This window comes from Rhodopseudomonas sp. BR0M22 (genome assembly GCF_010907035.1).
Lineage (GTDB): Bacteria > Pseudomonadota > Alphaproteobacteria > Rhizobiales > Xanthobacteraceae > Rhodopseudomonas.
This window is the reverse complement of sequence record NZ_QUMK01000025.1, coordinates 1-56,333: the sequence shown is the minus strand read 5'-3', so window position 1 is coordinate 56,333 and position 56,333 is coordinate 1. Positions and strand designations below refer to the sequence as shown.

Here is a 56,333-nt window from a genome sequence, read left to right as displayed (position 1 = left end):
GGGCTCAGTTCACCGAGCCATTGGGGTGCTTGGCTGCGCACGCAATGACGTAAGGATCGGTGACGTCAGGATCGGTCGTCTCACACCGCCGCGGCGAGCTGCGAGAATTCCTTGACGACGCGCTCATAGACCGGCCGCTTGAACGGCACGATCAGCTCCGGGAGATTGTGCATCGGCTCCCAGCGCCAGCTCGTGAACTCCGCCTTGTGACCGCCGCCGGGGTGGACGACGTTGATCTCGGAGTCGGCGCCGGTGAAGCGGGCCGCGAACCATTTCTGGCGCTGACCGCGATAGCGGCCCTTCCAGGCCCGTCCGGCCACCGTGCGGGGGATGTCGTAGATCAGCCAGTCCGGGACTTCGCCGAGTTTCTCGACCGAGCGCACGCTGGTCTCTTCGTAGAGCTCGCGCTTGGCGGCGTCCCAGGTGTCTTCGCCGGGATCGACGCCGCCCTGCGGCATTTGCCAGACGTGGGTGTCGTCGACGTGTTCGATGCCACCGGCGCGGCGCCCGATGAACACCAGACCCTCCAGGTTGATCAGCATCACGCCGACACAGGTTCGATAGGGCAGGTCTTCGTAGCGAGCCATTCCGTTAGTGCCTTCCACGTCCCTCGGTACGAGGGACTCAACTCGATTTTGATTTCAGCATCGCCGTTGTCAATGGCACCAGCAGGATGCCTCGGCTTTCCAAGCTCTTGCTCCAGTTGACAATTCGTTCAATCGTCACGGGCAGCGCAGAAGCCATGCCGATCGCGCTGCCGCGCTCTTTGGCGATGCTCTCCAGCCGTGCCAGGGCTTTGTCGATATCGGTTCCCGTGGGCGCCGCATCGATCGTCAGATCGGCTCGCGCATAGGGCATCGCCAGAGACTTGGCGAGGGTGCCGGCGACGCTCCGCGGCACGGTGCCGTCGTCAAGGTAGCCGAGGCCGCGCTTGGCGGCATCGCGGATGACCGCCTGCATCGCCGGTTCGGTGGCGACGAACCGTGCGCCCATGAAATTCGACAGCCCGACATAGCCTTGGATCCGGCTTAAATGCCAGTTCAGCCGGTCGAGGTTCTGCTCCGGCGCGCTGGAGGTCAGCAGGGTCTGAGGTCCAGGATCGTTGTCGGGGTAGTCGAACGGCTCCATCGGGATCTGCAGCACCACTTCGTGGCGCCGCTGGCGCGCTTCGGTCGCCAGCTTCCCAGGATCTGAACCATAGGGCGTGAATGCCAGCGTCACCGCCGCCGGAAGATTCATCACCGCGTCGTTGGTTCGGGTCGCCCCGATGCCGAGGCCGCTGACCACGATCGTCACCGTCGGCATCCGCTCCGCCTTGGCGCGATCGCCGTCGCTGGTCATCGCGTAGGCGGAGAACGGCTTCAACCCACCGGCCATCACCGGGATCATGCCGTAGCGCGACTGCTCCAGCAGCTTCGGATCAATCCCATCGGCCGTCAGTTGGCTGGCCGGAAGTTCTGCCTGGCTCGCTCCATCGGTCCCGACCACCACGTCCTGACGGGTGCCTTTCGAGCCGTCGATGATGGTGATGGTCTTCTGGCCCGGCGCCGCGTCCTTGCTGCCGTGCTGAACCGCTGCTGCGCCCGGCGCACCTTCAGCGTTGCCGCCATCCTGCTTGCCGGTCTGCGCAGCGGCCTGCTTCGGCTCGTCGGGGGCAGGCTTGATCTCGACATGGACGATCGGCTCGCCGCCGAACGGATTGTTGCCGAACACCGCGAAACCGAGGAAGCCCAGCACGAACAGGCCCAGCGCAGTCGCAATCACCTGCGTCGTGGTGATCGGCAGCCGATAACGGCGCAGCCGCTGCCAACGGCTCTGCTTTTGACCCAGCGGGGTACTCAGTTCGTCCGCCGACACTGCCAACGATCTCCCGAATCAGCCGCTGCGACGATAGCACGATGCTGCAGCGGCCGACGCCGCGTCGCCGGTCTCAGGCTGCCGCGCAGCAAAAAGGGCGGCTCGCAGGCCGCCCTTCCGCAACACATCGATCCGCCAGAGACGAACGATCAGTTCGCCGCCTTGTTGCCGGCCGGCTTGTCGATCGCGGCCTTGTCGCCGGTGACAGCCTTGTCGGCCGCAGGGGCCGTCGCGTCGACCTTGATGCCATGCAACAGATCGTCGGCGGCCTTGAGCGCCTTGTCGTCCTTGGCGTCCGGCGGCACGTAGGATTGCGAGCCGGTCTTTTCGTCGCCGTCAGACCCCTTCAGATGGCCGCGGAGCGAAGCCTCACCCTTGGTGTCGGTCCGCGCCTTGAGGTCGGCCGGCACGTCCTGCATCACCTCGATGTCCGGAGTGATGCCCTTGGCCTGGATCGACTTGCCCGATGGCGTGTAGTAGCGTGCAGTGGTCAGTCGCAGCGCGCCGTTGCCCGAGCCGAGCGGAATGATGGTCTGCACCGACCCCTTGCCGAACGAACGGGTGCCGACCACCGTGGCGCGCTTGTGATCCTGCAGCGCGCCGGCGACGATCTCCGATGCCGACGCCGAGCCGCCGTTGATCAGCACGATGAGCGGCTTGCCCTTGGTGAGGTCGCCCGGATGAGCGGTCCGGCGCTGAGTCTCCTCGGCGTTGCGGCCGCGGGTCGAGACGATCTCGCCACGATCCAGGAACGCGTCCGAAACCGTCACGGCCTCCTCGAGCAGACCGCCCGGATTGTTGCGCAAGTCGAGGATGAAGCCCTTCAGCTTGTCGGCACCGATCTGATTAGTCAGATTGGTGATCTCCTTCTTGAGCCCTTCGGTGGTCTGCTCGTTGAAGGTGGTGATGCGGATGTAGCCGATGTCGCCGCCTTCGACACGCGCACGCACCGAGCGGACCCGGATGTTGTCCCGCACCAGCGTGACTTCGATCGGGTTGTCCTGGCCCTTGCGGATGATCTTCAGCTTGATCTTGGTGTTGACCGGACCCCGCATCTTCTCGACGGCCTGGTTCAGGGTCAGCCCCTGCACGGCTTCGTCGTCGAGATTGGTGATGATGTCGTTGGCGAGAATGCCGGCCTTCGATGCCGGGGTGTCGTCGATCGGCGACACCACCTTGATCAGGCCGTCTTCCATCGTGACTTCGATGCCGAGCCCGCCGAATTCGCCGCGGGTCTGCACCTGCATGTCGCGGAAGCTCTTGGCGTCCATGTAGCTCGAATGCGGATCGAGGCCGGTCAACATGCCGCTGATGGCGGATTCGATCAGCTTGGAGTCGTCAGGCTTCTCGACATAATCGCTGCGGACGCGCTCGAACACGTCGCCGAACAGATTGAGCTGGCGATAGGTGTCGGACGTGGCAGCCCGCGCGCTGGCGCCCATCAGCATCGTGCGCGGCTGAGTGACGAAAAGTGTAAGCGCGGCGCCGGTGACGGCGCTGAGGAGGATTACCGAAGTCTTGCGCATCATCCGCGAACCTTTTCGCCTTCATTTGCGGCCCACCATGGGCCAGGATCGATGGGAGTGCCGTCTTTACGGAACTCGACGTAGAGCACGGGCTGACTGGCGTTGGCCGCGAGGATCGAGGCGACCCGCGACGTCGACCCCATCGTCGCGACCGGCTCTCCCGTGAGCACGAACTGGCCGATATTGACTGAAATGCGCTCCATCCCGGCGATCAGGACATGATATCCGCCACCGGCGTTGAGGATCAAGAGTTGTCCATAGGAGCGGAAAGGCCCTGCATACACCACCCAACCATCGCAAGGTGTCGTAATCTGGGCTCCGGCGCGCGTCGCCAGTGAGATCCCGCGCTCGACGCCGCCGACCCCGTCGGGGCGGCCGAATTCGCGGATCTTGGTGCCGTTGACCGGCAGCCGCAGCATCCCCTTGGCGGAGGCAAAGGCGATCGCCGGGCTGAGCCGGCCGGGATCCTTCAGCGCAGCCAGATTGGGTTTGCCCGAAGCCGGCGCGCCCTTTTGATCGGCGGCTGCGGCGGCTTTCGCGGCGCTCTTGAGGTCCTGCTCCATCTTGGCGATCAGGCCCTGCAGGCTGTCGACCTGACGCGACAGCGTCAGCGCCCGGCCGCGCTCGGATTCAATGTCCTTCTCGACCGCACTCTGTTGTCGCTGACGTTCCTCGACCAGCGCCGTCAGCCGGGTCTGGTCCGTGGTCATGCGGCTCCGGTCCGCGGCGAGCTGGTCGCGCTCGGTGGCGATCTTCTGGCGCACGGCGATCAGTTCGCCGAGGTCGGTTGCAAGCCGCTCGGCTCGGGTGCGCAGCTCGGGCACCACCGCGCCGGGCAGGATCGCGGTGCGCAGCGACTCCAGTGCATCTTCCGGGCGCACCAGCAGCGCCGGCGGAGCGCGGCGGCCGGCGCGTTGCAGGGCCGCCAAAACCTCGCCGATCTCGTCGCGACGCTGATCCAGAGAGCTCCGGATTTCGGTCTCGCGGGCGTCGAGCGGGCGAAGACGGGCTTCAGCGTCGCTGATGCGGGTTTCCACCGTCCGCACCTTGGCGGCGACGTCGATCAGTTCCTGGTTGAGTTTGGTCCGGTCGGCGCCGATCGCGGCCAGATCGGCCTTGAGCTTGTCCTGCTGCTCCGCGGCGCTCTTTTGCTGCGCCCGAGCCGCCTCCAGTTCCTGCTCGTGCTGCTTGATCAGATCGGCCATCGACGGCGCCGCCGTGGTCTTGGCCGGTGCGGTCTGGGCCGCTGCCGGAGCGATCAGCGCGTGCCCAAGATCGCCGCCGAGCAGGCCGCCGACGGCGATGCCGGCGGACAACAGCGCTGCGGGCCGCCAGAACGAGGCGGTCGCTTCGTCACTCGCAGCGGAGGCGCGCGGTGCATGCATCGGGTCACTACGGCGTCGGTTACGCACGATGATAAGGATGTCCTGCCAAGATCGTCGCGGCCCGATAAATCTGCTCCAGCAGCAGGACGCGGACCATCTGATGCGGCCAGGTCGCCGCACCGAACGACAGGCTCAACTTTCCCTTGCGCCGCAATTCAGGCGAAAGTCCGTCGGCACCGCCGATCACGAAAATAGTACCGCTCACCTGCTCGTCTCGCCAGCGCCCGAGCTGGTTGGCGAAGGCGACGCTGCCGAGGCTTTGGCCGCGCTCGTCGAGCGTGACCAGCATCGCTCCGTCCGGCACCTGGGCGGCGATTGCGGCTGCTTCCTCCGCCATCCGTGCCGGCGCCTCGCGGGCGCGGCTTTCGGCGATTTCATGAACATCGAGCCCGCGGAAGCCGAGTTTGCGGCCGAGATCGTCGAACCGCGAACGATACCGCTCGGCAAGCTCGCGCTCCGGTCCCTGCTTCAACTTGCCGACAGCAACAACAGTCAATCGCATCGGCTGACGCGCCCTTCGCGCGCAACCGCGCCAATCATCATTCGGTCTCGCGCCGTTCGGGCGCGACGACGCCCAGCGCTGCGGCTACAGCGTCTTTGCCGGCGACGGTCCCTGGGTCCACAACCGTTCGAGGTTGTAGAACTCGCGGACCTCGGGGCGGAAGACGTGCAACACCACGTCGCCGCTGTCGATCAGCACCCAATCGCAATTCGGCAAGCCTTCGACGTGCGGGGCGGCGATGCCGGCCTGCTTCAGCGCCTTGACGACGTTCTCGGCAATCGCACCGACATGGCGGTTAGCCCGCCCGCTGGTGACGACCACGTAGTCGAACATCGCTGATTTGCCGCGGAGGTCGATGGTTACCGTCTCTTCCGCCTTCATGTCGTCGAGGCGGGAGAGGATCAGTTGCAGCGTCGCCTCGGCATCAGGCGCAGTTTTCAACTGCGGAGCAACCGGCGCGATCGCTTCGGGGGACGGTACCGGCGCAGTCCTGTTTGACGCGGACCGCGTTACCTTTGCCGCGACCGATTTCGGCAAAGCCGACGAGGACAATACAGAAGTGGTCAGGGACCTTTCCTTTCACTGTATCGTGCGCACCGACTCTCGGCGCGCCCAGTTCATTCTAAAGCAATTTCCAGCCAAGTGGAATCCAGGTGGCCTTGGCGAGTCCACGAGGCTGCGGTGCCGTCTCGCAAAAGTCACAGGTCCGATGTGGGGTGCTGCGCGACGAGAGTCCAGCGCCCGCGATCAGCATGTCTTCCAGCTTCCATCGGGGTTCCGCAACGCGGTCGAGGACACCGGCGATTTCAGCCCCGTCAGAAACACCCAAGCCGGCGGATCGCAATCTGCCAGCTTGGCTGCCTCGTTAGCAGGAAGTCGTGCGCGGATCAGGCGCTGCGCGGCGGGAGATGCCAACGCGCGAAGGCTGGTCGGCGGCCGGTCGATCACCGCGATCGGGACCTCGGCCGCGATCTGCTGCCACTGCTGCCAGCGATGGAACTGAGCCAAATTATCGGCGCCCATGATCCAGACGAAGCGAGCGCCGGCACAATGCCGGCGCAGATAGCGGAGAGTGTCGGCAGTGTAGCGGGTGCCGATGACGGCTTCGAGACGACTGACCTGGATCCGCGGATCGTCCGCGATCGCCTGCGCGGCGGCAACGCGGGCATCGATCTCGCGCAGGCTCGAGATATCCTTCAGCGGGTTACCCGGCGACACCAGCCACCACACCCGGTCGAGCTTCAATTTCTTGATTGCGAACTGACTGATCGCGCGATGCGCCAGATGCGGCGGATTGAACGAGCCCCCGAGCAGGCCGATCCGCATTCCGGGGGTGAACGGCGGAATCGCGCGGCGGGCTGCCGCGAAGTCCGTCGTCACCTCAGCCTCGGCGACAGGGCTGCATCACGGCCGGGTCTGACCGCTGCCATGGATGCGATACTTGAACGTCGTGAGCTGTTCGGCGCCGACCGGTCCGCGCGCGTGGAATTTGCCCGTCGCAATTCCGATCTCGGCGCCGAAGCCGAATTCGCCGCCGTCGGCGAACTGCGTCGAGGCGTTGTGCAGTACGATCGCGGAGTCGACCTCGCTGAGAAATTTCGCGGCGGCCTGCGCGTCCTCGGCGACGATGGCATCGGTGTGGTGCGAGCCGTGGTCGTGGATATGCGCGATCGCCGCATCGACGCCGTCCACGGTCTTGGCCGCGATCACCGCGTCGAGATACTCGGTGTCCCAGTCCTCATCGCTCGCCGACTTCACGCGCGGGTCGGCCTGTTGCACAGCTTGGTCGCCGCGCACTTCGCACCCGGAATCGATCAGCATCGTCACCAGCGGCGCGAGATGCGTTGCAGCGGCCGCGCGATCGATCAGCAGCGTTTCGGCTGCGCCGCAGACGCCCGTGCGGCGCATCTTGGCATTCAGCACGATCGACTTGGCCATCTCGAGATCAGCGCTGCGATCGACATAGACGTGATTGACGCCTTCCAGATGCGCGAACACCGGCACCCGCGCTTCGCTTTCGACGCGGGCCACCAGGCTCTTGCCGCCGCGCGGCACGATGACATCGACCGCGCCGTCGAGCCCGCCGAGCAGCAGCCCCACCGCGGTCCGGTCGCGAGTCGGCACCAAAGTAATCGCCGCATCCGGCAGTCCGGCTTCACGTAGCCCCTGCACCAGGCAATCGTGGATCGCGCGGCAGGAGCGGAAGCTCTCCGAGCCGCCGCGCAGGATCACGGCGTTGCCGGACTTCAAACACAGCACGCCGGCGTCGGCGGCCACATTGGGCCGGCTTTCGAAAATCACCGCCACGACCCCGAGCGGCACGCGGACGCGCTCGATGGTCATTCCATTCGGCCGCTGCCAGCTTTCGGTCACGGTGCCGACCGGGTCGGCAATGCCGCGCACCACCGCGATGCCTTCGGCCATCGCTTCGACGCGCGCCGGCGTCAGCGTTAGTCTGTCCAAGAATGCCGACGTGGTGCCGGCCGCTTTCGCATCGGCGACATCCTCGGCATTTGCCGCCAGAATTTTGTCGGCACCGGCCCGGATCGCGCGCTCCATCGCTTCGAGCGCGCGGTTCTTCTGCTCCGGCGGCGCCAGTGCCAGGATCCGCGCAGCAGCGCGGGCCTGCCGACCCAGGTCGGTCATCAGCGTCGTCAGTTCGGCGCTGCCGTCGATGGCTTTGAGCGAGGCGGTCATAGGGGTAAGCCTGAAAAATCCGTGGTGCGTCATGTAAATAGGCGGAAAACGCCGGTACGCCAAGCCGGTTGCAGGGACACCGGGTGATCCCTATCCTTTTGAAATCTGCTCAAGGAGGCTCCCATGGCCGGCAGCTACACCCTCGACGAGCACTCTGCGGCGTTCGTCGACAGTCTGGTCGAAAGCGGACGCTACGAGACCGCCGGCGATGTCGTGCGGGAAAGCCTGCGCCAGATGCAGGCGCGCGAGGCCAAGCTCGAAGCACTGCGCACTGAGATCCAGAAGGGGCTGGACAGCGGGCCGATGGAAGAAGTCGGCGATATGTTTGAGCGCATCAAAGCCGAAGGCCGCAAGCGGCTGGCTGCGGAACGTGACCAATAGAGCGCGTAAAAGTCCGCAGGCCGAGCGCGACATTGCCGCGATCTGGCGTTTCGTTGCCGACGACAATATCAAAGCTGCGGATCGGTTACTGGAACAGATTGAAAAAGTGTTCGACATCCTGGCGCAATCGCCTTTGCTGGGACGGACGCGCTCGGAGCTCTTACCGGAACTACGTAGCTTCCCGTCGGGAAGCTACGTGCTGTACTATGTTCCCTTGAAAGATGGTGTGGCTGTTATCCGTGTCCTGCACGGACGACAGGACATCACCCCTGAAGATTTCAGATGAATTCAGGCCGGCGCTGTCCCGACCACAAGATCGTCGCGATGGATCATCTCGGCGCGGCCGGTGATGCCGAGGATCATCATCACGTCGGGCGACGACCGTCCTTTGATCTTGTCGGCGTCCTCGGCGTCGTAAGCGACCAGACCGCGACCGATCTCGTCGGTGTCGGGACCGCGGACGATCACCGCGTCGCCGCGGCAGAACTGGCCGTCGACACGGATCACCCCGGCCGGCAGCAGGCTTTTGCCAGCGCGCAGCGCACTGACCGCGCCGGCGTCGATCGTCAGCGTGCCCTTCGGCTCAAGCGAGCCGGCGATCCAGCGCTTTCGCGCGGTGACCGGGTTGGCGGGCGTCAGGAACCAGGTGCATTTGCCGCCCTCGGCGATCGCCTTGAGCGGATGATCGATCTTGCCTGAGGCGATCAGCATATGCGTTCCGGCCGAGGTCGCGATCTTGGCCGCCTCGATCTTGGTCCGCATGCCGCCGCGCGACAGCTCCGAGCCGGCCGCACCGGCCATGCCTTCGATCTCGGCGGTGATCGAGTCGACCACCGGGATCAACGTGGCGTCAGGATTGCTGCCGGGCGGTGCGGTGTACAATCCGTCGATATCGGACAGCAGAATCAGCAGATCGGCGCTCGCCATCGTGGCGACCCGCGCCGCGAGCCGGTCATTGTCGCCGTAACGGATCTCGGTGGTGGCGACGGTGTCGTTCTCGTTGATCACCGGCACGGCGTGCCATTCCAGCAGCTTGCCGATGGTCGAGCGGGCGTTGAGATAGCGCCGGCGTTCCTCGGTGTCCTGGAACGTCACCAGGATCTGTCCGGCGCCGATGCCGTGAGCGCCGAGCACTTCCGACCAGGTTCGCGCCAGCTCGATCTGGCCGACCGCGGCGGCGGCCTGGCTCTCCTCGAGCTTCAGCGGCCCGCGCGGCAGCTTCAGCCGGCTTCGTCCCAGCGCAATCGAGCCGGACGACACCACCATCACATCACGGCCGCCGCGATGCAGCTCGGCAATGTCGGCGGCGAGCGCCGTCAGCCACCCGGCTCGCACCTCACCGGCGGCGGAGTCGATCAGCAGCGACGAGCCGACCTTGACGACGATACGGCGGAAATCGTGGAGCTTGGGGCTGGTCATGGGGAGTATCGATCACGAGGTCACGGCCCGCAAAGCGGGGCGACTGGCAGGAAGAGGCCCGTTCTGCAGCACCGGGCCGGCCTACGCAAGCCGTGCGAACGGACCGGCAGATCTGCCGTCATCCGGCCAACTGCGAGGGTTCAGGCGTCCTGCGGCGCCCAGGGCTTGGCTTCGGCCGGATTGTCGGCCGTCCCGATCGCCTTGTCCGAGACGGGAGCTTCACCGATCACCGCGACCAGTGCCCGCAGCGCCTCCGGCACGCCCTGGCCGGTCACGCCGGACAGCAGCAGCGGCGTCTTCTTGGCGGCGCGCTTCAGCCGGTCCTTCTGCTTCTTCAATTCGTCCGGCTCGACCGCGTCGATCTTGTTCAGCGCCACGATCTCGATCTTGTCGACCAGCGTCTCGGCATAGGCTTCGAGTTCGCCGCGGACCGTTTTGTAGGCTTTGCCGGCGTGCTCGCAGGTGGCGTCGATCAAATGCAGCAGCACCCGGCAGCGCTCGATATGGCCGAGGAAGCGGTCGCCGAGGCCGGCGCCTTCATGGGCGCCTTCGATCAGGCCGGGAATGTCGGCCAGCACGAATTCGCGGCCGTCGCTGTTCACCACGCCGAGCTGTGGGTGCAGCGTGGTGAACGGATAGTCGGCGATCTTCGGCTTGGCGGCGCTGACCTTCGACAGAAACGTCGATTTGCCGGCGTTCGGCAGCCCGACCAGGCCGGCATCGGCGATCAGTTTCAGCCGCAGCCAGATCCAGCGCTCTTCGCCCGGAAGGCCCGGATTGGCGTGGCGCGGCGCCCGGTTGGTCGAGGATTTGAAATGGGCGTTGCCGAAGCCGCCATTGCCGCCCTTGGCCAGCACGAAACGCTCTCCGACCTTGGTGAAGTCGTGAATCAGCGTTTCCTTGTCCTCGTCGAAGATCTGGGTGCCGACCGGCACCTTCATCACGACGTCCTTGCCGCCGGCTCCATGGCGGTCGCTACCCATGCCGTTTCCGCCTTTCGGCGCCTTGAAATGCTGCTGGTAGCGGTAGTCGATCAGCGTGTTGAGGCCGTCGGCCGCCTCGACGATGATGTCGCCGCCACGGCCGCCATTGCCGCCATTGGGGCCGCCGAACTCGATGAACTTCTCGCGGCGGAACGCCACGCAGCCGTTCCCGCCGTCGCCGGAGCGGATGTAAACCTTGGCTTCATCGAGGAATTTCATGGGTCATCCGTATCGTAAGGTCGGGGGGCGCGGCAACACTTCGATCAGTCTGGACGGCCGAGACGGTCTGAAAGTCGAAGCGACCCTCGGCCGCCTTGCTCCGGCCAGCGCCCCGGGGCGATAAGCGGCGGTCACAACCATCCGGGCCAATATGGGGCTGTTCGCCAAAATCACCACCGGGTCCGACCCGCGCACGTCCCGTATCGCCGGCATCCTGCTGATGCTGCTGGCGATGCTGGCGTTTTCGTTCGCCGATGCGGCCGGCAAAACAGTGGTCGCGATCTATTCGGTCGGGCAGCTCCTGGTGCTGCGGGCGCTGGCCGGGCTGTTCGTGCTGTCGCCGCTGATCTGGCGCCAGCGCTCGGCGTTCCTGCGGCTGGAGCGGCCGGGTCTGCAATTGGCGCGGACACTGATCGCGGCCTGCGAAGTCGCAGTGTTCTATCTGGCCACCGTTTATCTGCCGCTCGCCGACGTCATCACCTTCTATCTGGCGTCGTCGCTGTTCGTGTCGGTCGGCGCCGCGTTGTTCCTCGGCGAGACCATCGACCGGCCGCGCGGAATTGCGATCGTCACCGGTTTTGTCGGCGTGCTGATCGCGCTGCAGCCGTCGGCCCAGACGATGAGCTGGCCGGCGCTGATCGCGATCCTGGCCAGTGTGCTGTTCGCCGGTCTGCTGTTGCTGACGCGATTCCTGCGCCAGACTCCCGACATGGTGCTGGCGTCGCAGCAGTTCGTCGGCACGCTGTTGCTGGGGCTGGTGCTGGCACCGTCGGGCTGGATCACGCCGTCGGCGACCGATCTGGTGTGGTTCGCGATTTCGGGCGCGGTGTCGGCGGTTGGATTGCTATGCGTCAACCGTTCCTTGCGGCTGGCGCCGGCGAGCGTCGTGGTGCCGTATCAGTACACGATGATCATCTTCGCCGCCGCGTTCGGCTGGCTGCTGTTCGGCGATGTGCCGTCGCGGGCGACGGTGGCCGGGGTCGCGATCATCATCGCGGCCGGGCTGTATCTCGGCTGGCGCGAACGCGGCGCATCGAGGGCGGCGGATCGCAGCTGATTACTCGCCGACCCGCAGCGTCAGCCCGCTGAAGCGTTCGCCGAGCTGGCGCGCGCGTTCGCGGCGTTCTTCGGTCAGCAACTTGCGTTCGGTCGCCTCGAAAGCGTCGAGGTCGGCTCGGAATTCGTCGCGCACGTCACGGACGGGGACGGTCTGGTCGGGCGAATCGGGCATCTCGGCCTCCCTGGTCGAACTCACGCCTAACTACACGGCGTTGATGAAGATCGCGTATGTGCGAAGGTCGATGCGGCGCGATCGATCGGCGATAGTTAAGCGCCGATGGACCGCGCTGTGCCGATCGCAATCAGATGCCGAAACGGCGGTCGAGATCGACGAAACGGAAACCGATTTGCTCGGTGCGTTCGCGATGCTTTTCCGCTTCCGCAGCACGTTCGGCGGCGCGTTCAATCTGATCGATCGTCGCCGGCGCCAGCGGCTGGATCTCTTCGGCGAGCTCGCGGGCGAGGATGGCTTGGATGTAGCGATGAGCGGGCATTTCGAACCTCCGTGGTTGGAAGTCCGTCCTACGCAGCCTGCGGATTGAGCTGAACTCGGTTCTGACCGAGGCTGGCGGCTGGTCGTGTGGCCGTGGTTAAGCGGCGGGTAACAGCGCAGGTGCGGCTTGATACGACTGTCTCGAAACAGCATCGGCCGGGTCGCAGCCCGGCCGATCCGTTCAGTTTAATGATGGCGCGTCGAGGCGCTGGTCAGCACCGCCGCTTGGTGGTGCCCCACTTCTTCAGCGACGACCACACCCCGCGGGTCAGGCGGAAACAGTCGACGGGGGTCGACGATCCGATCGACTCGAAGCGGTGCAGCTCGACACCGGTCCATTGGAAGCCGCACTTCTCCAGCACGTTGCGCGACGCCGGATTGATGACGCGGGCACCGGAGATCATCTGCTTGGCGCCGTGCACGTCGAACGTGAAGTCGATCACCGCTCGTGCAGCTTCAGTGGCGTAGCCGTTGCCCCAGTGCTGGACGCCGAGCCAATAGCCGAGTTCGGGCGCGTCGCGCTCGCTCCAATCGACGCCGACCAGACCGATCGGCTCCAGATCCTCGGCCTCGATCAAAAACACGCTGTCATGGCCCTGGGTCAGCGCAGTGACGAAGCGCGCGGCGTCGTCGCGCGTATAGGGGAAGGGCATCCGCCGGGTCATCTCGACGACGCGGCGATCGTTGGCGAGCGAGGCGATGGCCTGAACGTCGGCGAGAACCGGTTTGCGCAGCGTCAGCCGCTCGGTCTCGAGGACGCAAGGTCTCGCCTCGCGCAACGAGGGCGTGGTGGTCGGGATCTCCTGCAACATGGCGGGCTCCTGAAGATGCGCCGTAGAAAGTACGCAAAGAAAAAGGGAGGTCGGTTATCCCGCCTCCCCTGGAGCCCTTAGGTGTGCTCCGCCGGTTTGACAGGACCCGGCGGACACATATTTCGGTCCACCGTCTATTCGGCCGCCTGCATCGCAATCGGGAGTACCGATACGTAGGTGCGGCCGTTGGCTTTGGCGCGGAATTCGACGCGACCTTCCACCTTGGCGAACAAGGTGTGATCAGTGCCCATGCCGACGTTGAGGCCGGGATGCCACTGAGTGCCGCGCTGACGCGCAATGATGTTGCCGGGAATCACATGCTCGCCGCCAAACGCTTTGACGCCGAGGCGTTTGCCTGCGGAATCACGTCCGTTGCGCGAGGAACCGCCCGCCTTTTTATGAGCCATGGCTCGTCTCCAAAATCCGAAATACCTTTTAGATGAATCCCGTTACGGAATCATCCCGCTTTTTTGACACGCCTGCTGCGCGCTGCGACTTACTCGGCAGCTTCCGCAGCCGGGGCCGCCTTGGCGCGCTTGGGCCGGGGGCCGACCGAGGGCTGCTTGCCGTCGGCGAGGATCTCGGTGATCCGCAGCACGGTGATTTCGTCGCGATAGCCACGCTTGCGCTTGGAGTGCTTGCGGCGGCGCTTCTTGAACGCGATCACCTTCGGGCCGCGCTTGTGATCCAGCACTTCGGCCGCCACGGTGGCGCCGGCCACGGTGGGCGCGCCGAGAACCGGGGTGTCGCCGCCCAGCACCAGCACTTCGCCGAGCTGGATAATGGTGCCGACGTCGCCGTCGAGCTTGCCTACTTCGAGCACATCTTCCGGAACGACACGGTACTGCCGGCCGCCGGTTTTGATGACTGCGAACATCGTTTTTCTTCCTTCGTGTTCGATCCCGTCCTCGGGTGACCCGGGCCGGCTTTTTGGTCAGTCTGTTGCGGACTTGCGGCGAAAACGCCGCGGGTTTCCGTGCGGTTGGACTTGAGCCGGGCGAAAGCGCCTCTGGCCGCACAAAAGGATTCGGCGCGAGACTTGCCCGCGCCGCTGCGGGACTTATATCGGCCGGCAACGTCAAGTCAAGACAAAGCCGGCCGAACTCGACTCGCACCAGCCGGTCCGAGGGCGGCCGGGCCGACGGCCAAGTCGTCGGCCAAGTCGTCCCCCACCGTCCCGTGCATGCAACCAACCGGTTCCCGGATCGTTGTCATCCGGTTTTCATGCGGGGGAAGCGGCTATGGCTGAGGATACGCTGACCACGACGACCGCGGGCATCGCCGTTCACGGTGCGGCGCGGCTGCCGTCGGTGGACATCGATACCTACAATATCGAACTGAAGGACGACGACGGCTTTCTCGGCGATCGCGCCAGCAAGGGGGCCTTCCAGCGTATCCTCGATTCCTGGCGCAAGCCGCTCCGCAAGTCCGGCACCGATCCGTTCGGCGACACCGCGACCGAGGATATCTCCAAGAGCATGCTCGACAAGGTGCTGACCGGAGACGACGCCAGCGCCGCGGCGCTGGTGCACGGTGCGATTGAAGATTTCGCCCAGGAGCTGGCCTACGTCACCAAGCGCTTCCTCAAGACCAAGGCCTGGGCCGATACCGAGTGCATCGTGGTCGGCGGCGGCTTCCGGCAGAGCCGGCTCGGTGAAATCGCCATCGCGCGGACCGAAATCCTGCTGCGATCCGAAGGACATAAGATCGAATTGGTGCCGATCCGATTTCACCCCGACGAGGCCGGGCTGATCGGATGCCTGCATCTGGCGCCGTCCTGGATCTTCGAAGCGCACGACAGCATTCTGGCGGTCGATATCGGCGGCTCGAACATCCGCTGCGGCGTGGTCGAGACGGCCTGGAAGAAGGCGCCGGACCTGTCGAAGGCCTCGGTGTGGAAGTCCGATCTGTGGCGGCATGCGGACGACGAGCCGACACGCGAAGCGGCGGTCAAGCGGCTGACCCGGATGCTGAAGGATCTGATCTCGGACGCCGAGGACGAAGGCTTCAAGCTGGCGCCCTTTATCGGCATCTCCTGCCCGGGTGTGATCAACGCCGATGGGGCGATCGAGAAGGGCGCACAGAACCTGCCCGGCAATTGGGAGAGCAGCAAATTCCATCTGCCGCGCAGCCTGGTCGAAGGCATCCCGATGATCGGCAAGCACGACACCGCGATCCTGATGCACAATGACGGCGTCGCCCAGGGGCTGAGCGAGGTTCCGTTCATGCAGGAGTTCGAGCGCTGGGGCGTGTTGACGATCGGCACCGGCCTCGGCAACGCCCGCTTCACCAATCGCCGCGACAAGGACAAGGCGAAGAAGGAGCGGGAGAAAGACAAGGACAAGGAGAAAGACAAGGACAAGGAGAAAGACAAGGAGAAGGGGAAAAAAGACAAGGATAGCAAGGAGAAGGCCTGATCCTCCGCGGCTGCCGGCCCAGCGGGACCGGCGATCTGGCGCTCGCCGGTCAATTCTGGCGAGAAAACCGCTTTCGTGCGCCTTGTCTATCCGTCTCTCCTCGCCTAGAACACGCCCCGACCACCGGGCGAGAATCGCCCGCTTTGGCACCGAAGGAGAGGTGGCAGAGTGGTTGAATGCACCGCACTCGAAATGCGGCATAGGTGCAAGCCTATCGGGGGTTCGAATCCCTCCCTCTCCGCCATTAGCCTGCAGACTGCTGTTCTGTTCGAGTGACTCTGAGCTCCGCTGTGCCTTTCGCTTCGCCGGGGTGCAAGCTGCGGCCACGCCGGATGACAGCCCAACTCAATCGTTCAGCGAGAAGCGCACGACGAAATGGCCGCGAAACAGCCCGTCCGGCGGCGGGGGTGGTTGGGCGGTTTTCATCATCGAATCGATTGCGCGGTCGAGCGCTTCGTTGCCGGTCGAGCGGGTGATTTTGTAGCTGATCACTTTGCCGGACGCCCCGATCGCGAACGACAGTGAAGCCGTACCCTGCTGGCGGGTCTGGCGCGCGGATTCCGGATACACCTTGCGGCGATTGAATTCGGCGACCACCAGCGCTGCGTAGCTCGCCCGGGACGTGGCGGTCGATGTCTGCTGTCCGGTGTCCGCACCCATGCGCGTCCGGACGCGTGATATCTCGGAATCGCCGGTGTCGTCGGAGGTCGCGGCTGCGGGGCGCGAGGCCGGGCGAGCCGGTGCGGCGATGTGCTTGTGGTCTCTCTTGTCGTGACGCTTATCCGGTCGCGATGGCTGCGGCCGGTTCGGCTTCGCCGAGGTCTCGACCCGGATGGGGGATTGCGGTGTTTCGACAATGGCCGGGGAAGGTTCGGGGGAGGGCGGCTGATCGTTGGTGTGCGCCGGTTCGTTGAGCGTTGGAGAGCTTTCGGGCGGTTCGGGCTGCGAACGCCGCGCCGGCGCCGCGACGGCCTTGGGGATATCGATCGCCGCTTCGCCGGCCGCGATGATCGTCACCTCCATCGGCGTCTCAGTCGCCAGCGCCGACGGCGTCGCCGCCCAATGCAGGAATATCATCGCGTGACAGGCGGCGACCGCGCCGAGCAGCACAAGCCGTCCGCCGGGTGTCAGCGCCGGAGTCGGCTCCGTCATCTCGGATCGCGCGGTTTGTCGTCGTGACGCGGCGCGCGGCCGCCAGGGGCGCGCTCGGTCAGGATCGCCACGCGGGACAGGCCGTGGGCGCCGAGTTGGTCGAGCACCGCCACCACCGCTCCGTGCCGACATTCGCGATCGGCGCGGATATGGACGGCGCGCGTTCGGTCGCCGGCGGTTAGCGTCAGGATGGCATCGCCGAGCCCGTCCACTGCGACGCCGGTGTCGCCGAGCTGGACGTTGCCGTCGCGATCGAGCGTGACGACGATCGGCTCGGATCGCTCGAGCGGAGGTGCAGTTGCGGCTTTCGGCAGATCGACCGGCAGGCCGGCGGTCAGCATCGGCGCGGTCACCATGAAGACGATGAGGAGCACGAGCATCACGTCGACCAGCGGCGTGACGTTGATGTCCGCCTGCGGGCGCAGCTCGCTGCCCCGAGAACGCATCGCTTCGAGAACGCCCATGAGGCGGCGCTCCTACCGGGATCTCGCGGAGGGGCGCTCGAGCTCCGCTCCGGTCAGGCGCTCGGCCTCTGCCTGCACGAAATCGTCGAGCGCGATTGCGGTCCTGTTGAACAGTGCGCCGATGCGGTTGTACCCGATCGACGCCGGAATCGCGGCCGCAAGTCCCCACGCGGTCGCCGCGAGCGCCTCGGCGATACCGGGAGCGACCACGGCCAGGCTGGTGTCTCGGGCTTCGGCAATGCCGGCGAAGCTCGTCATGATTCCCCACACCGTCCCGAACAGGCCGACGAACGGCGCGACCGAGGACACGATCGCCAGATTGGGTAGCCCGCCTTCGGCCTTCAGGACCAGGTCGCGTGCAGCTCGGGTCATTGCGTCGACGATTTTTGCCCGGCGGTCGGCTTCGCTCGTGCCGCGCGGCGACGCCTCGCGTGCCGCCGCACCTGCGGCCGAGACAGCGGCGAGGATGGTGGCGTCGTCGCCGTCGCGGCTGCGGCGGAGTGCAGCCGACAGCCGCATGAACGCCACCACCGCTTCCACGATCCAGACCCAGGTCAGGATCGATGCCGCGAGCAACAGGATCAGCACGGTTTTGACGACCGGCCCGGCCTGGGCGAACACCGCGGTGGGCGTCAGCGAGACGTCGTGCATCGAATTCTCCGTCGCAGGCCCCGCCGGAGCAGGGCCTGCTTGCGTTCACACGGTCAGAAGGTGCCCTTGAAGCCGACGTAAAACGTGCGGCCGGGCTCCGGATAACCCCAGGCGAGCTGGTAATCCCTGTCGAAGATGTTCTTCACGCCGCCCGACACGGTGAAATTCTCGCGCACCTTGTAATCAGCGGCGAAGTTGGCCAGCACATAGGCGCCGGTCTTGACGTAGCTGGAGACCGATTTGTTGCTGATGACCTCCGTCTTCTGCGACCAGCGTTCGTCCGCGTAGGTCACGTTCGGCGTCAGAGTCAGTCCTTCGACCGGGCTGTAGCTCGCATAGAGCATGCCCTTCACGGTCGGAATGCCGGTCTGCTGGATCGACGGGTCGATCGGATTGGTGAGCGTGTTGTGAATGTAGGAAATGTTGCCGCCCGCAATCAGTGTTGGGGTGAAGGCGTAATCGACGGCGAAATCGACGCCGTAGCGGTAGCCGTCGCCGACGTTCTGGTATTGCGTGATCGCCGAGACCTTGCCGGAGATCGGGTCGGTGTAGCTCCGGCCGGTGGCGACCGACTGCATCATGTTCTCGACCGTGGCGTAATAGCCGAGGATCGAAATCTGGCTCTTCGGCGCGAATGCGTTGGTCCAGCCGATCTGGTAGTTGATGGCGCGCTCCGGCGCCAGGCCGGGATTCGAGGCGCCGGTGCCGAACCGTGAGCTGAACCGTTCGAACAGCGTCGGGAAGCGGGTGCGGTCGGAGATGTTCGCAAATACCTTGGCGGTCTCCGAATAGCGCCAGACCGCCGCGGTCTGCCAATTCAGCGCCGAGGAATCGCTCAGCGGGTAATTGATCCAGTACGGCTGGTAGTAAACCGACTTGCTGACTTGCCCGAGCACATACTCCTCGGCCTTACTGATGTGGCGCCAATCGTAACTGATGCCCTGCACCCAGTCGATCTGGGGTCCGAAATGGACGGTGTTCTCGGTCGCGACCGAATAAGTGTCTTCGGTCGAGGTCTGGGCCGGTTCGTCGAAGCAATTGAAGTTGGCCGTCTTGGTGGTGGCGCAGGTCTTGCTTTTCGGTGTCGTCGTGCCGTTCAGGCCGTAGCTGTCGGTATAGAGTTCGTTCCACTCGGAGTGATTGTCGCGCCGCACATGGGTGGCGAATTTCAGCGTGTCGAGTTGGCCGAAATCCTTGCCGACCTCGATCGTGTTGCCGATCGCCCAGTCCTGATAGATCGAGCGGGACGCGCTGCTCGAATAGCGCAGCGTCTGCGCGGCGTCGTCCCACATGTCGATCGCGTTGTCGAACGTCTCCCAGAAGGTTCGCGTCTTGACGTAGGCGTCGTCGCCGATCGCCGTTTTGGTCGCCGCGGACAGGATCTGCACGTTCCAATACGGCCACGACCAGTATTTCTGCGACGACGTCGGCTCGACGTTGTAGGGCGCGCCCTTCCGGCCGTTCTGGCGGATGAAGTTGATCGAGTATTCGTCCTCCGGATTCGGCGTCCATCCGGCTTTCAGGTTGACGCTCCAGTCGTTCGACGACGAAAAGTCGCGCCGCCCGCCGTCTTCGTTCACGGTCGGCGTGAAGCTCGACGGCAGCTCCCAGCCGTCGATCTTCTGCCAGCTCGCGCTCGCCTGGAAGTAATAGTCGTTCTGCCGGCCGCCGACCCGGCCGTAATTGCGGAAGCCGTCGAACCGGCCGCCGTTGCCGAACTCGGCTTGCGAGCGCCATTCGCCTTCGATCGGCCGCACCGGCTTCTTCGTCACCAGGTTGATGGCGCCGCCGAGGCCGCCCGGACCGTCGAGCACCGAGACGTAGCCCTTGGCGATCTGAATCTCGGAGATGTCGTCGGTGAGGAAGCGCGAGAAATCGATCCGGTTGTCGGCGGGAAGATAAATGCGCACGCCGTCGATCGACAGCGGCACCTGCAGCCGGTCGAAGCCGTGAATATAGATGTTGGTCTCGTTGCGCTGGCTGCCGGTGGTGCCTGCGGCCACGCCCGGAACGAGGTCGATCGCCCGGTCGAGCGTGTGTTTGTCGAAACGCTCGGTCTGCTGGTTGGAGACCGTGCTGCCGCCGAAGTTGTTGAACTCCGACGAGTTGGCGCCTGCCGCGGTCACATGAATCGTCCCCAATTCATAGACGCCTTCGTTGCCCGCTCGTGCCGCGTCGACTGACGTCATCGTCGCCGCGCTCGCGAGCAGGATGCTCAGCTGGCTCACTCGTTTCATTCTTGCCCCCTGTGAACGACGCCCCTTTGCGTCGGAAAACGAGAAGCGCCGCGGTCCTTGGTCGGCCGCCGGCGATACTGGTGTCGTGATGTCGGTGCTCCGGCCGATCCGATCGAGCGTCGCGCGATCGAGACGCGACGATTCCGCGGCAAACGCGTCATCGTGCTGGGTTGTCGGGGCGAAGAGACCGATCTGGAGCGTCGCCGGATCCCCGCGTGCCGAGCGACAGGTCGCTCCCGTGGCCGGCAGAAATTCTGGGAAAGCCATCACGATGTCACAATCGTATAAACCATTTACATACAATATCTGCGCTGGCCGCTTTGCGGACCGCAATGGGCAAAATCGGTCAGTTCGCGCGCAAGTGCCTGGACGTTAAGCAATTCGGTAATTGGGTGTGCCGAAACGGCCGGAAGCGGGTATTTTTGGTGCCATACGTTGCATTTCTGCAACTATGTCGGGGGCGATCGCGTGATCGCGAGCTGGCGTCGCTAGCGAAGGATGGGCGTGTGACCGTCGGCCGTCCCCGCTAGTCGAAGGTCGAGCTTGTTTCTTTTATATACATATAACTGATTATGCTCTTACCTTCGTCGAGACCTCTCGATGGGCAGCAAAGGGCATGTGAGCCGAGACATGGGCGCGACCGACGACATCCGAGCTGGCGAACTCGCCTCAGATTGGTCGGGAAGCCCCGACGCCGGCGTGGTCTTCATCGGCCGCATTCACACGCCGTGGAACAGGCTGGAGGAGTGCCCCCGCCACGGCCGTGCCGATGGTCCGGTTTGTCGAATCGAGGTGTTCGAGACCTGGCTGCCGGCTCTCGCCGGCATCGACGACGGCACATTGCTCGAAGTGTTCTATTGGCTGCATCGGTCGCGGCGCGATCTGCTGCTGCAATGTCCGCGCAATGACGGTGACGCGCGCGGCACGTTTTCGATCCGCTCGCCGCTGCGGCCGAATCCGATCGGCACCTCGATCGCCCGTGTCGACCGCCGCGACGGCGCCAATTTGTTCGTGCGCGGACTCGATTGTCTGGACGGCACGCCGCTGGTCGATCTGAAGCCGGACCGCGCCGAATTCATGCCGCTGGCGCCGCCGAAGCCGGGCGACTTCCAGGTCGGCGAGCCGCGGCGATGATCGGACCTGCCCGACGTCTGGGGGGCCTGCTTGCGCTCACGATGTTGATCTTTGCCGCATGCGCGCCTGACGCGCATGCGCGCACCGTGACGGACTCCGTGGGCCGCCGCGTCGAGGTTTCCGACACCATTACCCGCGTGTTCGCTGCGGGGCCGCCCGCGGGGATCTTTCTCTATGTGGTCGCGCCCGAAAAGATGATCGGCTGGGGCCGCGCGCCACGCGACATCGACAAGCCGTTCCTGCTGCCGATGGTCCGCGATGTTCCCGAACTCGGCCGGCTGACCGGGCGCGGCGATACCATCAGCGCCGAGCGATTGATGGCCGCGAAGCCGGATCTCATCATCGATCTCGGATCGGTCAACGAGACCTATCGCTCGATTGCCGACCGCATTCAGGCGCAGACCGGGATTCCCTACGTCCTGATCGACGGTCGCTTCGAAAACACGCCCGCTGCGATCCGGCTGCTCGCGCAGATCCTCGGGGTGAGCGCGCGCGGTGAGGAGTTAGCCAAAGCCAGCGAGGCGATCTTCGCCGAAGTCGACCGTGTGGTTGCGACTGTGCCCGAAGCGTCGCGTCCGCGCATTTATCTCGCGCGCGGCAATGACGGCTTCGAAACGGGATCGCGTGGCTCGATCAATACCGAGATCATCGAGCGGGTCGGCGCCGTCAATGTCGTCGAAGGCATCCGCGAGGCTGGCGGGCTCGCGCGCGTGTCGCCCGAGCATGTGATCGGCTGGGCGCCGGATACGATCATCACGATCGATCCCGCCGTGCGGGATCTGATCATGAGCCGTCCCGAGTGGCAGCCGGTCCCGGCGGTTCGGAACAAGCGGGTATTTCTGCTGCCGAACCAGCCGTTCGGCACGATCGACCTGCCGCCTTCGCTCAACCGGCTGATCGGTCTGCCGCTGCTGCTGCACGCGCTCTATCCGGCGCAGGCAACGTTCGATCTGAAGACCGAACTGCGCGACTTCTATCGTCTGTTCTATCAGGTCGATGTGCAGGACGCCGATCTCGACAGGCTCCTCGAAGGGCTTCGTCGCTGAGGTGCCGATCCTGCGCGTCACGCCGGTCGTCGCCGGCCTTGCCATGCTGCTGCTGGTCGTCGTGGTGATCGCCGCCGGGATCGGGCCGTATCGCATTGCGCCGGGCGACGTTGTTGCGGCGATCATGGCGAGGATCGGGGGTGGCCACATCGACCAGCAGATCGCGGCGGTGCTGTTTCAGGTGCGGCTGCCGCGCATTGCCGCGGCGATCTGCGTCGGCGCAGCGTTGTCGGCCGCCGGCGCGGCTTATCAAAGTCTGTTCCGCAATCCGCTGGTGTCTCCGGACATCCTCGGCGTTTCGCAGGGCGCGGGCTTCGGCGCCGTCATCGGCATTCTGTTCGGGCTGCCGGTGGTGATGATCGAAGCGCTCGGCTTCGTGAGCGGATCGCTGACGGTGATCCTGGTCGTGACGCTGGCGTGGTCGCTGCGACAGCGCGGCGATATCCTGATGCTGGTGCTGTCCGGCATCGTCGTCGGCGCGCTCGCGGCCGCGGCGATTTCGCTGGTGAAGATCGTCGCCGACCCTTACGCGCAACTGCCGATGATCACCTATTGGCTGCTCGGCAGCCTGGCCAGCATCCGGCCCGACGACATCGCAGTCGTCGCGCCGACGGTCGCGGTCGGCATGATCCCGCTGTTCCTGCTGCGCTGGCGCATCAGCGTGCTGTCCTGCGGCGACGACGACGCGCGTGCACTCGGCGTCGATGTCCGCCGCACCCGGCAGATCGTCATCGTCGCGGCGACGTTGATCACCGCGAGCGTCGTCGCGATCTCCGGCATCATCGGCTGGGTCGGCCTGATGGTGCCACATCTCGCCCGGCTCCTGGTCGGGCCGCGCTTCGACCGGTTGCTGCCGGTGTCGATTCTGATCGGCGCGGCCTTCATGGTGGTGGTCGACACCATCGCCCGCACCGCCGCAACGATCGAGATTCCGATCGGCGTGCTGACCGCCCTGGTGGGCGGCGGTCTGTTCGTCTGGCTGATGACGCGGCGGGGATCTCGTTCGCTGTGGAGGCGCGAGTGACCAAACGCCTCGTGCTCCACGGCGTCGCGATCGGCTATGACGGCCAGCCGCTCGCCGAAGGAATCGACCTTGCTCTGTCGGGCAGCAGCATCACTTGCCTGATGGGGCCGAACGGTGTCGGCAAGACCACGCTGTTCAAGACCGTGCTGGGGATTCTGCCACCGCTGCGCGGCCGGATCGTCATCGGCGGTCACGATATCTCGACGCTCCGCCCGGAGCAGATCGCGCGCCGCATCGCGCATGTTCCGCAAGCCTACCAGGGCGATCCCACCCATACCGTGCTTGATATCGTGGTGATGGGCCGAACCGCGCGGCTCGGTCTGTTCGCGTCGCCCGGCCGCGACGATTATGCTGCGGCCTGGCGCGCCCTGGAGGCGCTTGGTATCGCTGACATCGCCGACCGATCCGCCGACCGCATCTCCGGCGGTCAGCGGCAATTGATGCTGATCGCCCGCGCCCTGACGCAGGATACCGAACTGATCATCATGGACGAGCCCACCGCCAGTCTGGATCTCGGCAACCGCTTCGGCTTGCTCGACCAGATTCGGGCGCTGTCGGCGCGCGGCCTGTCGCTGCTGGTGTCGACCCACGAACCCGAGCACGCGTTTGCGATCGCCGATCGTGTTATGATTCTCGGCCACGAGCAGCGCGTCGAGGTCGGGCCGGTCGACGAGGTTCTGACCGCGGAACGGCTGCGCAAGCTGTATGGCCTCGACCTCGCGATCGAGACGACCGCGATGGGACGGCGCGTCGTCACGCGATGCGATCAGCCGCCGCCCCGGTAACTCAGCTCAAGGAGACCCGACCAATGGCCCCGCTTCCTCTCGCCGTGATGGTCTACCAGGCCGGCGATTCGCTCGAGCAGATTTTGGCCGCCGCGCGCGATCGCCTTGTCGAGTTGCCGGACGTTCGTATCGCCGGGCTGGTGCCGCGGCTCGGACCGCGCCACTCCAACGGCCGCGCCTCGCTTTGGCTCGACGATATCGCTCGCGGCGATTCGGTCGCGTTGTCTCTGGATCTCGGATCGGGTTCGACCTCGTGCATCCTGAGCGCGGATGGCCTCGCGGCCGCGCGGGTGCGTCTGGCCGAAGCGATCGCCGGCCGGCCCGACCTGGTGTTCTTCGGCCGATTCGCCAAGGAAGAGATCGCCGGGCGCGGCATCCGCGAAGAGATTGGACTGGCCCTCGCGCAAGACGTTCCGGCACTGGTTGCTGTGGAGCGCAGCATGCTGCCGGGCTGGATCGCGTTCGCGGCCGAAGACTGGACGATGCTACCTGCCACTGCCGACGCTGTCGTTGCCTGGTTCATCGCACTCGCCGCACAGCGCCAGTCCGCCGCCGCCTGATTGCGATGCCGGTGATGCGATCGGCATGACTGGCTTTGGCTCTGTCCCCCGTGCGCTTTCGTATCGAGACCGGATCGCCTAGGTTAGCCGGCGGCTAGCGACCCGTGGCACGAGCGATGACAAACAACAAGATCGACGCATATCTGGTGTTGCGGAGCGGCGGGCGTCTTCTGGCCGGCCGCGACCGCATCCACCTGCTCGAGGCCGTCGCCGAACACGGCAGCATCAGCAAGGCCGCCAAAGCGATGGGCCTGAGCTACAAAACCGCCTGGGAAGCCGTCGACGCCATCAACAATCTGCTGCCGACGCCCGCGTTCCTGACGCGGACGAGCGGCCGCGTCGGCGGCGCTGCAGACATCACCCCGGAGGGGCGGCGGCTGATCACCGTCTTCCACCGGCTCGAAGAACATCTGACGAAGATCTCGACGCTGATCGCCGAAGAAGGGTTGGAGGAAATCGGCGACGCGCTGCTGTGGGCGAGCGGCTTCAAGGTCTCGGCACGCAACAAGTTCATCGTCGAGGTCGTCAACGTCCGGCGCTGGCCGGTCGATGTCGAAGTCGAGCTCAAAGTGTCCGACGACCACACCATCCATGCGACGATCACCAACGCCGCCGCCGAACAGCTCGATCTCGCCCCCGGCCGCAAGGCGCTCGCGTTGATCAAGGCGCCGTTCGTGCGCCTCGTCGCACCCGATGAAGCGTCGAGGCTGCGCCGCAATGTGTTTCGCGGCATCGTCAAGCGCAGGGTCGACGCCGAAGTCCACTCGGAAGTGAACCTCGACATCGGCGGCGGCAAGACCATCGTTGCGGTGGTCCCGCGCCAAGATGCCGAAGATCTCGGAATCGTGGAGAACGGCGAGGCGGCCGTCACCTTCGAAGCCGATCACGTCATCATCGCGGTGCACTGAGCGGGCGCCTGTCAGCGCCCACCCGCGTTCCGCATCTGCCCCCAGCGTGGCGTCAGGCTGGTTGCGAGAACACCGTCACGGCCGGAACGGGGCCGGTGTATCGCTCGACCTGCGCCACGCCGGTCTGGCCGCAATTGCCCTGCGCCAGTCGCGACGTCGCGACGCCTGTCGTGAGAGCGTTGACGTCGCCATATCGGCACAGGCTACCGATCTCGCGCGGATTGACTGGGTCGAACCAGCCACCCTCGTTGATGCGGATGACACCGGGACGAATGTCGTCGGTGATCTTCAGGCCCGCCAGAATCTGGCCGCGGTCGTTGAAGACGCGGACCACGTCCCCGTCGGACAGCCCGCGAGCCTTCGCGTCTTGCGGATGCATCCAGCACGGCTCACGATCGGCCACCGCATAGCTGCGCCGGTTCGAGGTGCCGCAAAGCTGGGAATGCAGCCGCATCTGAGGATGGTTGGACGCGATGTGCAGCGGGTATCGCGTCGTCGGCCCATCGAGCCGTTCGATCGGCTCCATCCAGGTCGCGTGCGGAGGACAATCGTCGTAGCCGTATTTCTCGATCGCCGTGGAGTACAACTCGAACTTGCCCGATGCGGTGCCGAGCGCATTCAGAAGCGGATCGGCGCGGAAATCGGCATGACGCACGAAGTTCACCTGCTCGTCGCTGAGCGGGAATTCGAGCGGTTTGTTGCTCTCCCAGAACACGTCGAACACCGGCAATTCCATGCCCTTGGCGCGTGCTTCGACCTTGGCGGCCTCGTAGATGCCGCGGATCCAGTCCATCTCGCTGAGGCCTTTGGTGAACTCGAAGCCTTTGCCGAGCTTGGCGGCGATCGCAGCGAAGATGTCGAAGTCGTTGCGCGACTCGAACATCGGCTCGACGATCTTCTTCATCGGCACGATGTGGCTCAATGCGTAGTCGCCGACCTGCTCGATGTCGTTGCGCTCGTAGCTGGTGGTCGCCGGAAGCACGATATCGGCGTGCCGCGCCGACGCCGTCCATTGGAAGTCGTGGACGATGAAGGTGTCGAGCTGCCGCCAAGCCCGCAGCATCTCGTTGCGGTCCTGCTGATGCGAAAACGGATTCCCGCCGGCCCAATAAGCGAGCTTGATCAGCGGGAGTTTGATGTCGTGCCCGTTGAACTGCATGGTCTTGCCGGGATTGAGCAAGGTCTCGACCAGCCGGGACACCGGGATGGAGACTCCGCCGCTCTGGGCGAGCCACGCCGCGCCGTCGACCTTCTGTCCCGAAGCATCGTCGATCGCCTTGAGAATCGGCGTCGTATGCGTCGGCGCGCCGCCGGACGCGTAGTGATAGCTCAGGCCGTAGCCGCCTCCCGGCAGGCCGATCTGCCCGAGCATCGCCGCCAGGGTGATCAGCATCCAGTGAATCTGTTCGCCGTGATGCTGGCGCTGCGTCGAGTAGCCCAGCGCCAACATTGTTCTGTTGGACGCGAAACGACGTGCAAGATCTTGAATTTGGGATGCCGGCAGCCCGCAGATCCGAGACGCCCATTCGGCGGTCTTCGGGGTGTTGTCGCTCTCACCCAGCAGGTACGGCAGGAATTTGTCGAAGCCGGTCGCGTAGCGCGCCAGGAACTCCGCATCGTGCAGCTTCTCGACGTAGAGCGTGTGGGCGATCCCGAGCATCAGCGCCACATCGGTCTGCGGCCGCGGCGAGATCCATTCGCCGTTCAATTCCTTGCAGGTTTCCGTCCGGATCGGGTCGATACAGATGACCTTGGTGCCCGCGGCCTTCAGGGCCTGGACGCCGGGGAAAGCGCCGTGATCGGCGACCTGCCAGGAAATCTGCGAGTTGTTGAGGGGATTGCAGCCCCAGAACACCATCAGCTTGCAGTTCTCGGCCAGATTCTTCCAGGTCGTGCACTGCTCGTAGACTTCGATCGAGCCGGAGACGTAGGGCAGAATGACCTGGGCAGCGCCGGTCGAGTAGTCGCCCGCACTGTTGGTGAAGCTGCCGGTCAGGTTCATCATGCGCCGCAGCAGCGTCTGGCAATTGTGGATCTTGCCGGGGCTCTTCCAGCCGTAGGAGCCGGCGAACACGGCCTGCTGCCCGTACTTTTCGCGCACCCGGGTGATCTCGCCAGCGATGAGTTCGATGGCCTTGTCCCAGCTCACGCGCACGAAATCGCCGCTGCCGCGGCCATCCGGATCGGCGCCCGGACCATCCTTGAGCCAGGCGCGCCGCACCATCGGATAGCGGATGCGGGATTCCGAATAGATCGAATCCATCACGCCGGGAAGCTGCGGCGAAGGCGCCGGATCGCCTTCCCAGGGCACGAACGCCGTGGCTCGCCCGTCTTCCACCTTGCCGTAGAACACGCCCCAATGGCAGCCCGACAGGATCTGCCGGGTCTTGCCTTGCGCCTCGGCGCCGCGACCGAACAGACCGAGGCCGGACAAGCCGAGGGCCGTCGCAGCTGACCCCTTGAGAAAATCCCGCTTGGACAAAGACAGGCTGCGTGCAGCCTTTGACGGCGTATTATTGCTCATAACCTGCCCTTTCATAGTCCCTGGCATTGTTCTGCTCGTGGCCTGTTTCGCTGCACAGGCCTTCGCCGATGCGGTCGAGCAACGGCATCAGGAGGCGCGCCAGATTTCCGTAGTAGTTCGTTCCATCCGCCCGAATGAGCGCTTCGCCGAAGCGGGGTACCCAGCCGCGCATGTCGCTCAGCAGGATGGATGCGACATCCTCGCGCTGCTGTCGCAGCGCTTCGGCGAGCACGGCGAGACAGATACCGAGATGATCCGGCATCTCCGTGCATGTGCTGTCGAGGTGGATGTCGAGATCGCGCATCAGACGCTTGATGCGGGTCACGGCGGGACCGCCGAGCCGATCGGTTCCGTCCCAGACGCTCGCATAAGGGAGAACGCAGCGCTGGCGAAACATGCCCTCGAACAGCGCCACATGCCGGCGCTGCAGCGTTTCGGCGACGGTCTCGCTCGAATCCGCATTCATGATCTGACAGATCGTGTCGGCGGCCTGTTGCTGATTCAGCGACGCTCCGATCTCGCGCAGGGCGATCTGGCCCCGAAGGCTGCGGATCGACCGGACCTGATCGTCGTCCGGTGGAGCGAGAAACTGCTTCGCCAGCCACTCGCACGCCAGAATCATGTCGGCGCCGTCGGGGTCGAAAGAGCACATCTGGTTGCTCAATGCTTCGTCCCCCCGCTCGCCTCGTTCAGATCCTTGGAATGGTTCTGAAGGTAGGCCAGGATCAGCCGGTATTGATCGTCACTGAAGGACGTGAAGCGCTTCATCGCCTTCAGCGTGCCGATCCATTGGTTTGCCGTGAAGTGAGTCTTCTGCGGCAGGACGTGGCAGGCCGAGCACGACTTCTGGAAGGTCGTCGCGCTGTAGCTCCACAGTGCCTGGCGGTCCGTATTGAGGTTCTTCTCGTCGCTCCAGAACGTGACCTGAACCGGCAGCCACGACTGACCCGTCTCGGTGTCCTTTTCGACGGTGCCGCGCTCGACGGCGGCGACGGCCTCCTTGTCGAGGACCGCCACCATGATCCGGTGGCCCTTGGCCTGGTAGATGATCGAAGGCACGTCGGCCATCTGCCAGCCCTTCACGGTGAGCTGAACCTTGGCGCCGACACGTTGTCCGACCTTCGCATGCGCGCCGCCGAGCAGCTTGCCCTGCTCCGGCGCGGCGCTGCCGGCGCCGTCTTGAGACATCCACACCGACTTGGTCCCGGCGACCCATACGTCTGCGCCTTGCACGATCGCGGTTTCGGGCGAAACCGGCAGCGAGGGCGCGACCCGCACGGCGTTCTTCAGCATCACCACCTTGTCGGTGCGGTTCGGCTCCGGCACTCCGGGCGCGGGCTTGTCGACCGCCGGGACGTGCTTCAAGTAGAGCGCCATCGCTTCCAGATCCTCGCGGGGAAGCTGTGAGGTGTTCTTGATCACTTCGGCCATGTCGCCGGCGGCGGTGCGGCCGATCGGATTCACCCCTGTGGCCAGATAGTTCGCGATTGCCGCGGGCGACCAGAAGCCGATGCCGGTTTCGTCGGGCGTAATGTTCGGAAAGTAGTCGACGCCGTCGGGCGCGGGGCCGCCGGAATAGCGCTTGTCGGCGATGACGTTGCCCATGATGCCGCGGGGCGAATGGCATTCTGCGCAATGCCCGGCGCCTTCCACGAGGTATTCGCCGCGCTTGAACTTCGCGACATCGACGCCTGCGGGGACGGGCACTTCCTTGCGGACGCCGTCGAGGAACAGAAGTCGCCAGGCGCCCACGCCACGGCGGATGTTATAGGGGAATTTCAGCTCGTGGTCGGACACGACGTTGCGGATCGGCTGAAGCGTTTTGAGATACGCGAACAAATCCCGGACATCGTTCCCCTTCAGTCTCTGATAGGAGGTGTAGGGGAATGCCGGATAGAGGTTCTTGCCGTCCGGCCAGACTTGGTCCGGTCCGACGCCCTCGCGCAATGCGCGGTCGAACTCGGCGAGCGTCCATCCACCCAGACCGGTCTCGCGGTCGGGCGAAATGTTCGGCATGTGAAACACACCGAATTGGGTCTGAAGTGTCCCGCCGCCTCCGAGCTTCGTGTCGTCTTCCTGACCCGGCGTCATGTGACAGGTCGCGCAATCCGATGCAACGAACACCTTCCGGCCGTTGGCGAGATCCGCCCCTGCGAGATCGATCGCCTCGCGCGACGGATGGGTGGCAGACCATGTCCAGGGAGAGGTCAAAACCGCGAAGCCGACCGAACCAAGGAGCAAACAGGTCCCAGCCAGGAGATAGAGCTTTTTGTGGCGCAGTCGCATGTGCTTGCCTCCTGGCATTGGAAAGCGTCCAGTGGATCAGGATTATCCTAGTAGGGTGGCGGTCGGGTTGGGCTCTCGTGTTGTGAGGGGGATGTAAATGGCTTGTAAACAGCCGGGGCGACGACCGATGTCGTGGGCCCGCTCGTGCGCCCGCGCAAAACGCGCGATGACGGTTGGTTGAAGGAGCAGCAGTGACGACTTGGCCCGCGGAGTTGACTCGCCCGTTGATGTTGCGAGAGCAGGAGCAGTTGGTCGACGAGACGATCAAGCTCGCACAGGACCGAGGCTATTCCGACAGAACGAGCTCGCTGCGCGCGGCATGGACCGAATCGATCGAGAGCCTGAACGACGGGCTGGTCGCCTATCTGGCCGATTCGATGCGCGGTGGCGGACACAACGGGCGCTACGACTACCGCGTCGACAGTCGGTTCACCCGGCTACGCCAAGCCGCGCAGGCTCACCACGACCTCGGTATCCCGCTCGAACTGCACAATGGCCTCTTCAAGGTCTACCATCAGGCCTACCGCGAACACTTCACGGGGCTTCTGGCTTCGGCGTCTGCCGAAGACGAACTCGCGCTGCGGCTCTCGCAGCCCGAAGAATTCATGCGAAGGCTCGACGATTTTTTCGGCGAGGCCGAGCTCGCCATGTTGGCCCCTTGGGCGACGACCGAACACAAAGAAAGCGCGTTCTCCGAGGCTCAGAGACGCCTCGCGCGTGAGCGCGACCAATACTTCGCCGCTTTCGAGAGCTTACGTAACCCTGTCCTGATCGTCGCCGAAGGCGGCAAGCTGATCACCGCCAATCAGGCGGCGCTCCAGACGTTTGCGGGCGTCTCGGAGCCGGGCGGGCTGAATTATCGCCTGGCTCTGCAACCCCATCGCCATGATCTGCAGGCTGTCGTCGATCAGATCGTCGGCGTAGCCGGGAGCGAATGGGACGCCATCTGGATGCCGACCAGTCGTGGCAGCCGATGCTTCGATATTCGGTTGCGGCGCATGGAGGATACGGCCAACAAACTCGAGGCATCGCTGATCCTGCTGCTGCATGATGTCACGGAGCATCGGGCGGCAATTTCCAAGGCGCGCGAATCCGAGCGCATGATGTCGGCATTTCTGGCGGCGATGTCCCACGAAATTCGTGGTCCGCTTCACAGCATCCTGGGGATCGTGGGCCTGATGAAGGGAGCGGACGGCTCCCAGCAGCGCGAACTCGTCGACCTTCTCGAAGTCTCGGCGCGGTCGCTGAATTCGACGCTCGGCAACGTCATGAATTTCTCGCGCTTCGAGCACCAGGCGCCGGTGCCGCGACGCGAGAAGGTGGTCTTGAGCAAAGCTCTCAACGACGTCATCCGCCTGAAGGGCGTGTTCGCGCGGCAGCGAGCGATTCCGCTGCGGCTCGATATTGCCGAGGGAGTGCCCGATGAGGTCAAGCTCGATTGGTCGATGTTCGAACAGATCCTCGGCAATCTGATCCAGAACGCATTACGCTACGATGATGGCCGCGGGGTCGAGGTCGGTGCCCGGCTCGATGGAAGCTGGCTCGTCTTCAGCGTGTCCGACCACGGCCCCGGTCTGCCCGAAGAAATCGCCGAGATGCTCAAGCATCCGCCGAGCGAGCTGCGGCCGCGGGTCACGCACCGAACCGGTTCGGGTCTCGGTCTGGCGATCGCGCAGCGGATGACGCTCGCGCTCGGCGGAAGCCTCGCTGCGGTCGAGGAGCGCGACGGCGCCGTCCTCGAACTCCGTTTGCCTCTCGTCCTTCCGGATCCGGGAGCGATCGTCGACAGCGGCGGTGTCGTCCAAAAGGTGCTCGGTCTGAGCTGCCTGCTGATCGATGACGACGACATCAACGCATGGGTCACGACCGCGATGCTGGAGCGGGCCGGTCTGGCGGTCGATCATGCGCAGACCCTGGCGGAGGCCAATATGCTGCGCCATGCCGCATCGGATCATTATGACGTCTTCATCGTCGACTATCGCCTTCCCGACGGGACGGGTGTCCAGTTCGCGCAGGAACTCCGGCGTGATCCGGCCTACAGCGCCACACCGCTGTTTCTGCTGAGCGCGAATGTGGATGTCGTGCGCGAGTCGGCGGAGCAGTCCGGCCTGTTCACCGCCCTGCTTCAGAAGCCGCTCGATGCCGAAGCTCTGTCAAAGGCAGTCTATGGGCTCTCGCCGCGGCCCGCCGACATGCTCGGTGGATTATCCGTCGCCGCGCGGACCCGGATGGCCGAGGCATTCTTGCAGAGCTGGGTGGAATTTCGATCGATGTTGAGCGAGATCAAGCCAGGGTATCCCGATATTGCGCTCACTGCGCAGGCCCACAAGCTGGCGAGCGGTTCGGCGATCTTCGGACTCGACGATCTTGCCACAATGTTGCGTCAACTCGAGCAAGCCGGCGTGGAGCGGGCGCCTTGGTCGGTCACGGGGCCGATCATTGGCCGTCTACTCGCCTATGTGATCCCCGAAGAACGTCTGGAAGCCGAGCTGACGAAGCGATCACCATGAGTTCTCCTGCGAAAATTCTCCTGGTCGACGACGATGTGGTGATTCACTACATGATCGAAGACATCACGAGGCAGATGGGACACTCGATCACCTGCGTGGCCGACGGAGCCGGTGGACGAGCCGCACTCAAGGACGATCATTTCGATCTCGTCATTCTCGACAGGCGTCTTCCCGACACCGACGGTCTGCTCCTTGCTCAGGACATACAGGCCGACCCGCGATCGTCCTTCATCGTTCTTTCGAGTCTGGCGACGCCGAACGATGAGTTGCTGGGGCTCGGTCTCGGGGCTCTCGACTACGTCGCCAAGCCGGTCGAGCCGGCCGTTTTGAAGGCCCGCATGGAAAGGCACCTTGCGACGCGGCGCGACGCGCCCGCCCCAGCCACATTGTCGATCGGCAAGACGTTCCATCTCAATCCGGTGACCCGCCGGCTCAGCGTGGCGGGACGAACCGAGTGCCTTTCGCCGGCAGAGTGCCGCCTTCTGGCTCATTTCATGCAGAACATCGACATCCCTCAAAGCCGCAGCGACATCAGCAGGGCCATCGGGGGACGGGAGTGGGTTTATGGCGACCGCACAGGTGACGTGCTCGTGTCCCGAATCCGCAAGCGCATCGCCGGGAGCGCGCTGCAGATCATCACGGTTCACAGTCTCGGCTATTCGTTGACCGAGGACCCAGACGTGTAATCGATCGTCCGGCGCTGCGCGAGGCGCGGTGGGGTCTCTCCGCGATGTCCGGGGCTGCCGGGCCGGTCAGGCTGCCGATGGGCTGTGCTCTGCAACGTCCGAGTTCAGCGCAGGCTGGAGCGAGGCTTCGTCTTTCGGATGAAGCTGCAGTCGGTCCGTCGCGATCCCGACGACTTCGTCCCAGCGTGCCAGGAAGACGTCGACGCAGGTCGGATCGAAGTGCTGTCCACGGCCGTTTTCGAGGTGCTGCCGCGCCACCGGAAGCGGCATCGCCTCCTTGTACGGGCGGGCGGTCGCCAGCGCGTCGAACACGTCCGCGACCGCGACGATGCGCGCCGCGATCGGAATCTCCTCGGCCTTGAGCCGGTTCGGATAACCTTTGCCGTCCCAGCGCTCGTGATGGCCGATGGCGATGTCGGCGGCGAGCTGAATCAGTTCGCATCGGCTGCCGGCCAGGATCGAAGCGCCGATCGTGGTGTGAGTCTGCATCACGGCGATCTCGTCCGGCGTCAGCTTACCCGGCTTCAGGAGGATATGGTCGGGGGTGGCGACCTTGCCGACATCGTGCAGCGGGGCGGCCAGGTAAATGTCGCGGCACAGCCGTTCCGGCAGTCCCAGTCCTTCTGCAATCATCCTGCTGTATTTTGCGACCCTCAGGGTGTGATCGCCGGTGTCGTTGTCGCGGTACTCGACCGAGAGCGCCAGCCGCAGGATGATCTCTTCCTCGCGCTCCTGCAGCGCACGGGTGGCGCGCGCCACTTCGCTGGCGAGCAGCGCGGCTCGGTCGTTCAGCTTGCGGACCGCATAGCCGAGCCGGATCATGTTGCGGAGCCGGACCTGGGTCTCGAGATTCTTCGGCCGCTTCGGGAGGAAGTCGGTCGCACCCGCGTCGAGCGCATGCAGCCGCACCTCGTCGCTTTCGATCGAAGTGATCATCACGATCGGAATGTCGGCGAATTTGGGAAGGGATCGCAGCCGCCGGATCAGGCTGATGCCGTCCATCTTCGGCATTTCATAATCGGCAAAGACGATGTCGATGTCGATGTTGCGGGCCGAAGCAAGCGCCTGCAACGGGTCTGTAAAGGCGAACACATGGACCTGTCCGTCCGCCTCGATCGTCCGCGTCAGATACTCAAGTGCCGACCGACTGTCGTCGACAACCAGTGCTTGAATGAGCATTTTATTCAACCTGAAATATACGTGCGCCGAAACTGACTCTATCAGTTACCTCTTAAGTGCGAACTAAGCGTCTGCCGCCTGTGTATCGTTTGATCAAATAGCCGAACGGGGAATTACCTAGTAGTTATCCGTAGTGTCGACGTTTGAGCCATGCGTTGGCGCCTCGGGGCTTTGCGCACCAGCGGTGTAGTACACTAAATTAATAATTGCGCGTCACGTTCAGCGGTATCGACAAAGTAATCGTGCGGCGACCGCGAGTCGCCTCGCGGCTGGGGCGTGCAATGACGTTAGAACCCACCGAAGCGGGAGGCGCGCTTCGGCTGCCTTCCGATTGTAGTATCTCGTCTATCCGAAGTATTCACGAGAGCATTCAGGAAGCGCTCGGTCGCCTGGGAGCGCTCGAGATCGACTGTTCGGAAGTCAATCGAGCCGACCTCACCTCGATCCAGCTCCTGCTTTCGACTGCGAAGACCGGGGCGGCCCAAGGGCGCCCGGTGGTGCTGACCGAGCTCTCCGAAGTCCTCCGTAACACCATTGAGCGCGCCGGCTTCACCGACGGCGCGATGATCGACCAGCATTTCCCGCAGAAGAAAGGTGGCTCGCAATGGCCACGATCCTGACCGTCGACGATTCGCCCAGCATTCGCCAAATGATCAAGGTGACGCTCGAGCCGGCCGGCCACAGCGTCCTCGAAGCCGGCGACGGCGCCCAGGGCCTGTCGAAGGCGCAGGCCACCAAGGTCGACCTCGTCATCACCGACCTCAATATGCCGGTGATGAACGGCCTCGAGCTGATCAAGGCGCTGCGCAAGCAGCCCAACCTGGTCGGCCTGCCGATCGTGTTCCTCACCACCGAGTCCAATGACGCGGTCAAGCAGGAGGCCAAGAGCTGCGGCGCCACCGGCTGGATCACCAAGCCGTTCAAGCCGGAGCAACTGCTTTCCGTGGTGAGCAAGCTGGTGCGGTCATGACCACGATCGATCCGGCAGCAGTCTTTCGCCAAGAGGCGGCCGAGCTGTTCGAAGTGCTGGAAGCGGCGCTGCTCGATCTCGGCCAGAACCCCGACGACCGCGAGCTGGTCGATTCCGCTTTCCGCGCCCTACACACCATCAAAGGGTCGGGCGCGATGTTCGGGTTCGACAAGGTCGCCAGCTTCACCCACGAATTCGAGACCGCGTTCGAGCGCGTCCGCAAGGGTGAGATCAAGCCGACGCAGGATCTGGTTTCGGTCGCGCTCGCCGCCAAGGATTACATCCGCGCACTGATCGAAACGCCCGACGAGACCGACACGATCATCGGCGACGCGATCCTGGCCGATCTCAGCCGGTTCGTTTCGCCCGCCGAAGCCGTCGAAGCCGCGGTGTCGTCGCCCGTTTCATCGCCGGCCTCGACTCCGATGTCGGAGCGCCGCCAGGTCGGTTGGCATCTGCGCTTCGAATTCGACGCCCAGATCCTGCGCAACGGATCCAATCCGCTGGATCTGCTCGACGACCTCAGCAAGCTCGGCTCCTGCTTCGCGACGCCGCTGACCGACGGCATCCCGTTCCTCGACGAACTGGTGCCCGAGGATTGCTATCTGAAGTGGGACGTCTCGCTGCATTCGGACTGCGACAAGGCCGCGATCGACGACGTCTTCATGTTCGTTGTGGACGAGATGCAGCTCGTTCTGGAGCCGCTGTTCGAGGGCGAGGCTCCGCAGCCGGTGCCGATGCTCGACCTGCCCGAGGTCTCGATTGTGCCGCCCGAGCCGCCGCAGGTTGCCGAGCCGACAACGCCTGCGCCGCAGCCGGCCGCGGCCGCCGCGCCGGCGGTGGAGCGTCGCAGCGGCGAGCCGCGCCGCGCCGACGATCGCGGCATCGCCACTGTCCGGGTTCAGGCCGAGCGGCTCGACGAATTGATGGACCGGGTCGGCGAACTGGTGATCGCGCAGGCGCGTCTGAGCCAGCTTGCGGCCTCCGGCAACGACATTTCGATCAAGCTGATCGCCGAGGAGATCGAGCGTCTGGCCTCCAGCCTGCGCGACACCACCATGGGGGCCCGGATGGTCCCGATCGGCTCGCTGTTCGGCCGCTTCCGCCGCCTGGTGCACGACCTGTCGCGCGACCTCAGCAAGCCGGTCGAGTTCGTCACTTCGGGCGAGGATACCGAGCTCGACAAGACGATGATCGAGTGCCTGGCTGATCCGCTCGTCCATCTGATCCGCAACGCGATCGATCACGGCATCGAGCCGCCGGCCGCGCGGGCCGCCGCCGGCAAGCCGGAGCAGGGCCGGATCGAACTCGCCGCCGTGCACGCCGGCGCGCAGGTCCTCGTGACCGTGAAGGACAATGGCGGCGGTCTGAACACCGCACGGATCCGCGCCAAGGCCGAAGAACAGGGCCTGATCGCTCCGGGCGCTTCGGCGACCGACCAGGAGATCCATCAGTTCCTGTTCCACCCCGGCTTCTCGACCGCACAGACCATCTCGGCTCTGTCGGGGCGCGGCGTCGGCATGGATGTGGTCAAGCGCACCATCGAAAACATGCGCGGCTCGATCGATCTCTCCACCGTGACCGGCGAGAGCACCACCATCACGCTGCGCCTGCCGCTGACGCTGGCGATCATCGAAGGTCTGCTGATCCGTGTCGGCAGCGGCCGTTACATCATTCCCCTGTCCGCGGTGGAAGAGTGCGTCGAACTCACCGCCGAGGACGAACGCTCGCGCAGCCGAAACTTCCTGAACGTCCGCGGCAATCTCGTGCCGTTCCTGCGCCTGCGCGACGTCTTCGATGCCGACGGCGAGCCGGATCAGCACCAGAAGACGATCATCATTTCGACCGGCGAGACCCGCGTCGGCTTGGTGGCCGATCAGATCATCGGCAACCACCAGACCGTGATCAAGTCGCTGTCGAAGCTGCACTCCAACGTCACGATTTTCTCCGGCGCCACCATCCTGGGTGACGGGACCGCCGCGCTGATCCTCGACGTGGTGCAGCTCGTCGCCCTCGCCCAGGCGCAGGCGGAGAAGCAGATGAGCGAGGCAGCCTGATGAATAGCGACAGAGTTCGAAGCGCAGCCGACGGCGATGCCGACGCGATGCAGGTGGTGATGATCGGGCTCGGCGACGAGAAGTTCGCGCTCGACGCCGGGACGGTCCGCGAAATCATCGATCCGATTCCGGCCACCAAGGTCGCCGGCGCCAAGGCGTTCGTGCCCGGCGTGATCAACGTCCGGGGCAACGTCATCCCGTTCGCGGATCTGCGCATCCGCTTCGGCATGCCTGTGCTGAGCCACACCGCCGACAGCCGCATCGTGGTGATCGAAGTCCGCATCGACAACGAGCCGGTGCTGGTCGGCGTCAGTGCCGATCGCGTCTACGAGGTCACCGAGATTTCTCGCACAGACGTGCAGCAGACGCCCCGCGTCGGCATGCATTGGAGGCCGGAATACATCCGCTTCATCACCAAGTGGCGCGACGAGTTCGTGGTCGTCCCGAACATGGAACGGATTCTGAATTGAACGCCCTCGGCCCGACATCCGGCAGTGCCTGCCGCCAACCTACGCTGAAGTGAGGAAGACATGGCCGAAACGGCGCAATATCTGACGCTCGGACTTGCCGGCGAGACGTTCGGCATGGCGATCCGCAACGTGCGTGAAATCCTCGACATGCGGCCGATCTCGCGGCTGCCGCATGCGCCCGAATTCATGCTGGGCATGATCGACGTGCGCGGCACCGGCTATCCGATCCTCGATCTGCGGCTGAAGCTCGATCTGCCGCCAGTGCCGCCCACCGAGGCGACCCGGATCATCATTCTCGACGTGCCGGTCGCCGGCCGCGTCGTCGGCATCGGCTTCGTCGCCGACTGTGTCTACGAAGTGACCGATATCGAGGAGAGCTCGCTCGAGCAGATCCCCGACGTCGGCGGCAAGTGGAAGTCGGACTACATCGCCGGCATCGGTCGCAAAGGCGATCGCTTCGTCATCATCTTCGATCTGGCGCGCCTGATGGCCGGCACCGACGTGTCCGCCGACGCTGCCGCGAACCCGTCGAACGACCTGGCGGCGTGAGCCGCCAGGTCCGGATCTGTTGTTGCGTGAGTTTGGCCCAAATCTTCGACCTCAAGGAATCTCGAAATGAGACTGACTGTCAAAGCAAAGCTGGCCGGCGCCTTCGGCGTCGTGATCCTGCTGTCCGCCATCACCGGCGGAATCGCCTACGTCAAGCTGACGCACCTCGCTGAAACGTCCGAAGGGCTGGTGCAACGCTCGGCGCGGATCGACAAGGCCGGCGAATTGCAGAACCAGATCCTCTACCAAGCCCGCGCCCAGCGGGACGTCATCATCGCCTCGACCGATTCCGAACTGCGGAAGGTCACCGACGAGGTGAAGCAGTATCGTAAGGATGCTATTCGGACCCGCGACGAGATCACGGCGTCGGCCACCGAGGCCGGCAAGCGGCTGATGGAGAAGTTCTCCGCCTCCTATGAACGACTGGAGGCGACCGAGGATCAGATCATCAAGTTCGCGATGCTCAATTCCAACAACCGGGGCGCTCAGCTCTGGGCCTCAGAAGGCGCGCCGATCGTCAAGGATTGGAATGAGGCGATCAACACCACGCTGGCCGAGGCTCGTAAGCTGCCGGTGTCGGCGGAGCGTGCGAATGCGCTGATCTCGGTCCTGTCACTTCGTGCCGAAGGTGAGGCCGTTCAAAAGAACCTCGGTTTCTCGTTTTACGCATCCACTCTCGAGGATCTCGCCTCCACCATCAAGGCATTGGGGGACGCGACCGACCGGTTGCGCTCGGACGCGCAGCAGAGTGTCACCGCGCTGTCCGCCGCAGGACTGTCGTCGTCGGCGATCGTCGGCCAGGCCGAACGCGTCGTCAAGATCGCCGGCCGGGTGTCCGACATCGTGAAGGAAGGCGGCAATATCCGCGCCGCGGCGCTCGCGTCGACCGAAGGCGTTGCGGCCACGAATGCCGCGATCCAGGCGACGACCGACTATGTGAACTATGTAAAGAAGGCGATGGCTGAAATGAGCGAGCAGGCGGCGGCCGACGCTGCCAGCGCCAAGCTGCTGCTGATCAGCATCGTGATCGCGTCGCTGCTCGCGGCGGTCGCTTCGGCCTTCTGGATCGCGCTCAACATCAGCCGCGGCCTCGCCCGTGCGGTGGGCCTTGCCGACGCCGTGGCGATCGGCGATCTCAGCCAGAAGATCGATGTCTCGAGCAACGACGAAATCGGCGATCTGGTGAAGTCGCTGAACGCGATGACCGCCAACCTCAATGCCACCGCCGGCGTGGCCGACGAGATCGCCCGCGGCAATCTCACCATCGAGGCCAAGCGGCTGTCCGAGAAGGACACGCTCGGCATCGCGCTGGAGCAGATGGTCGAGAAGCTGCGTCAGATCGTGTCGGAAGCGCTCACCGCGGCTCAGAACGTCTCCGCCGGCAGCCAGGAACTCTCGGCCAGTGCCGAGCAGCTCTCGCAGGGTGCCACCGAGCAGGCGTCGTCGGCCGAGGAAGCCTCCTCGTCGATGGAAGAGATGGCTGCCAACATCAAGCAGAACGCCGAGAACGCCAGCCAGACCGAAAAGATCGCCGCGCAGTCCGCCAAGGACGCCGAGGCCAGCGGCACCGCGGTGGGCCGTGCGGTTCAGGCGATGCAGACGATCGCCGAGAAGATCACCATCGTGCAGGAGATCGCACGGCAGACCGATCTTCTGGCGCTCAACGCCGCGGTCGAAGCGGCCCGCGCCGGCGAGCACGGCAAGGGCTTCGCGGTGGTCGCCTCGGAAGTCCGCAAGCTCGCCGAACGCAGCCAGGCGTCCGCCACCGAGATCGGCGAACTCTCCGGCGAAACCGTGCGGGTCGCGCAGGAAGCCGGCGACATGCTCGCGAAGCTGGTGCCGGACATCAAGAAGACCTCCGAGCTGGTGCAGGAAATCTCGTCGGCCTGCCGCGAACAGGACGTCGGGTCGTCGCAGATCAACCAGGCGATCCAGCAGCTCGACAAGGTCGGCCAGCAGAACGCCAGCGCCTCCGAGCAGGTCTCCTCGACCTCCGAAGAGCTTGCCTCGCAGGCCGAGCAACTGCAGTCGACCATCGCGTTCTTCCGCATCGAGCAGGGCGCGTCCATGTCGCACAGCGCTCCGCTCGACAAGGCGGTCACGCAGCTTCGCGCCAAGGCCGCCCACATGGCAGCCGTCGATCGCGGCCCTAAGAAGCAGCCGGCTGTGAAGCCGCAGCGTCAGCTCAAAGCCGCTGGCGGCGGTGGCTTCGCCTTCGCGCTGGGTGACGGCGAAGACGACCGCGACGCCGACTTCCAGCGCTGAGCGGAAGGCGGAAGGCGGGACAGTGCGCCCGCCGGTCCGAACCTGACAAAGGTGAACGCCCCGACCGGGCGTTCACCTTCCCCACGCGCCGGATGGCCGTCGCGCCATCGACGGCACTGGTTGCACGTTGCGAGACGAGCGGTCGTTGGACCGATAGTTCGAGTATCCCCTATGGTCCAAGCTAATCGTCAATTGTCGGACAGGCAGTTTCGTTCGCTGGCTGAGCTGATCGAAGGGCAGGTCGGCATCAAGATGCCGACCGCCAAGCGTCTGATGCTGGAGGGGCGTCTCCACAAGCGCGTGCGGGCGCTGAACTATTCGGGCGTCAGCGAATATGTCGACAACCTGTTCGACAAAGCGGTGCTCGACGAAGAGCTGACGCATCTGATCGATGTCGTCACCACCAACAAGACCGACTTTTTCCGTGAGCCGCAGCACTTCGAATTTCTCAGAACGGTGGCTGTACCGGAGCTTCTCAAGCTGCCCGACCGCAAATCCAACGATCTGAAGATCTGGAGCTCTGCGTGTTCGACCGGCATGGAGGCCTACACCATCGCCATGGTGCTGGACGACATGGTGCAGGCCGGCCGCCGGTTTCAGTTTCGGATCCTCGGAACCGATATCTCGACCGCGGTGCTGCGCGTCGCGACGGCCGCGATCTACAATCGCGACGTGATCGCGCCTGTGCCGGCGCCGTTCATCGAGCGTTACTTCCTGACCTCGCGGGACCGAGCCAGGCAAGAGGTGCGGGTGGTGCCGGAGCTGCGCCGCCTGACGAACTTCTCGCGGATGAACCTGATGGATTCGTCCTATCCGGTGGACCGCGATGTCGACATCATTTTCTGTCGTAACGTCCTGATCTATTTCGATCGCGAGACTCAGCGCAAAGTGGTCGAGCAATTATGCTCGCATCTGCGGCCGGGCGGCTATCTGCTGGTCGGCCACTCCGAGTCGATGATTCACAGCGCTCTGCCGAAGTTAAGGCAGGTTCAACCAACCGTCTTTAAACTCTAGGGATGATTGGAGCGCATCAGATGCCGAAGCAGAAGGTCAGGGTCCTCATCGTCGACGACTCCGCCTCGGTGCGACAGGTCCTTGGTAGCATCCTCGGCGAAGATCCCGAGATCGAGGTGATCGGCACCGCGTCCGACCCCTTCGTCGCAGCGAAGCGGCTGCAGAACGAGTTGCCCGATGTCATCCTGCTCGACATCGAGATGCCGCGGATGGACGGCATTACGTTTCTGCGCAAGATCATGGCGCAGCATCCGATTCCGGTGGTGATCTGCTCGTCGCTGACGCCCGAGGGCTCGGACCTGATGTTCGAGGCGTTCGAGGCCGGCGCCGTCGATATCGTGCCCAAGCCACGGGTCGATACCCGGCAGGCGCTGATGGAGAGTTCCGGCCGGCTGCGCGAGGCGATCAAGTCCGCCGCACGCGCCCGGGTCCGTCCGCGCGCGGCACGCAAGGTGATCGAGCAGAAGCTGACGGCGGACGCCATCATCCCGCCGCCGGTGGCCGGCCGCTCGCGCCCGACCACCGAGCGGATCGTGTGCATCGGCGTGTCGACCGGCGGCACCGAGGCGCTCTACGACGTGCTGGAAGTGCTGCCGCCGAATTGTCCCGGCATCCTGATCGTTCAGCACATGCCGCAGGGATTCACCGCGGCGTTCGCCAAGCGGCTCAACGCCGGATGCCGGATCAATGTGAAGGAAGCCGAGGATGGCGATCCGGTGCTGCCCGGCTGGGCCTATATCGCGCCGGGCGCCCGCCACATGCTGCTGGTCCGCAGCGGCCTGCGCTATCAGATCGCCATCAAGGACGGCCCGCCGGTGTCGCGGCATCGGCCGTCGGCGGACGTTCTGTTTCGCTCCGCCGCCCAATATGCCGGCGCCAATGCACTCGGCATCATCATGACCGGCATGGGCGACGACGGCGCGCGCGGCCTGCTCGAGATGCGTAAGCTCGGCGCCTACACCTGCGCGCAGGACGAAGAGAGCTGCGTGGTGTTCGGCATGCCGAAGGAAGCGATCGCCTGCGGGGCGGTCGAGAAGGTGGTGCCGTTGAACCAGATTCCGCGCGAGATCATGGCTTGGCAACAAGCGCAGCAACCAGCCTCGGCGGATTGATCGCGTGTCCTCATTGAAACATCCGATCGCCGACGCCGTTGCGTCGATCGAACTGGTCGCGTCCCGGATCGAGACCACTTTCGCTCAGGTCGGCGGCCAGCTCGGCGAAGGTCACGGCATCTTCCAGGGGCTCAACGAGGCGCTGACCGACCTCGCCCGCGAACTCTCGTCCGCGCAGATCGAGGGCGCATCGGGTGCGCTGCGCGACATCGCCGGCCGGCTGAAAAGTCTCGCCGACACGCTGCCGGCCGAAAGTGCGCTGCTCGACCAGCTTCGCGGCAATGTCGCCGAAGCGGGGACTTTGCTGAAGCAGCTCCTCAAGCATGTCGAGATGATCACCACCATCGCCCGCAGCGCCAGGATCGAGTCGGCCTCGCTCGAAGGTGACCGCGAGGGCTTCATCGCCTTCACCCGTGAGGCCTACGATCTCGGCAGAACGGTGCAATCGTCGATCGAAGCCTGCGTCAGGGATCAGCAGTTGCTCGCCGCCGCGGTGGAAACCACCTGGGGCCATCAGAGCGAGTTCGAACGGCGCTATCGGCCGCAGCTCGGCGCTTCCGGCGGCGAACTGATGTCGGCGTTCTCCGATCTCGGCCGGCAGCGCAGCGACAGCGTCGGCGTTGCCGAACTGGCGGGCAGCAGCGCGCGAACCATCAGTGAGGCGGTCGGACGATCGATCGTGTCGCTGCAGGCCGGCGACAGCACCCGTCAGCGGCTCGAGCACGTCTGCGAAGGGCTGCGGCGCGCCGCTGATCCGGAGCCGACGCTGGTGCCGGACATCGTCGAAGTCCAGCCGTTGCCCCGGCTGCTGGTCAATCTCGAAGCCGCACAGTTGCAGGACGCCCAGCAGGAGTTCGACGCTGGCATCGCCGACATCGTCCGGGCGCTGTCGACGATTCTCGCCGAGGTCGCCACGCTGGTCGAGAAGGGCCGCTCGTTGCACGGCGGCCGCGAGGGCGGGTCCGCTTCGTTCCTGTCGCGGGTGCGGCAGACTTTGGCCCAGGCGTCGAACCTGATCGCGATGTGCGAGGATGGCGGACGCTCGATCGACGAAGCCTTGAGCGTGGTCGAAAGCACGCTGGAGAAGTTTCGCGACGCGATCGCCAACCTGTCCGACTCCGTGGTCGACATCTCGCTGATCGGCATGAACGCCGGGCTGCGCGCCGGCCATCTCGGCGTCAAGGGCCGCGCCTTCGTGGTGATCGCGCACGAGATGAAGCTGACCGCGGATCAGATGACCGGCGCGGCGATCCGGCTGCGGCCACTCCTGGAGGAGATCGGCAAGGTCGGCGACGATCTGCGGAAGTCGCGCGCCAACAGCGACCAGACCAATCTGACCAGCATGGAGACCGCCATTCTCCATACGCTGCACGACGTCGAGGCCGGTAACGACCGGCTCGGCGGACTGATCGGCCGCCTGATCGACGAAGGCGCCAAGTTCGATGCGGTGATGAACGGCGCCCGCGAGCAGATGACGTCGCTGGGATCCAGCGCGTCGGCGCTGCCGACGGTGGCACATAGTCTCGAAGAGGCGGGCGGTGATCTGGGCCGCCCCACTTTCGGCGATCACGACGAAGCCGTGCTCGATGAGCTTTACGCTCGCTACACGATGGAGCGGGAGCGCGATGTGCATCGCACGTTCCTGCTGCCGTTCGGGATCACCACCAGGCAGCAGGCGCCCGCCGCGAGCGATTGCGACTTCGAGCTGTTTTAGGTGCCGACCGTCTAGGCGCCGGTTACCGAGCCGGGCCGACCGCAGCGGGTCGCAACGATTATCGCTTTCCTTCCCGGCTATCCGCGCGGCGGCGAGTGCGCGCCGCTCGCGAGGAAGAACAGCTCGACCAGCCGCCCTTTCTTGCCGGCCAGCGCGAAGATGCACTCCGGGGCTTCGGCGTCGAGTTCGGCGATCGGCACCTTGGCGATGCGGTCGACCCGGCTGGAGCCGTGCTCCCACATGAAGCCGACGCCGAGATGGTTGGCGACCGCCTCCAGCATGCCCTCGCGGGTGTTGACCACGATCGACGGGACCGGACGCAGGCCGGCAGTGCGGAATGCGCGATCGACGGCGCGCTGTGTTGAAGAATCGCGGGTGCGGAACACCAGCGGATAGCGCATCAGCTCGGCGATCGTCACCTGCGGTTTCTTCTTCAGCGGATGGGTCGGATGGCATAGCGCTACGACGCGCTGCTCCAAGCAGATCTCGCGGCGGAAGCGCCGGTCGGCCGGCACGTCCGGTAGCACGCCGATATCGACGCGCTGATCGACCACGGCGGCGACGATCGCCGACCAGCTTCCGATTTCGATCGCGACCTGCACCTTGGGGTACATCTGCTTGAAGGTTGCGATCAGCGCCATGCCGGGCATCGAGTTGCCGAGCCCGACGCGCAGTTCGCCGCCGGCCAGCTCCTCGCGTTGCGACAGGATCGACAGCGCATCGGTCTCCACCGCCTGCATCCGGCTGGTGGCACCGTAGAGTTGCCGGCACAGCGAGGTCGGAATCAGATTGGCGCCATGGCGCTCGAACAGCGTCACGCCGAACTCACCTTCGAGTTCGCGCACCGATTGTGCCACCGCCGATTGCGTCACGCCGATCCGCCGCGCCGCGGCTGCAAAGCTGCCGGCATCGAAAACGGCGTTGACGGCGCGCACCCGCGCCGACGTCAGAGCCATTGCGCTCGCTGCTCCGTATCACCAGGAAACCTGGTGAGGGTCATAAGCCAAGCTGCTGACCGTTATGTGACTGTCAGACGCTGCCCTTAACCCTGTGCCGCATTGCAACGAGGCCAGGGGACAGGTGATGGCGAAGATCGAGCTCAGCGCGATCCGCAAATCGTTCGGCGACACCGAAGTCCTCAAGGGCGTCGATCTGTCGATCCACGACGGTGAGTTCGTGTCGCTGGTCGGCCCGAGCGGATGCGGCAAGTCGACACTGCTGCGGGTGATCGCCGGCTTGGAGCCGCAGAGCTCCGGCGAGGTGAAGATCGGCGGCGTTGCGGTCGATCACGTCCGGCCGAGCGCGCGCAATCTCGCGATGGTGTTTCAATCCTACGCGCTGTATCCGCATCTATCGGTGTTCGACAACATCGCGGTGCCGCTGCGGATGAAGCGGCTGTCGGCGCTGGAGCGGGCGCCACTGCTGGGCCGGCTGCTGCCGAACCGCTACCGCGTCGAGCGCGGCATCCGCGCCGATGTCGAGCGCGTCGCGTCGCAGCTCGAAATCTCGCCGCTGCTGACGCGCAAGCCAGGGCAGCTGTCAGGTGGCCAGCGCCAGCGGGTTGCGGTCGGACGCGCTTTGGTGCGCGAGCCGGTCGGCTTCCTGTTCGACGAGCCGCTGTCCAATCTCGACGCCAAACTCCGCGTGCATATGCGCGCCGAAATCGCTCAGCTGCATCGCCGGCTCAAAGCGACTTTCGTCTACGTCACGCACGATCAGGCCGAGGCGATGACGATGTCCGGCCGGATCGCCGTGATGATCGGCGGCGAGCTGGTTCAGGTCGGCACGCCGAGCGATGTCTATGACAATCCGCGCGATATCCGCGTCGCCGAATTCATCGGCAGCCCCAAGATCAACGTGCTGCCGGGTGCGGTGCAGGCCGACGGCCGCATCGTGATGCTCGATCGCGTGCTGGCGGCCCGCGCCGCGGCGAGCACCGGTCCCTGCCGTGTTGCGATCCGGCCGGAGCGTCTGAGCCTCGGCGGCGGCGATCTGTCCGGCGTCGTCGTGCACGTCGAGAACATGGGCGCCGAAGCCTTCGTGCATCTCGGCTGCGACGGGCTGACCGATCCGGTGGTGATCCGGCTCGACGATCCGCTGCGGCTGCCGGCGATCGGCAGCACCCAGCGGTTCGGCTTTGCGCCCGAGGCGATCCGGCTGTTCGATGCCGCCGGTAAGCGGATTGCGATCCGCACCGAAGCCTCGGTCGAGATGATCCGCGAGGTGGCTCATGTCTGAGGTCGCGATGTCTGACACTGTCGTCTCGCTGCGCGATCTCGATGCGCTGCCCAAGGCGCGCGCGTCGGCCAAACCGCGTCGCCGTAGTCGCAGCACCGTCGCCTACGGTCTGGTCGCACCGGCGTTCACGCTGATGCTGTTGATGCTGCTGGGGCCGCTCGCCGGCGTCATCGCGCTGTCGTTCACCGATTATCAGCTCGGCGCACCGTCGTTCGCCTGGATCGGCCTTGCCAATTACCAGCAGCTGTTCGCCGATCGGGTGTTCTGGATCTCGCTGACCAATACGCTGACCTATGCGGTGATCGTGGTGCCGGGCTCGGTCGCCCTCGGCCTCGGCGTGGCGATGCTGATCGAGAGCGGCACGCATCTCCGTGCCTTCTATCGCACCATCTACTTCCTGCCGGTGATGGCGACCCTGATCGCGATGGCGATCGTGTGGGAGTTCATGCTGCATCCGCAGTTCGGTCTGGTGAACGGGCTGATCAAGATGGTCGGCCTCGCGCCGCATCCGTGGCTGCAGGATCGCGGCACCGCGCTGTACGCGCTGTGCGTGATCGGAATCTGGCAGGCGGTCGGCTTCAACATGGTGCTGTTCCTCGCCGGGCTGATGTCGATCCCCAAGCATCTCTATGACGCCGCCGAGATCGACGGCGCGGCGAGTGCGTGGTCGCGGTTCCGGCTGGTGACGTGGCCGATGCTCGGGCCGGTGACGCTGTTCGTGGTGGTGATCACCGGCATCCGCTCGTTCCAGGTGTTCGACACCGTGCACGTCCTCACCAAGGGCGGCCCGTCGAAATCCACCGAAGTGCTGATCCACACCATGTACATGGAAGGCTTCGAGTTCTTCCGCTCCGGCTATGCCGCCGCCGTGACCGTGGTGTTCCTCGGCCTCGTGTTGTTGCTGACCCTGGTGAAGTCGCGGCTCGCCGCCAAGCAGGTGCACTACGCATGAGCGCCGCGCGACGAAGCCTGATCCGCTCCAGCCTCCGCCACGCCGCTCTGATGTGTGGAGCCGTGCTGATGCTGGCGCCGTTCGTCTGGATGCTGTCGACGGCCTCCAAGCCGCCGGACGAGATTTATTCCAGCGACCTTCATCTGATCCCGCATCATTTCGCGCTGTGGGACAATCTGCGCATCGCGTTCGGCAAGGCCGATCTCGGCCGCTTCCTGCTCAACGGCGTGATCGTCACGGTGGCGATCTTCACCTGCCAGGTGCTGGTCGCACTGCCGGCCGCCTATGCGCTCGCCAAGCTGCGCTTCCTCGGGCGCAAGGCGCTGTTCGCGCTGGTGCTGTTCGGCATCCTGATCCCGCCGCAGGCGACCGCGATCCCGGTGTTCCTGCTGCTGTATCAGCTCGGCGCGCTCGACAGCTACGCGGCACTGGTGTTGCCGTTCACCATCTCGGTGTTCGGCATCTTCCTGATGCGGCAGTTCTTCATGACCGTGCCGGACGATCTGCTCGACGCCGCGCGGATGGACGGGATGTCGGAGTTCGCGATCGTCTGGCGGGTGATGCTGCCGACCGCGATCCCGGCCGTCACGGCGTTCGGCATCTTCTCGGTGGTGGCGCATTGGAACGATTATTTCTGGCCGCTGATCGTACTCAACAGCCAGCAGTATTACACGCCGCCGCTCGCGGTCGCGCATTTCCGCAACGCCGAGGCGGGCACCAGCTACGGCCCGCTGATGGCGGCCGCGATCGTGATCATCACCCCGCTCGTCGTCGCCTTCCTGCTCGCGCAGCGCCGCTTCATCGAAGGCATCACTTTGACCGGACTCAAGTAATCCAACCCAACAGGAGACCGATATGCTGAAGAGATGGATCGCCGCAGCCGCGATGACGCTGGTTGCGGGTATCGCCCACGCCCAGCAGCAGACCGAAGTGGTGCTGCAGTTCCCGTATCCGGAGCTGTTCACCGAGACCCACAAGCGGATCGCCGAAGAGTTCGCCAAGGTGCATCCGGAGATCAAGGTGACGTTCCGTGCACCTTACGAGTCGTATGAAGAGGCCACCCAGAAGGTGCTGCGCGAGGCGGTGACCAATCAGCTGCCGGACGTCACCTTCCAGGGCCTGAACCGCATCCGCGTTCTGGTCGACAAGAATATCCCGGCGCCGCTCGACGGCTACATCGCGGCCGAGAAGGATTTCGACAAGCAGGGCTTCCATCAGGCGATGTACGACATCGGCACCGCCAGCGGCAAAGTCTATGCGCTGCCGTTCGCGATCTCGCTGCCGATCGTCTACGTCAATCTCGACCTGGTGAAGCAGGCCGGCGGCGACGTGAACAACCTGCCGACCACCTGGGACGGCCTGTTGGATCTGGCCAAGAAAGTGAAGGCGCTCGGCCCCGACACCAACGGCATCACCTATGCCTGGGACATCACCGGCAACTGGCTGTGGCAGGCGCCGGTGTTCTCGCGCGGCGGCACCATGCTCAACGCCGATGAAACCAAGGTGGCGTTCGACGGCCCCGAAGGCCAGTTCGCGATGCGCACCATCGCCCGCCTGGTCACCGAAGGCGGCATGCCGAATCTCGACCAGCCGTCGATGCGCGCCACCTTCGCGGCCGGCAAGACCGGCATCCACATCACCTCGACTTCGGACCTGAAGAAGACCACCGACATGATCGGCGGCAAGTTCGCGTTGAAGACCATCGCGTTCCCCGACGTGGTCAAGCCGAACGGCCGGCTGCCGGCCGGCGGCAACGTCGTGCTGATCACCGCCAAGGACAAGGCCAAGCGCGACGCTGCCTGGGAAGTGGTGAAGTTCTGGACCGGCCCGAAGGGCGCGGCGATCATGGCCGAGACCACCGGCTACATGCCGCCCAACAAGGTCGCCAACGACGTCTATCTGAAGGACTTCTACGAGAAGAACCCGAACAACTACACCGCGGTCAGCCAGCTCGGCCTGCTGACCAAGTGGTACGCGTTCCCCGGCGACAACGGCCTGAAGATCACCGACGTGATCAAGGACCACCTCAACTCGATCGTCTCCGGCGCGCGCGCCAAGGAGCCGGACGCGGTGCTGGCGGACATGAGCCGCGACGTCCAGGCCCTGCTGCCGAAGACCGTCGGCGCCGCCAAGTAACGCGCGGACAAACTCGCGACGGAGTGCATCCTGCGCTCCGTCGCGTCTCGTTTTGGAGCGGGCCATGAAACTGATCCATCTCAGCGACATCCACCTCACCACGCCGGGCGCGACGATCGGCGGACGCAATCCACGGCTGAATTTCGAGCGGGCGCTGACCCATATCCTGCGCGACCATCACGATGCCGAGCTGATGGTGATCACCGGCGACCTGTCGGACTGGGGCGACGCCGACGACTATCGCTGGCTGAAAGCGCAGATCGACGCGTTTCCGATTCCGGTGCGGCTGTGCATCGGCAATCACGATTCCCGCGAGACGTTCCTGAGCGTGTTTCCGGACTATGCCGACGAGCACGGCCTGGCGCAGGGCGTGGTCGACACGCCGGCCGGTCGCTGCCTGCTGCTCGACACCGCCGAGGCCGGCACCCATGCGGGGCGCTATTGCGAGACGCGCAGGGCGTGGCTGAGCCGGCAGCTCGCCGAACATCCCGGGCCGTTCCTGCTGTTCATGCATCACAATCCGATGCCGACGCATCTGGCCCCGATGGATCAGATCCGGCTGCTCGACGATAGCGCGTTCCGCCAGATCGTCGGCCGGCATCGCGACCGCATCCGCCATATCTTCTTCGGCCATTGCCATCTGCCGCTGGCCGGCTCGGTGGCCGGCGTGCCGGTCAGCTCGCTGCGCGGCACCAACCATGCCAGCTATCCGCTGTTCTCAGAGCGCCGGATGCTGAGCGCTTCCGACCTGCCGGAATCCTACGGCGTGGTGTTCTTCGGCGACGACTACGTCACCGTTCACATGGTCGAGTTCGGCTACACCGGCGAGGTCCGGGTCGAGGGCTCGCCCGACTACAACGCCTGGAACAGGGAGACCATGCTGCGATGAAGTTCGTCGTTCTCACCGATACGCATTTCGTCGCCCGCGGCCGCCGCATCTACGGGCTCGATCCCGCCGAGCGGCTCAGTGCCGCGGTGGCCCGGATCAACCGCGAGCATCCCGACATCGCGTTCGTGATCGTCACCGGCGATCTGGCGCATTGGGGCGAGGAGCCGGCCTACGACAATCTGGCTTCGGTGTTGGCGGGATTGCGCGCGCCGACCATGCTGATGATGGGCAATCACGACAAGCGCGAGGCCTTCGCCAAATTCTTCCCCGGCGTGCCGCGCGATGCGAACGGCTTCGTGCAGACCATGCAGGTGTTCGAGGCGGCGACGATCGTCACGCTGGATACGCTGAACGAGGCCGCGCCCGATCATTCCGGGCTGTTGTGCGACGCGCGGCTGGCGTTCCTCGAACACGCGCTGGCGGAGGCGCCCGCCGACCGGCCGCTGCTGCTGTTCCAACATCACCCGCCGTTCGACACCGGGCTGCGCTACATGGATACGATCCGGCTCGCCAATCCGGACGCCGAGTGGGAGGTGATCGCCCGCACCCGCACGCCGGACTATCTGTTCATGGGGCACCTGCACCGGCCGATTTCCGGGGTGTGGCGCGGCATCCCGTATCACATCCAGCGCGGGCTGGCGCATCAGGTCGCGTTCGATCTGGTGGCCGAGGGCCACATTCCCGGTTCGCACGAGCCGCCGGACTACGCCCATGTCAGCGTCGAGGCCGACCGTATCGTCATCCACCAGTGCTCGTTCATGTACGACGGGCCGCTGTTCTCGCTGCACGACAGCGTCGCGTTGCATCGCGTCTCGTTCTGACGCGTCTCAGCGGCCTCCGAGCCGCCGCTGCTGTGTTGCACGGACAGCTGCGGAGCCGACGCACAGCAGCGTATCGCCTGGCTGCAGCACGGCTTCGTCTGCGGGGGTCTCGATCGTGGTATCGCCTCGGATCAGCCGCAGCACGATCGCACGTTGCCGCAGCGGGTGCGCGGCGTCGTGGTGCTCCGGATCGACGCACAGGCCGGCCACCGTCGGCGGCTGTCTCGGCGCGCCGTCGCTGCCCACGAGGTTCGGTGCATGGTCGGCGTCGAGCACCGTGCTCCAGAACTGCGGCGTCTCGTTGCCGAGCGCGGCGCGCAGCCGCTCCGACAGCGTGAAGGCCCAGAACGCATCCTGGTGACGTGCGGCTTCGAGGAAGTCCGCCAAGAGCGGCGTGCGCAGCGCGGCCAGACACTGATTGGCGATGATCTCGCTCGGCACCATGGTGATGTCGGCGCCGAGCTTGGCGAACAGCATCCGGCTGGCGCGCTGGTTCTGCCGCGCGATCACGAAGATTTCCGGTTTCAACCGCCGCGCCGCCAGCGCGATCGCCAGATTCTCGGCGTCATCGTCGGTGCCCGCGACGATACCTGACGCATGGCCGATGCCGGCCTCGTGCAGCGCCGCAACATCGGCGCCGCGGCCGTGGACGGCATGACGACCATCGACCCGTGAGCCGACCGGGTCGATCACTGCGGCGGTGAAGCCGCCGCGCTGCACGGCGGCCACGACCTCGCGGCCGAACCGGCCGTAGCCGCAGACAATCCAATGCCCGGGCGCCGCCGGCATTCGCGCCGGCGCGCTCGGAAACAGATAGGCGCCGGGTGCGCTGGTCAGCCAGGCGGTCAGCCGGTAGACGTCCGGCGCCCGCATCGCCAGCGTCAGGTGTTCGGCGAACTCGCGGAACGGATTGATCACCCGGTGCGTGCCGAGCGAACTCATCGACGCCGCGGTCGCTTGCGTATCGGCGCGGCCGATCACCGGCAGGCCCGGCCGCAGGATCGAAGCCGCGATCGCGACCGCGAGGTTGACCTCGTCGTCGTTGCACAGCGTCAGCACGCCGCTGCATTCGGGCTTCATCAGGCCGGCGGCGGTGAGAGTTTCGGGCGAGCGGGCGTCGGCGACCAGCGCCGGCGCTTTGCCGTTCAGTCCCTCGATCTCGAGCTGCTGCACCGAGCGTTCGTCCTTGTCGATCGCGACCAGACGGGAACCGAGCTGGCGCAGCGCGTGCACCACGGTCATGCCGGTGTCGCCGAGCCCGCACACCAGATAGAACGGCTGATCGAGCTTTTCGACCGCGCGGCGAAACCGGCGGTCGACCAGCGCCTGCTGAAACGCCTTCTCCTGAACCAGGCTGAGCAGCGAACCCAGCAGCCACGCCCAGCCGATCACCGACAGATAGATGATGATGGTGACGAAGACGCGCTGTTGGTCGGTGAACGGATGCGGCAGTTCGCCGAAGCCGATCGTCGTTGCCGTGTAGGTGACGAAGTAGAACGCCTCGAACAGCGTCATCCGCCACGGGCGTCCATCGGCATCGATCCCCGGGATCAGCATTAGGCCGAGCGTCGACAGCGTAAACACCAGCGCCAGCAGGATCAGCGGCGGGCGCAGCCGCGACAGACCGAGGCGGACGATGCTACGCATCGCCGTGCTCCGCCTCGGGGGCGAGGGTGAAGTAGAACGTCGAGCCTTCGCCGGGGCGGGACTGCACCCAGATCCGCCCGCCGTGATGCGCCACGATCCGGCGCGTCATCGCGAGGCCGGCGCCGGCACCGTCCGCCCGTTGCTCCGGCTGGTCGACGCGGTGAAACATCTGGAAGATCAATTGCTGATCGGCGTCGGCGATCCCGACGCCGTTGTCGCGCACATAGTAGCGCGGCGGCGGACCGGCCTCGACGCCGATCTCGATCCAGCGTTCCGACTTGTCGTTGTAGCGGATCGCATTGCCGATCAGATTGGTGAAGACTTCGCCGATCCATTCGCGGTGGCCCTGCGCCGTGCCGAGCCGCATCGGCCGGCGGACGTCGATACGGTCTTCGGCGATCCGGCGCGCGAACGGCACCAGGGCGTCATCGAGCACGGCGTCGAGGTCGACCGTCTCGGAGGCTGCTTCGCTGCCGCCCCGGCTGCGGTCGAGCAGCGCATCGACCAGCGCGTCCATCCGTTGCGTCAGTTTCAGGATGGTGGCGACCTGCTGGCGGCCTTCCTCGTCGAGCGCCTCGCCCTGGCGGCGGCGCAGCGAGGTGGTGAGATGATGGATGCCGCGCAGATGCTCCTTGAGTTCGGCGGAGGCGACGTCGGTGTAGTGACTGAGCTCCGAATGCGATGCTTCGAGCGCCCGGTTGATCCGCTCGATCCGTCCCTTGCGGGTCGCGACGATCTCGGCGATGGCGGTTGCCAGCCGCGTAGCGGCATCCTTGTCGTCGTCGCGCCACGGCACCGCGCGGCCCTGCACGCTCTCCTTCCACAGCGCAAAGGAGTTGCGCGGCCGCAGCCGCTGCATCCCGTCCGCCTCGCTGATTTCGACCGGCTTGCGCGGGTCGCCGGCCCATTGCACGTCCTCGATCTGCTCGGGCCGCAGCCAGGCGATCAGCAGTGGCTGCTCGGGCAGCGGCCGTACCGCCAAAACACCGCTCGCCTGGCTGGCGACGGCTTGCGCGGCGGGGGCGAGATCCGGCAGCCGATCAGTGGCGAACACCGGCGCGGCGTGATCGAGCAGCCAGGTCGTCAGTTCGCGCAGCGGCCCGGGGGCTGGTGTGTCGCCGCGGGTTGCTAAGTCGCCGCCGGACAGCACCACAATGCCGCCGGCGTCGATCAGTGCGTTCAGCAAGTCGAGCGAGCCCGACGTGCGTAACGTTGCGCCGACGTCGGCCTCGTTGGTCAGCAGGCGGGTGAGTTCGTCTGCGGCTGCCTTACGGGCGCTGATCCGTTCGAACTGTTCGGCGTCTTCCTTGGCCGACATCAGCAGCGACAGCGTATGCGCAAGAAACTCCGCCGCCATCCGCATCTGATGCGAGATGTGGCGCGGCGCGGCATGATGCATCGCCGAGATCAGGCCCCACAGCCGGCCTTCCTTCACCAGCGGCATCACCAGCGTCGACTGCACGCCCATGTTCTTCAGATAGCCGGTGTACATCACCGAGACGCTGCGCAGGCTCGCAAAACTCATGTCGACCGGGCCGGTGACGAGCGGTGAGTTGGCGGCGAGCAGCGGCACCGGCGTGTAGCCGACATCCGGCAGGTGCCGCACCCAGCTCAGTGCGAACAGCCTCCGCGCCGGCGCCGGGATGTCGGTCGCGGGATAATGCAGCCCGAGATAGGGTTCGAGGTCGTCGCGCCTCGCTTCGGCGATCACCTGGCCGCTGCCGTCTTCGGCAAAGCGATAGGCCATCACCCGGTCGTAGCCGGTGAAGGCGCGGATCCGTTCGACGGCAAGATCGAAGAACGCCTGCACGCCCTCGGTCGCCTGCAGCGCGGCGAGGTCGCCGCGGACTTCGGAGTACAGGTTCGATGTCGTTCCGGCGGCCTCCGGCTCGGCTTTCTCGAACTCGAGAATGATCAGCCCGCCGCAGCGGTGGGCGAACAGATGCCAGCCCTGGTCCGAGCCGAGGAAGGACTCCCGCGCGATGTTGACCGGTCCGCTGTCGAGCGGCATCCGGTGCAGCGAGCCGATCAGGTCGCGCCAGCCCGGCCCGAGCACGGAAGCGATCGGGGCGCCGATCACCGCTTCGGGCGGCTTGCCGATGAACGCCGCGCAATTGGCGCTCGCGTGCAGCACCCGGTCGGATTGCTCGTCGACCGTGAGCATTGCGCCGTGCGGCTGGATCGCTTCCGGATATTGCACCAGCTCGCGGTCGCAGCTCGACAGATCGACGTTCCTGGCGGTGACGATGCCGCCGCTATCAGGCTCACCCATCACGTCCTCGCTCGGCCTCCCGCCATCCGCTCCGGCATCCGCCTGACGGCACAGCTTGTGATGGGACCGTGGCGGACGCTTTGACCCGGATCAGCGAGGTGGCAGGTTTCGCGCAGCTTCCAGATGCGGCGTCAGCAGGTCAACGACCACCCGGCGCTTGTCGCGCATGATCTCCGGCTCGCCCATCTGGCCGACTTCATGCAGCCAGGTGCCGCACCATTGAAACGGCCCGTCATAGGTGGCGAGACCTTCCCGGTACGGCACGAAGCGCGAGGGCGATTGCTGCAGCTTGGCACTGTCCCTTATACACATCTGACGCTGCCGACGACGG

Annotated in this window: 53 protein-coding genes, 1 tRNA gene and 1 pseudogene; 28 read left to right on the top strand and 27 right to left on the bottom strand. The window is 65.2% G+C overall.

The features are described 5' to 3' along the window. Positions 1-80: 80 nt before the first annotated feature. The 8 genes from DY468_RS10485 to DY468_RS10450 form a co-directional block, all read right to left on the bottom strand. Entirely contained in the window at positions 81-587 is a 507-nt protein-coding gene (locus DY468_RS10485; RefSeq protein ID WP_164604752.1) for an RNA pyrophosphohydrolase, read from the bottom strand. Positions 588-624: 37 nt separating this feature from the next. Beyond that, positions 625-1,857 (bottom strand): divergent polysaccharide deacetylase family protein, encoded by a 1,233-nt coding sequence (locus DY468_RS10480; RefSeq protein ID WP_164604763.1) that lies wholly within the window; start codon positions 1,855-1,857, stop codon positions 625-627. Positions 1,858-2,006: 149 nt separating this feature from the next. Next, complete coding sequence (locus tag DY468_RS10475) at positions 2,007-3,386, bottom strand: S41 family peptidase (protein WP_164604751.1); 1,380 nt, start codon at positions 3,384-3,386, stop codon at positions 2,007-2,009. Continuing rightward, positions 3,383-4,768: a murein hydrolase activator EnvC family protein gene (locus DY468_RS10470; protein ID WP_164604750.1), complete on the bottom strand. Its 1,386-nt coding sequence runs from the start codon at positions 4,766-4,768 to the stop codon at positions 3,383-3,385. Before DY468_RS10470 ends, DY468_RS10475 begins: the two co-directional genes overlap by 4 nt. Before the next feature lie 19 nt (positions 4,769-4,787). After that, positions 4,788-5,270 carry a 23S rRNA (pseudouridine(1915)-N(3))-methyltransferase RlmH gene (gene rlmH, locus DY468_RS10465; protein WP_164604749.1) on the bottom strand — a complete coding sequence of 161 codons (483 nt, stop codon included), beginning with the start codon at positions 5,268-5,270 and terminating at the stop codon, positions 4,788-4,790. A gap of 84 nt (positions 5,271-5,354) precedes the next feature. Next, entirely contained in the window at positions 5,355-5,711 is a 357-nt protein-coding gene (gene rsfS, locus DY468_RS10460) for a ribosome silencing factor (RefSeq protein ID WP_205512202.1), read from the bottom strand. A gap of 306 nt (positions 5,712-6,017) precedes the next feature. Further along, positions 6,018-6,650: a nicotinate-nucleotide adenylyltransferase gene (locus DY468_RS10455; protein WP_164604748.1), complete on the bottom strand. Its 633-nt coding sequence runs from the start codon at positions 6,648-6,650 to the stop codon at positions 6,018-6,020. Between the two features lie 24 nt (positions 6,651-6,674). Further along, positions 6,675-7,967 carry a glutamate-5-semialdehyde dehydrogenase gene (locus DY468_RS10450; protein WP_164604747.1) on the bottom strand — a complete coding sequence of 431 codons (1,293 nt, stop codon included), beginning with the start codon at positions 7,965-7,967 and terminating at the stop codon, positions 6,675-6,677. Positions 7,968-8,090: 123 nt separating this feature from the next. On the opposite strand from DY468_RS10450, the gene DY468_RS10445 reads away from it, so the two are divergent. Then, complete coding sequence (locus DY468_RS10445) at positions 8,091-8,348, top strand: type II toxin-antitoxin system ParD family antitoxin (RefSeq protein ID WP_107353786.1); 258 nt, start codon at positions 8,091-8,093, stop codon at positions 8,346-8,348. Next, the gene (locus DY468_RS10440; RefSeq protein ID WP_164604746.1) at positions 8,338-8,634 is read left to right on the top strand and encodes a type II toxin-antitoxin system RelE/ParE family toxin; all 297 of its coding nucleotides are present in this window, start codon (positions 8,338-8,340) and stop codon (positions 8,632-8,634) included. The genes DY468_RS10445 and DY468_RS10440 overlap by 11 nt, the downstream gene beginning before the upstream one ends. A 2-nt stretch (positions 8,635-8,636) precedes the next feature. On the opposite strand, the gene proB is transcribed toward DY468_RS10440, so the two are convergent. Both proB and obgE read right to left on the bottom strand, forming a co-directional pair. Continuing rightward, positions 8,637-9,767 carry a glutamate 5-kinase gene (proB, locus tag DY468_RS10435; protein WP_164604745.1) on the bottom strand — a complete coding sequence of 377 codons (1,131 nt, stop codon included), beginning with the start codon at positions 9,765-9,767 and terminating at the stop codon, positions 8,637-8,639. A 140-nt stretch (positions 9,768-9,907) separates the two neighbouring features. Next, the gene (obgE, locus tag DY468_RS10430) at positions 9,908-10,969 is read right to left on the bottom strand and encodes a GTPase ObgE (RefSeq protein WP_164604744.1); all 1,062 of its coding nucleotides are present in this window, start codon (positions 10,967-10,969) and stop codon (positions 9,908-9,910) included. A gap of 151 nt (positions 10,970-11,120) precedes the next feature. Between obgE and DY468_RS10425 the strand changes: the two genes are divergently transcribed. Next, complete coding sequence (locus tag DY468_RS10425) at positions 11,121-12,026, top strand: DMT family transporter (RefSeq protein WP_164604743.1); 906 nt, start codon at positions 11,121-11,123, stop codon at positions 12,024-12,026. On the opposite strand, the gene DY468_RS24615 is transcribed toward DY468_RS10425, so the two are convergent. The 5 genes from DY468_RS24615 to rplU form a co-directional block, all read right to left on the bottom strand. Continuing rightward, positions 12,027-12,200: a hypothetical protein gene (locus tag DY468_RS24615; protein WP_205512200.1), complete on the bottom strand. Its 174-nt coding sequence runs from the start codon at positions 12,198-12,200 to the stop codon at positions 12,027-12,029. 130 nt (positions 12,201-12,330) lie between these two features. Beyond that, positions 12,331-12,522, bottom strand: a complete 192-nt coding sequence (locus DY468_RS10420) for a hypothetical protein (protein ID WP_164604742.1) — start codon at positions 12,520-12,522, stop codon at positions 12,331-12,333. A 211-nt stretch (positions 12,523-12,733) separates the two neighbouring features. Further along, entirely contained in the window at positions 12,734-13,333 is a 600-nt protein-coding gene (locus DY468_RS10415) for a GNAT family N-acetyltransferase (RefSeq protein WP_164604741.1), read from the bottom strand. 134 nt (positions 13,334-13,467) lie between these two features. Next, positions 13,468-13,740: a 50S ribosomal protein L27 gene (gene rpmA / locus DY468_RS10410; protein WP_011155727.1), complete on the bottom strand. Its 273-nt coding sequence runs from the start codon at positions 13,738-13,740 to the stop codon at positions 13,468-13,470. A gap of 89 nt (positions 13,741-13,829) precedes the next feature. Then, positions 13,830-14,210: a 50S ribosomal protein L21 gene (gene rplU / locus DY468_RS10405; protein WP_047308166.1), complete on the bottom strand. Its 381-nt coding sequence runs from the start codon at positions 14,208-14,210 to the stop codon at positions 13,830-13,832. Between the two features lie 364 nt (positions 14,211-14,574). On the opposite strand from rplU, the gene DY468_RS10400 reads away from it, so the two are divergent. Next, positions 14,575-15,750, top strand: coding sequence for an ROK family protein (locus DY468_RS10400; RefSeq protein WP_164604740.1), 1,176 nt, complete (start codon positions 14,575-14,577; stop codon positions 15,748-15,750). A gap of 154 nt (positions 15,751-15,904) precedes the next feature. Then, a tRNA-Ser gene (locus DY468_RS10395) sits at positions 15,905-15,994 on the top strand. Between the two features lie 101 nt (positions 15,995-16,095). On the opposite strand, the gene DY468_RS10390 is transcribed toward DY468_RS10395, so the two are convergent. From DY468_RS10390 to DY468_RS10375, 4 genes are read right to left on the bottom strand one after another with little or no spacing between them, the layout of a single operon-like run. Next, positions 16,096-16,902 carry a TonB family protein gene (locus DY468_RS10390; RefSeq protein ID WP_164604739.1) on the bottom strand — a complete coding sequence of 269 codons (807 nt, stop codon included), beginning with the start codon at positions 16,900-16,902 and terminating at the stop codon, positions 16,096-16,098. Then, positions 16,899-17,366 (bottom strand): ExbD/TolR family protein, encoded by a 468-nt coding sequence (locus DY468_RS10385; RefSeq protein WP_164604738.1) that lies wholly within the window; start codon positions 17,364-17,366, stop codon positions 16,899-16,901. The genes DY468_RS10390 and DY468_RS10385 overlap by 4 nt, the downstream gene beginning before the upstream one ends. Before the next feature lie 12 nt (positions 17,367-17,378). Beyond that, positions 17,379-18,017: a MotA/TolQ/ExbB proton channel family protein gene (locus DY468_RS10380; protein WP_164604737.1), complete on the bottom strand. Its 639-nt coding sequence runs from the start codon at positions 18,015-18,017 to the stop codon at positions 17,379-17,381. A gap of 53 nt (positions 18,018-18,070) precedes the next feature. Next, positions 18,071-20,254 carry a TonB-dependent receptor gene (locus tag DY468_RS10375; RefSeq protein WP_164604736.1) on the bottom strand — a complete coding sequence of 728 codons (2,184 nt, stop codon included), beginning with the start codon at positions 20,252-20,254 and terminating at the stop codon, positions 18,071-18,073. A gap of 630 nt (positions 20,255-20,884) precedes the next feature. Here DY468_RS10375 and DY468_RS10370 point away from each other — a divergent pair. From DY468_RS10370 to DY468_RS10345, 6 genes are all read left to right on the top strand, one after another. Continuing rightward, complete coding sequence (locus DY468_RS10370; RefSeq protein ID WP_164604735.1) at positions 20,885-21,388, top strand: SAM-dependent methyltransferase; 504 nt, start codon at positions 20,885-20,887, stop codon at positions 21,386-21,388. Next, the gene (locus DY468_RS10365; protein WP_164604734.1) at positions 21,385-22,434 is read left to right on the top strand and encodes an iron ABC transporter substrate-binding protein; all 1,050 of its coding nucleotides are present in this window, start codon (positions 21,385-21,387) and stop codon (positions 22,432-22,434) included. The genes DY468_RS10370 and DY468_RS10365 overlap by 4 nt, the downstream gene beginning before the upstream one ends. Continuing rightward, the gene (locus DY468_RS10360) at positions 22,385-23,458 is read left to right on the top strand and encodes a FecCD family ABC transporter permease (RefSeq protein WP_502706220.1); all 1,074 of its coding nucleotides are present in this window, start codon (positions 22,385-22,387) and stop codon (positions 23,456-23,458) included. The genes DY468_RS10365 and DY468_RS10360 overlap by 50 nt, the downstream gene beginning before the upstream one ends. After that, positions 23,455-24,243 (top strand): ABC transporter ATP-binding protein, encoded by a 789-nt coding sequence (locus DY468_RS10355; RefSeq protein WP_164604733.1) that lies wholly within the window; start codon positions 23,455-23,457, stop codon positions 24,241-24,243. Before DY468_RS10360 ends, DY468_RS10355 begins: the two co-directional genes overlap by 4 nt. A gap of 23 nt (positions 24,244-24,266) precedes the next feature. Continuing rightward, positions 24,267-24,803: a DUF2478 domain-containing protein gene (locus tag DY468_RS10350; protein WP_164604732.1), complete on the top strand. Its 537-nt coding sequence runs from the start codon at positions 24,267-24,269 to the stop codon at positions 24,801-24,803. 116 nt (positions 24,804-24,919) lie between these two features. Beyond that, on the top strand, positions 24,920-25,711 hold the full coding sequence (locus DY468_RS10345) for a TOBE domain-containing protein (protein ID WP_164604731.1): 792 nt from the start codon (positions 24,920-24,922) through the stop codon (positions 25,709-25,711). Between the two features lie 52 nt (positions 25,712-25,763). Here DY468_RS10345 and torA read toward each other — a convergent pair whose 3' ends face one another. The 3 genes from torA to DY468_RS10330 are packed head-to-tail and all read right to left on the bottom strand — an operon-like array spanning position 25,764 to position 30,521. Beyond that, entirely contained in the window at positions 25,764-28,235 is a 2,472-nt protein-coding gene (gene torA / locus DY468_RS10340) for a trimethylamine-N-oxide reductase TorA (RefSeq protein WP_164604730.1), read from the bottom strand. Then, positions 28,225-28,899, bottom strand: a complete 675-nt coding sequence (locus tag DY468_RS10335; protein WP_164604729.1) for a TorD/DmsD family molecular chaperone — start codon at positions 28,897-28,899, stop codon at positions 28,225-28,227. Before DY468_RS10335 ends, torA begins: the two co-directional genes overlap by 11 nt. Further along, positions 28,896-30,521 (bottom strand): c-type cytochrome, encoded by a 1,626-nt coding sequence (locus tag DY468_RS10330; protein ID WP_164604728.1) that lies wholly within the window; start codon positions 30,519-30,521, stop codon positions 28,896-28,898. The genes DY468_RS10335 and DY468_RS10330 overlap by 4 nt, the downstream gene beginning before the upstream one ends. Positions 30,522-30,712: 191 nt before the next feature. Between DY468_RS10330 and DY468_RS24970 the strand changes: the two genes are divergently transcribed. Continuing rightward, the gene (locus tag DY468_RS24970) at positions 30,713-33,031 is read left to right on the top strand and encodes an ATP-binding response regulator (protein WP_164604727.1); all 2,319 of its coding nucleotides are present in this window, start codon (positions 30,713-30,715) and stop codon (positions 33,029-33,031) included. Further along, on the top strand, positions 33,028-33,717 hold the full coding sequence (locus tag DY468_RS10320; protein ID WP_164604726.1) for a response regulator transcription factor: 690 nt from the start codon (positions 33,028-33,030) through the stop codon (positions 33,715-33,717). Before DY468_RS24970 ends, DY468_RS10320 begins: the two co-directional genes overlap by 4 nt. A gap of 66 nt (positions 33,718-33,783) precedes the next feature. On the opposite strand, the gene DY468_RS10315 is transcribed toward DY468_RS10320, so the two are convergent. Next, complete coding sequence (locus tag DY468_RS10315; RefSeq protein WP_164604725.1) at positions 33,784-34,896, bottom strand: HD domain-containing phosphohydrolase; 1,113 nt, start codon at positions 34,894-34,896, stop codon at positions 33,784-33,786. Positions 34,897-35,177: 281 nt separating this feature from the next. Between DY468_RS10315 and DY468_RS10310 the strand changes: the two genes are divergently transcribed. The 9 genes from DY468_RS10310 to DY468_RS10270 all read left to right on the top strand — a co-directional run bounded on the left by DY468_RS10310 (position 35,178) and on the right by DY468_RS10270 (position 45,047). After that, complete coding sequence (locus tag DY468_RS10310; protein ID WP_164604760.1) at positions 35,178-35,516, top strand: STAS domain-containing protein; 339 nt, start codon at positions 35,178-35,180, stop codon at positions 35,514-35,516. Beyond that, on the top strand, positions 35,501-35,866 hold the full coding sequence (locus DY468_RS10305; RefSeq protein ID WP_110786846.1) for a response regulator: 366 nt from the start codon (positions 35,501-35,503) through the stop codon (positions 35,864-35,866). The genes DY468_RS10310 and DY468_RS10305 overlap by 16 nt, the downstream gene beginning before the upstream one ends. After that, positions 35,863-37,923, top strand: coding sequence for a chemotaxis protein CheA (locus DY468_RS10300; protein WP_164604724.1), 2,061 nt, complete (start codon positions 35,863-35,865; stop codon positions 37,921-37,923). Before DY468_RS10305 ends, DY468_RS10300 begins: the two co-directional genes overlap by 4 nt. Further along, positions 37,923-38,393 (top strand): chemotaxis protein CheW, encoded by a 471-nt coding sequence (locus tag DY468_RS10295; RefSeq protein WP_164604723.1) that lies wholly within the window; start codon positions 37,923-37,925, stop codon positions 38,391-38,393. The genes DY468_RS10300 and DY468_RS10295 overlap by 1 nt, the downstream gene beginning before the upstream one ends. 60 nt (positions 38,394-38,453) lie before the next feature. Next, the gene (locus DY468_RS10290; RefSeq protein ID WP_164604722.1) at positions 38,454-38,942 is read left to right on the top strand and encodes a chemotaxis protein CheW; all 489 of its coding nucleotides are present in this window, start codon (positions 38,454-38,456) and stop codon (positions 38,940-38,942) included. Between the two features lie 66 nt (positions 38,943-39,008). Continuing rightward, positions 39,009-41,207, top strand: coding sequence for a HAMP domain-containing methyl-accepting chemotaxis protein (locus DY468_RS10285; RefSeq protein WP_164604721.1), 2,199 nt, complete (start codon positions 39,009-39,011; stop codon positions 41,205-41,207). A gap of 171 nt (positions 41,208-41,378) precedes the next feature. Next, positions 41,379-42,221, top strand: coding sequence for a CheR family methyltransferase (locus tag DY468_RS10280; protein ID WP_164604720.1), 843 nt, complete (start codon positions 41,379-41,381; stop codon positions 42,219-42,221). Between the two features lie 20 nt (positions 42,222-42,241). Further along, the gene (locus DY468_RS10275; RefSeq protein WP_164604719.1) at positions 42,242-43,333 is read left to right on the top strand and encodes a protein-glutamate methylesterase/protein-glutamine glutaminase; all 1,092 of its coding nucleotides are present in this window, start codon (positions 42,242-42,244) and stop codon (positions 43,331-43,333) included. Positions 43,334-43,337: 4 nt separating this feature from the next. Next, entirely contained in the window at positions 43,338-45,047 is a 1,710-nt protein-coding gene (locus tag DY468_RS10270) for a methyl-accepting chemotaxis protein (protein WP_164604718.1), read from the top strand. A 77-nt stretch (positions 45,048-45,124) separates the two neighbouring features. On the opposite strand, the gene DY468_RS10265 is transcribed toward DY468_RS10270, so the two are convergent. After that, positions 45,125-46,003, bottom strand: coding sequence for a LysR family transcriptional regulator (locus DY468_RS10265; protein ID WP_164604717.1), 879 nt, complete (start codon positions 46,001-46,003; stop codon positions 45,125-45,127). Positions 46,004-46,130: 127 nt separating this feature from the next. Between DY468_RS10265 and DY468_RS10260 the strand changes: the two genes are divergently transcribed. The 6 genes from DY468_RS10260 (at position 46,131) to DY468_RS10235 (ending at position 52,083) form a co-directional block, all read left to right on the top strand. Then, positions 46,131-47,285 (top strand): ABC transporter ATP-binding protein, encoded by a 1,155-nt coding sequence (locus DY468_RS10260; protein ID WP_164604716.1) that lies wholly within the window; start codon positions 46,131-46,133, stop codon positions 47,283-47,285. A 7-nt stretch (positions 47,286-47,292) separates the two neighbouring features. Then, complete coding sequence (locus DY468_RS10255; protein ID WP_502706219.1) at positions 47,293-48,237, top strand: carbohydrate ABC transporter permease; 945 nt, start codon at positions 47,293-47,295, stop codon at positions 48,235-48,237. Further along, on the top strand, positions 48,234-49,070 hold the full coding sequence (locus DY468_RS10250; protein ID WP_164604714.1) for a carbohydrate ABC transporter permease: 837 nt from the start codon (positions 48,234-48,236) through the stop codon (positions 49,068-49,070). The genes DY468_RS10255 and DY468_RS10250 overlap by 4 nt, the downstream gene beginning before the upstream one ends. Positions 49,071-49,092: 22 nt before the next feature. Beyond that, complete coding sequence (locus tag DY468_RS10245; RefSeq protein WP_164604713.1) at positions 49,093-50,373, top strand: ABC transporter substrate-binding protein; 1,281 nt, start codon at positions 49,093-49,095, stop codon at positions 50,371-50,373. A gap of 64 nt (positions 50,374-50,437) precedes the next feature. Beyond that, positions 50,438-51,262 carry a phosphodiesterase gene (locus DY468_RS10240; RefSeq protein WP_164604712.1) on the top strand — a complete coding sequence of 275 codons (825 nt, stop codon included), beginning with the start codon at positions 50,438-50,440 and terminating at the stop codon, positions 51,260-51,262. Beyond that, positions 51,259-52,083: a phosphodiesterase gene (locus DY468_RS10235; RefSeq protein ID WP_164604711.1), complete on the top strand. Its 825-nt coding sequence runs from the start codon at positions 51,259-51,261 to the stop codon at positions 52,081-52,083. Before DY468_RS10240 ends, DY468_RS10235 begins: the two co-directional genes overlap by 4 nt. Before the next feature lie 6 nt (positions 52,084-52,089). On the opposite strand, the gene DY468_RS10230 is transcribed toward DY468_RS10235, so the two are convergent. From DY468_RS10230 to DY468_RS10220, 3 genes and pseudogenes are all read right to left on the bottom strand, one after another. After that, positions 52,090-53,730 carry a potassium channel family protein gene (locus tag DY468_RS10230; RefSeq protein ID WP_164604710.1) on the bottom strand — a complete coding sequence of 547 codons (1,641 nt, stop codon included), beginning with the start codon at positions 53,728-53,730 and terminating at the stop codon, positions 52,090-52,092. Further along, positions 53,723-56,002 carry an ATP-binding protein gene (locus DY468_RS10225; protein ID WP_164604709.1) on the bottom strand — a complete coding sequence of 760 codons (2,280 nt, stop codon included), beginning with the start codon at positions 56,000-56,002 and terminating at the stop codon, positions 53,723-53,725. Before DY468_RS10225 ends, DY468_RS10230 begins: the two co-directional genes overlap by 8 nt. A 90-nt stretch (positions 56,003-56,092) precedes the next feature. Next, positions 56,093-56,333, bottom strand: a pseudogene (locus DY468_RS10220) (hypothetical protein); the annotation flags it as partial.

What these genes read in the sequence shown, in the direction of transcription:
- DY468_RS10295 (WP_164604723.1), top strand. Translation starts at nt 37,923, where the DNA reads ATGAATAGCGACAGAGTTCGAAGCGCAGCCGACGGCGATGCCGACGCG.
- DY468_RS10305 (WP_110786846.1), top strand. Translation starts at nt 35,501, where the DNA reads ATGGCCACGATCCTGACCGTCGACGATTCGCCCAGCATTCGCCAAATG.
- DY468_RS10290 (WP_164604722.1), top strand. Translation starts at nt 38,454, where the DNA reads ATGGCCGAAACGGCGCAATATCTGACGCTCGGACTTGCCGGCGAGACG.
- DY468_RS10255 (WP_502706219.1), top strand. Translation starts at nt 47,293, where the DNA reads ATGTCTGACACTGTCGTCTCGCTGCGCGATCTCGATGCGCTGCCCAAG.
- DY468_RS10260 (WP_164604716.1), top strand. Translation starts at nt 46,131, where the DNA reads ATGGCGAAGATCGAGCTCAGCGCGATCCGCAAATCGTTCGGCGACACC.
- DY468_RS10330 (WP_164604728.1), bottom strand. Translation starts at nt 30,521, where the DNA reads ATGCGACTGCGCCACAAAAAGCTCTATCTCCTGGCTGGGACCTGTTTG.
- proB (WP_164604745.1), bottom strand. Translation starts at nt 9,767, where the DNA reads ATGACCAGCCCCAAGCTCCACGATTTCCGCCGTATCGTCGTCAAGGTC.
- obgE (WP_164604744.1), bottom strand. Translation starts at nt 10,969, where the DNA reads ATGAAATTCCTCGATGAAGCCAAGGTTTACATCCGCTCCGGCGACGGC.
- DY468_RS10365 (WP_164604734.1), top strand. Translation starts at nt 21,385, where the DNA reads ATGATCGGACCTGCCCGACGTCTGGGGGGCCTGCTTGCGCTCACGATG.
- DY468_RS10275 (WP_164604719.1), top strand. Translation starts at nt 42,242, where the DNA reads ATGCCGAAGCAGAAGGTCAGGGTCCTCATCGTCGACGACTCCGCCTCG.
- DY468_RS10320 (WP_164604726.1), top strand. Translation starts at nt 33,028, where the DNA reads ATGAGTTCTCCTGCGAAAATTCTCCTGGTCGACGACGATGTGGTGATT.
- rplU (WP_047308166.1), bottom strand. Translation starts at nt 14,210, where the DNA reads ATGTTCGCAGTCATCAAAACCGGCGGCCGGCAGTACCGTGTCGTTCCG.
- DY468_RS10240 (WP_164604712.1), top strand. Translation starts at nt 50,438, where the DNA reads ATGAAACTGATCCATCTCAGCGACATCCACCTCACCACGCCGGGCGCG.
- DY468_RS10415 (WP_164604741.1), bottom strand. Translation starts at nt 13,333, where the DNA reads ATGTTGCAGGAGATCCCGACCACCACGCCCTCGTTGCGCGAGGCGAGA.
- DY468_RS10385 (WP_164604738.1), bottom strand. Translation starts at nt 17,366, where the DNA reads ATGGGCGTTCTCGAAGCGATGCGTTCTCGGGGCAGCGAGCTGCGCCCG.
- DY468_RS10470 (WP_164604750.1), bottom strand. Translation starts at nt 4,768, where the DNA reads ATGCATGCACCGCGCGCCTCCGCTGCGAGTGACGAAGCGACCGCCTCG.
- DY468_RS10345 (WP_164604731.1), top strand. Translation starts at nt 24,920, where the DNA reads ATGACAAACAACAAGATCGACGCATATCTGGTGTTGCGGAGCGGCGGG.
- DY468_RS10245 (WP_164604713.1), top strand. Translation starts at nt 49,093, where the DNA reads ATGCTGAAGAGATGGATCGCCGCAGCCGCGATGACGCTGGTTGCGGGT.
- DY468_RS10280 (WP_164604720.1), top strand. Translation starts at nt 41,379, where the DNA reads ATGGTCCAAGCTAATCGTCAATTGTCGGACAGGCAGTTTCGTTCGCTG.
- DY468_RS10375 (WP_164604736.1), bottom strand. Translation starts at nt 20,254, where the DNA reads ATGAAACGAGTGAGCCAGCTGAGCATCCTGCTCGCGAGCGCGGCGACG.
- DY468_RS10380 (WP_164604737.1), bottom strand. Translation starts at nt 18,017, where the DNA reads ATGCACGACGTCTCGCTGACGCCCACCGCGGTGTTCGCCCAGGCCGGG.
- DY468_RS10445 (WP_107353786.1), top strand. Translation starts at nt 8,091, where the DNA reads ATGGCCGGCAGCTACACCCTCGACGAGCACTCTGCGGCGTTCGTCGAC.
- DY468_RS10265 (WP_164604717.1), bottom strand. Translation starts at nt 46,003, where the DNA reads ATGGCTCTGACGTCGGCGCGGGTGCGCGCCGTCAACGCCGTTTTCGAT.
- DY468_RS10400 (WP_164604740.1), top strand. Translation starts at nt 14,575, where the DNA reads ATGGCTGAGGATACGCTGACCACGACGACCGCGGGCATCGCCGTTCAC.
- DY468_RS10370 (WP_164604735.1), top strand. Translation starts at nt 20,885, where the DNA reads ATGGGCGCGACCGACGACATCCGAGCTGGCGAACTCGCCTCAGATTGG.
- DY468_RS10250 (WP_164604714.1), top strand. Translation starts at nt 48,234, where the DNA reads ATGAGCGCCGCGCGACGAAGCCTGATCCGCTCCAGCCTCCGCCACGCC.
- DY468_RS10475 (WP_164604751.1), bottom strand. Translation starts at nt 3,386, where the DNA reads ATGATGCGCAAGACTTCGGTAATCCTCCTCAGCGCCGTCACCGGCGCC.
- DY468_RS10285 (WP_164604721.1), top strand. Translation starts at nt 39,009, where the DNA reads ATGAGACTGACTGTCAAAGCAAAGCTGGCCGGCGCCTTCGGCGTCGTG.
- DY468_RS10230 (WP_164604710.1), bottom strand. Translation starts at nt 53,730, where the DNA reads ATGCGTAGCATCGTCCGCCTCGGTCTGTCGCGGCTGCGCCCGCCGCTG.
- DY468_RS10360 (WP_502706220.1), top strand. Translation starts at nt 22,385, where the DNA reads ATGTGCAGGACGCCGATCTCGACAGGCTCCTCGAAGGGCTTCGTCGCT.
- rpmA (WP_011155727.1), bottom strand. Translation starts at nt 13,740, where the DNA reads ATGGCTCATAAAAAGGCGGGCGGTTCCTCGCGCAACGGACGTGATTCC.
- DY468_RS10425 (WP_164604743.1), top strand. Translation starts at nt 11,121, where the DNA reads ATGGGGCTGTTCGCCAAAATCACCACCGGGTCCGACCCGCGCACGTCC.
- DY468_RS10450 (WP_164604747.1), bottom strand. Translation starts at nt 7,967, where the DNA reads ATGACCGCCTCGCTCAAAGCCATCGACGGCAGCGCCGAACTGACGACG.
- DY468_RS10300 (WP_164604724.1), top strand. Translation starts at nt 35,863, where the DNA reads ATGACCACGATCGATCCGGCAGCAGTCTTTCGCCAAGAGGCGGCCGAG.
- DY468_RS10225 (WP_164604709.1), bottom strand. Translation starts at nt 56,002, where the DNA reads ATGGGTGAGCCTGATAGCGGCGGCATCGTCACCGCCAGGAACGTCGAT.
- rlmH (WP_164604749.1), bottom strand. Translation starts at nt 5,270, where the DNA reads ATGCGATTGACTGTTGTTGCTGTCGGCAAGTTGAAGCAGGGACCGGAG.
- DY468_RS10390 (WP_164604739.1), bottom strand. Translation starts at nt 16,902, where the DNA reads ATGACGGAGCCGACTCCGGCGCTGACACCCGGCGGACGGCTTGTGCTG.
- DY468_RS10485 (WP_164604752.1), bottom strand. Translation starts at nt 587, where the DNA reads ATGGCTCGCTACGAAGACCTGCCCTATCGAACCTGTGTCGGCGTGATG.
- DY468_RS10350 (WP_164604732.1), top strand. Translation starts at nt 24,267, where the DNA reads ATGGCCCCGCTTCCTCTCGCCGTGATGGTCTACCAGGCCGGCGATTCG.
- DY468_RS10310 (WP_164604760.1), top strand. Translation starts at nt 35,178, where the DNA reads ATGACGTTAGAACCCACCGAAGCGGGAGGCGCGCTTCGGCTGCCTTCC.
- DY468_RS10420 (WP_164604742.1), bottom strand. Translation starts at nt 12,522, where the DNA reads ATGCCCGCTCATCGCTACATCCAAGCCATCCTCGCCCGCGAGCTCGCC.
- DY468_RS10315 (WP_164604725.1), bottom strand. Translation starts at nt 34,896, where the DNA reads ATGCTCATTCAAGCACTGGTTGTCGACGACAGTCGGTCGGCACTTGAG.
- DY468_RS10235 (WP_164604711.1), top strand. Translation starts at nt 51,259, where the DNA reads ATGAAGTTCGTCGTTCTCACCGATACGCATTTCGTCGCCCGCGGCCGC.
- DY468_RS24615 (WP_205512200.1), bottom strand. Translation starts at nt 12,200, where the DNA reads ATGCCCGATTCGCCCGACCAGACCGTCCCCGTCCGTGACGTGCGCGAC.
- torA (WP_164604730.1), bottom strand. Translation starts at nt 28,235, where the DNA reads ATGAGCAATAATACGCCGTCAAAGGCTGCACGCAGCCTGTCTTTGTCC.